The 51,293-nt window shown below is 72.1% G+C and carries 49 protein-coding genes; 25 read left to right on the top strand and 24 right to left on the bottom strand.

Annotated features, from left to right (window positions below):
- Together VIB11_RS03365 and VIB11_RS03360 are read right to left on the bottom strand one after the other, a co-directional pair.
- On the bottom strand, positions 1–257 hold a 257-nt coding region (locus VIB11_RS03365), incomplete at its 3' end, for a cytochrome c biogenesis protein CcdA (protein WP_332028355.1).
- Positions 258–262: 5 nt separating this feature from the next.
- Positions 263–880 carry a redoxin domain-containing protein gene (locus VIB11_RS03360; protein ID WP_332028353.1) on the bottom strand — a complete coding sequence of 206 codons (618 nt, stop codon included), beginning with the start codon at positions 878–880 and terminating at the stop codon, positions 263–265.
- A 282-nt stretch (positions 881–1,162) separates the two neighbouring features.
- On the opposite strand from VIB11_RS03360, the gene VIB11_RS03355 reads away from it, so the two are divergent.
- Together VIB11_RS03355 and VIB11_RS03350 are read left to right on the top strand one after the other, a co-directional pair.
- The gene (locus VIB11_RS03355) at positions 1,163–1,948 is read left to right on the top strand and encodes a DUF4352 domain-containing protein (RefSeq protein ID WP_332028351.1); all 786 of its coding nucleotides are present in this window, start codon (positions 1,163–1,165) and stop codon (positions 1,946–1,948) included.
- 89 nt (positions 1,949–2,037) lie between these two features.
- A complete protein-coding gene (locus VIB11_RS03350) occupies positions 2,038–2,688 on the top strand; it encodes a hypothetical protein (RefSeq protein ID WP_332028349.1) in 651 nt (216 codons plus the stop codon).
- A 51-nt stretch (positions 2,689–2,739) separates the two neighbouring features.
- Here the strand turns inward: VIB11_RS03350 and VIB11_RS03345 are convergent, their stop codons facing one another.
- The 3 genes from VIB11_RS03345 to VIB11_RS03335 form a co-directional block, all read right to left on the bottom strand.
- Positions 2,740–3,666 (bottom strand): RNA polymerase sigma-70 factor, encoded by a 927-nt coding sequence (locus tag VIB11_RS03345; protein WP_332028347.1) that lies wholly within the window; start codon positions 3,664–3,666, stop codon positions 2,740–2,742.
- On the bottom strand, positions 3,663–4,685 hold the full coding sequence (locus VIB11_RS03340) for an NAD(P)-dependent oxidoreductase (protein WP_332028345.1): 1,023 nt from the start codon (positions 4,683–4,685) through the stop codon (positions 3,663–3,665). The genes VIB11_RS03345 and VIB11_RS03340 overlap by 4 nt, the downstream gene beginning before the upstream one ends.
- A 242-nt stretch (positions 4,686–4,927) precedes the next feature.
- Positions 4,928–5,431: a hypothetical protein gene (locus VIB11_RS03335; RefSeq protein ID WP_332028343.1), complete on the bottom strand. Its 504-nt coding sequence runs from the start codon at positions 5,429–5,431 to the stop codon at positions 4,928–4,930.
- A 300-nt stretch (positions 5,432–5,731) separates the two neighbouring features.
- On the opposite strand from VIB11_RS03335, the gene VIB11_RS03330 reads away from it, so the two are divergent.
- From VIB11_RS03330 to fahA, 8 genes are all read left to right on the top strand, one after another.
- Complete coding sequence (locus VIB11_RS03330) at positions 5,732–6,196, top strand: GNAT family N-acetyltransferase (protein ID WP_332028342.1); 465 nt, start codon at positions 5,732–5,734, stop codon at positions 6,194–6,196.
- Between the two features lie 437 nt (positions 6,197–6,633).
- Complete coding sequence (locus VIB11_RS03325; RefSeq protein WP_332028340.1) at positions 6,634–7,929, top strand: HNH endonuclease signature motif containing protein; 1,296 nt, start codon at positions 6,634–6,636, stop codon at positions 7,927–7,929.
- A 473-nt stretch (positions 7,930–8,402) separates the two neighbouring features.
- Positions 8,403–9,353: a LysR substrate-binding domain-containing protein gene (locus tag VIB11_RS03320; RefSeq protein WP_332028338.1), complete on the top strand. Its 951-nt coding sequence runs from the start codon at positions 8,403–8,405 to the stop codon at positions 9,351–9,353.
- Between the two features lie 111 nt (positions 9,354–9,464).
- Positions 9,465–10,913 carry an MFS transporter gene (locus VIB11_RS03315; protein WP_332028336.1) on the top strand — a complete coding sequence of 483 codons (1,449 nt, stop codon included), beginning with the start codon at positions 9,465–9,467 and terminating at the stop codon, positions 10,911–10,913.
- Position 10,914: 1 nt separating this feature from the next.
- Positions 10,915–12,810: an FAD-dependent oxidoreductase gene (locus tag VIB11_RS03310; RefSeq protein ID WP_332028334.1), complete on the top strand. Its 1,896-nt coding sequence runs from the start codon at positions 10,915–10,917 to the stop codon at positions 12,808–12,810.
- An 18-nt stretch (positions 12,811–12,828) separates the two neighbouring features.
- The gene (locus VIB11_RS03305; RefSeq protein WP_332028332.1) at positions 12,829–14,037 is read left to right on the top strand and encodes a homogentisate 1,2-dioxygenase; all 1,209 of its coding nucleotides are present in this window, start codon (positions 12,829–12,831) and stop codon (positions 14,035–14,037) included.
- Between the two features lies 1 nt (position 14,038).
- Positions 14,039–14,914 carry a hypothetical protein gene (locus VIB11_RS03300; RefSeq protein WP_332028330.1) on the top strand — a complete coding sequence of 292 codons (876 nt, stop codon included), beginning with the start codon at positions 14,039–14,041 and terminating at the stop codon, positions 14,912–14,914.
- Entirely contained in the window at positions 14,911–16,092 is a 1,182-nt protein-coding gene (gene fahA / locus VIB11_RS03295) for a fumarylacetoacetase (RefSeq protein WP_332028328.1), read from the top strand. The genes VIB11_RS03300 and fahA overlap by 4 nt, the downstream gene beginning before the upstream one ends.
- Positions 16,093–16,219: 127 nt before the next feature.
- Here fahA and VIB11_RS03290 read toward each other — a convergent pair whose 3' ends face one another.
- Entirely contained in the window at positions 16,220–16,942 is a 723-nt protein-coding gene (locus VIB11_RS03290) for a DUF998 domain-containing protein (protein WP_332028326.1), read from the bottom strand.
- 252 nt (positions 16,943–17,194) lie between these two features.
- Here VIB11_RS03290 and VIB11_RS03285 point away from each other — a divergent pair, with 252 nt between their 5' ends.
- Entirely contained in the window at positions 17,195–17,620 is a 426-nt protein-coding gene (locus VIB11_RS03285) for an SRPBCC domain-containing protein (protein ID WP_332028324.1), read from the top strand.
- 97 nt (positions 17,621–17,717) lie between these two features.
- Here VIB11_RS03285 and VIB11_RS03280 read toward each other — a convergent pair whose 3' ends face one another.
- From VIB11_RS03280 to mmuM, 6 genes are all read right to left on the bottom strand, one after another.
- Positions 17,718–20,351, bottom strand: coding sequence for a hypothetical protein (locus tag VIB11_RS03280; protein WP_332028322.1), 2,634 nt, complete (start codon positions 20,349–20,351; stop codon positions 17,718–17,720).
- A 300-nt stretch (positions 20,352–20,651) separates the two neighbouring features.
- A complete protein-coding gene (locus VIB11_RS03275; protein ID WP_332028320.1) occupies positions 20,652–21,446 on the bottom strand; it encodes an SDR family oxidoreductase in 795 nt (264 codons plus the stop codon).
- Positions 21,447–21,479: 33 nt separating this feature from the next.
- Positions 21,480–22,697 carry an RNA polymerase sigma factor gene (locus VIB11_RS03270; RefSeq protein WP_332028318.1) on the bottom strand — a complete coding sequence of 406 codons (1,218 nt, stop codon included), beginning with the start codon at positions 22,695–22,697 and terminating at the stop codon, positions 21,480–21,482.
- Positions 22,698–22,723: 26 nt separating this feature from the next.
- Complete coding sequence (locus VIB11_RS03265) at positions 22,724–23,074, bottom strand: YciI family protein (protein WP_332028316.1); 351 nt, start codon at positions 23,072–23,074, stop codon at positions 22,724–22,726.
- A gap of 147 nt (positions 23,075–23,221) precedes the next feature.
- A complete protein-coding gene (locus VIB11_RS03260) occupies positions 23,222–24,004 on the bottom strand; it encodes a matrixin family metalloprotease (RefSeq protein ID WP_332028314.1) in 783 nt (260 codons plus the stop codon).
- Positions 24,005–24,104: 100 nt separating this feature from the next.
- Positions 24,105–25,019: a homocysteine S-methyltransferase gene (gene mmuM, locus VIB11_RS03255; protein WP_332028312.1), complete on the bottom strand. Its 915-nt coding sequence runs from the start codon at positions 25,017–25,019 to the stop codon at positions 24,105–24,107.
- Positions 25,020–25,238: 219 nt separating this feature from the next.
- On the opposite strand from mmuM, the gene VIB11_RS03250 reads away from it, so the two are divergent.
- Together VIB11_RS03250 and VIB11_RS03245 are read left to right on the top strand one after the other, a co-directional pair.
- A complete protein-coding gene (locus tag VIB11_RS03250) occupies positions 25,239–25,901 on the top strand; it encodes an SDR family oxidoreductase (protein ID WP_332028310.1) in 663 nt (220 codons plus the stop codon).
- Between the two features lie 34 nt (positions 25,902–25,935).
- Positions 25,936–26,787: an aldo/keto reductase gene (locus VIB11_RS03245; RefSeq protein ID WP_332028308.1), complete on the top strand. Its 852-nt coding sequence runs from the start codon at positions 25,936–25,938 to the stop codon at positions 26,785–26,787.
- Between the two features lie 56 nt (positions 26,788–26,843).
- Here the strand turns inward: VIB11_RS03245 and VIB11_RS03240 are convergent, their stop codons facing one another.
- The 5 genes from VIB11_RS03240 to VIB11_RS03220 all read right to left on the bottom strand — a co-directional run bounded on the left by VIB11_RS03240 (position 26,844) and on the right by VIB11_RS03220 (position 30,258).
- Complete coding sequence (locus tag VIB11_RS03240) at positions 26,844–27,338, bottom strand: VOC family protein (protein WP_332028306.1); 495 nt, start codon at positions 27,336–27,338, stop codon at positions 26,844–26,846.
- Between the two features lie 34 nt (positions 27,339–27,372).
- Entirely contained in the window at positions 27,373–28,185 is an 813-nt protein-coding gene (locus tag VIB11_RS03235) for a maleylpyruvate isomerase N-terminal domain-containing protein (RefSeq protein ID WP_332028304.1), read from the bottom strand.
- 30 nt (positions 28,186–28,215) lie between these two features.
- Positions 28,216–29,301: a maleylacetate reductase gene (locus VIB11_RS03230; protein WP_332028302.1), complete on the bottom strand. Its 1,086-nt coding sequence runs from the start codon at positions 29,299–29,301 to the stop codon at positions 28,216–28,218.
- Positions 29,302–29,363: 62 nt separating this feature from the next.
- Positions 29,364–29,756, bottom strand: a complete 393-nt coding sequence (locus tag VIB11_RS03225; protein ID WP_332028300.1) for a hypothetical protein — start codon at positions 29,754–29,756, stop codon at positions 29,364–29,366.
- Positions 29,757–29,820: 64 nt separating this feature from the next.
- Positions 29,821–30,258, bottom strand: a complete 438-nt coding sequence (locus VIB11_RS03220) for a hypothetical protein (RefSeq protein ID WP_332028298.1) — start codon at positions 30,256–30,258, stop codon at positions 29,821–29,823.
- Positions 30,259–30,521: 263 nt separating this feature from the next.
- Between VIB11_RS03220 and VIB11_RS03215 the strand changes: the two genes are divergently transcribed.
- The gene (locus VIB11_RS03215) at positions 30,522–31,262 is read left to right on the top strand and encodes a hypothetical protein (protein WP_332028297.1); all 741 of its coding nucleotides are present in this window, start codon (positions 30,522–30,524) and stop codon (positions 31,260–31,262) included.
- A gap of 30 nt (positions 31,263–31,292) precedes the next feature.
- Here the strand turns inward: VIB11_RS03215 and VIB11_RS03210 are convergent, their stop codons facing one another.
- Together VIB11_RS03210 and VIB11_RS03205 are read right to left on the bottom strand one after the other, a co-directional pair.
- Positions 31,293–31,508 (bottom strand): hypothetical protein, encoded by a 216-nt coding sequence (locus VIB11_RS03210; protein ID WP_332028295.1) that lies wholly within the window; start codon positions 31,506–31,508, stop codon positions 31,293–31,295.
- 174 nt (positions 31,509–31,682) lie between these two features.
- On the bottom strand, positions 31,683–32,588 hold the full coding sequence (locus VIB11_RS03205) for a formylglycine-generating enzyme family protein (RefSeq protein WP_332028293.1): 906 nt from the start codon (positions 32,586–32,588) through the stop codon (positions 31,683–31,685).
- Positions 32,589–32,743: 155 nt separating this feature from the next.
- Here VIB11_RS03205 and VIB11_RS03200 point away from each other — a divergent pair, with 155 nt between their 5' ends.
- From VIB11_RS03200 to VIB11_RS03190, 3 genes are all read left to right on the top strand, one after another.
- Positions 32,744–34,189 (top strand): sulfatase, encoded by a 1,446-nt coding sequence (locus VIB11_RS03200; RefSeq protein WP_332028291.1) that lies wholly within the window; start codon positions 32,744–32,746, stop codon positions 34,187–34,189.
- A gap of 80 nt (positions 34,190–34,269) precedes the next feature.
- A complete protein-coding gene (locus VIB11_RS03195; RefSeq protein WP_332028289.1) occupies positions 34,270–37,590 on the top strand; it encodes a TM0106 family RecB-like putative nuclease in 3,321 nt (1,106 codons plus the stop codon).
- Positions 37,591–37,728: 138 nt separating this feature from the next.
- The gene (locus VIB11_RS03190) at positions 37,729–38,157 is read left to right on the top strand and encodes a hypothetical protein (RefSeq protein WP_332028288.1); all 429 of its coding nucleotides are present in this window, start codon (positions 37,729–37,731) and stop codon (positions 38,155–38,157) included.
- A gap of 17 nt (positions 38,158–38,174) precedes the next feature.
- On the opposite strand, the gene VIB11_RS03185 is transcribed toward VIB11_RS03190, so the two are convergent.
- Positions 38,175–40,394, bottom strand: a complete 2,220-nt coding sequence (locus VIB11_RS03185) for an FG-GAP-like repeat-containing protein (RefSeq protein ID WP_332028286.1) — start codon at positions 40,392–40,394, stop codon at positions 38,175–38,177.
- A 239-nt stretch (positions 40,395–40,633) separates the two neighbouring features.
- Between VIB11_RS03185 and VIB11_RS03180 the strand changes: the two genes are divergently transcribed.
- Positions 40,634–41,320 carry a hypothetical protein gene (locus tag VIB11_RS03180; protein ID WP_332028284.1) on the top strand — a complete coding sequence of 229 codons (687 nt, stop codon included), beginning with the start codon at positions 40,634–40,636 and terminating at the stop codon, positions 41,318–41,320.
- A gap of 99 nt (positions 41,321–41,419) precedes the next feature.
- On the opposite strand, the gene VIB11_RS03175 is transcribed toward VIB11_RS03180, so the two are convergent.
- On the bottom strand, positions 41,420–42,475 hold the full coding sequence (locus tag VIB11_RS03175) for a DNA topoisomerase IB (protein WP_332028282.1): 1,056 nt from the start codon (positions 42,473–42,475) through the stop codon (positions 41,420–41,422).
- 261 nt (positions 42,476–42,736) lie between these two features.
- Between VIB11_RS03175 and VIB11_RS03170 the strand changes: the two genes are divergently transcribed.
- The 5 genes from VIB11_RS03170 (at position 42,737) to VIB11_RS03150 (ending at position 45,643) form a co-directional block, all read left to right on the top strand.
- Positions 42,737–43,135 (top strand): hypothetical protein, encoded by a 399-nt coding sequence (locus VIB11_RS03170; RefSeq protein ID WP_332028280.1) that lies wholly within the window; start codon positions 42,737–42,739, stop codon positions 43,133–43,135.
- A gap of 211 nt (positions 43,136–43,346) precedes the next feature.
- A complete protein-coding gene (locus tag VIB11_RS03165; RefSeq protein WP_332028278.1) occupies positions 43,347–43,550 on the top strand; it encodes a DUF4177 domain-containing protein in 204 nt (67 codons plus the stop codon).
- Positions 43,551–43,553: 3 nt separating this feature from the next.
- Positions 43,554–44,822, top strand: a complete 1,269-nt coding sequence (gene rocD, locus VIB11_RS03160; protein WP_332028277.1) for an ornithine--oxo-acid transaminase — start codon at positions 43,554–43,556, stop codon at positions 44,820–44,822.
- A gap of 55 nt (positions 44,823–44,877) precedes the next feature.
- Entirely contained in the window at positions 44,878–45,243 is a 366-nt protein-coding gene (locus VIB11_RS03155) for a hypothetical protein (RefSeq protein WP_332028276.1), read from the top strand.
- Positions 45,236–45,643, top strand: a complete 408-nt coding sequence (locus VIB11_RS03150; protein ID WP_332028275.1) for a hypothetical protein — start codon at positions 45,236–45,238, stop codon at positions 45,641–45,643. Before VIB11_RS03155 ends, VIB11_RS03150 begins: the two co-directional genes overlap by 8 nt.
- Before the next feature lie 113 nt (positions 45,644–45,756).
- On the opposite strand, the gene VIB11_RS03145 is transcribed toward VIB11_RS03150, so the two are convergent.
- Complete coding sequence (locus tag VIB11_RS03145; protein WP_332028274.1) at positions 45,757–46,041, bottom strand: DUF1905 domain-containing protein; 285 nt, start codon at positions 46,039–46,041, stop codon at positions 45,757–45,759.
- 97 nt (positions 46,042–46,138) lie between these two features.
- The gene (locus VIB11_RS03140) at positions 46,139–46,582 is read right to left on the bottom strand and encodes a nitroreductase family deazaflavin-dependent oxidoreductase (protein WP_332028272.1); all 444 of its coding nucleotides are present in this window, start codon (positions 46,580–46,582) and stop codon (positions 46,139–46,141) included.
- Between the two features lie 228 nt (positions 46,583–46,810).
- On the opposite strand from VIB11_RS03140, the gene VIB11_RS03135 reads away from it, so the two are divergent.
- Both VIB11_RS03135 and VIB11_RS03130 read left to right on the top strand, forming a co-directional pair.
- The gene (locus VIB11_RS03135; protein ID WP_332028271.1) at positions 46,811–49,201 is read left to right on the top strand and encodes a phosphoketolase family protein; all 2,391 of its coding nucleotides are present in this window, start codon (positions 46,811–46,813) and stop codon (positions 49,199–49,201) included.
- Complete coding sequence (locus VIB11_RS03130) at positions 49,186–50,307, top strand: acetate/propionate family kinase (protein WP_332028269.1); 1,122 nt, start codon at positions 49,186–49,188, stop codon at positions 50,305–50,307. Before VIB11_RS03135 ends, VIB11_RS03130 begins: the two co-directional genes overlap by 16 nt.
- Before the next feature lie 69 nt (positions 50,308–50,376).
- Here the strand turns inward: VIB11_RS03130 and VIB11_RS03125 are convergent, their stop codons facing one another.
- Positions 50,377–51,030: a hypothetical protein gene (locus tag VIB11_RS03125; RefSeq protein ID WP_332028267.1), complete on the bottom strand. Its 654-nt coding sequence runs from the start codon at positions 51,028–51,030 to the stop codon at positions 50,377–50,379.
- Positions 51,031–51,293: the final 263 nt, after the last annotated feature.

Below are 51,293 nucleotides of genomic sequence, written 5' to 3'. Positions count from 1 at the left end.
GTCGCCCACGGCAGCCAGCGCTCCAGCGACAGCGCCAGCGGCACGACGACCGCACCGAACGCCCCGAACACCGCGACGAACCCGACCGTCATGGCCGCCGCCAGCCGAAGGGCCCGCGTCACCGCGACGGCCCGGTCAGCGCCGTCGGCCCCCTGCACGACCATCGTGAGCCAGGCTGGCAGCAGCGCGAAGCCGCACGGGTTGAGCGCGGCGAGCATGCCCGCGCCCACGGCGAGCGAGAGCGCGGCCGGGTCCACGAAGGTCAGCCGAAGGTCGAGCGGACGAGGTCGGCGAGGTCGACGTCCCTGCCGTAGGCCGGCTGGCGGGTGAGGGTGCCGTCAGCGTCGACGAGCACGAACGTGTGCTGCTGGGTCACCCCGAACCGGGTGTAGAGGTCGCCGCCGGTGTCGGCGAGCTGCGTGAAGCCCCCCACCCCGTGGCGCTCCACGAACGCCCGCATGGCGCCCGCGTCGGAGCTGAGGCCGGCCACACCGACGAACGTCACGTCGCCGAGGTCGGCTGCCGCGGCCTTGACGTCGTCGGCGCTGCGGGCGCAGACCGTGCACCACGGCGCCCAGAACCACAGCACCGTCTTCCTGCCCGCGAGCGAGGCGCCGTCGAAGGTCGCGCCGTCCACGCGGTCGGCTGTGAAGCGCAGGACCTCGGGGACGGCGGCGGCGGGTGAGGTGCGCGAGGCGGACGGCCCGCCCGCGGTCGGTGTCGGGCCCGCGGTGGTGGACGGACTGCCCGACGGGCTCGTTGGCGAGGGCGCGGCCGACGGGAGCGCCGTGTCCGCGGAGGAGCCCGAGCCGCATGCGGCCAGCACAACGGCTGACACGGCGGCCACGGTGACGTTCGCGAGGCGGCTCGGGGGACGCATGCCCACAGTGTCGCCGACGTCCCTCGTGGCTGGCGCTGGTCGCACCTTACGAACCCCTTTCGGCGCCAGACGAAGTTCATCCGAACGGCTGATGCTCCGAGGCCCTCCCGAGGCCGGTTCACGGCTTCCGTTGTCGGTGCTGGGTCCTAGCGTCTTTCACAGCAGGAACGAGGGGGCTGCGCCGGTTCGGCGCAGTGGGGTCGACCAGCTCACAGGGCCGTCGAGGCTCCATGTCGTGATGCCTTCCTTCGCCATGCCTGCGCTCAACCGATGGAGGAAGACATGAATGCAACGCCCGCGGGGTGGTACCCGCAGCAGGACGGCCGCCTGCGCTACTGGGACGGCCAGCAGTGGACCGAGCACTTCGCGCCCGGTCAGGCCCAGCCCGCCCTGGCCGCGGCCGGCGCCGGTGCCCCGAAGGCCCCGCGCCCCTGGTTCGCCAAGAAGCGCGTGCTCATCCCGGGCGGCCTGCTCGCCCTCGTGGTGGTCGGCTCCGCCCTCTCGGGTGGCGACACCACCGCGCCGGTCTCGGCGTCGAGCAGCCCGACGGCCAGCACGCCCGCCGCGGCCCCGACGTCGGCGGCTGCCGCCAAGCCGGCGCCGGCCAAGACGGCGACCGCGGCTCCCAAGCCGGCCACCGCCGCGCCGAAGCCGGCGCCGAAGCCGAAGCTGGTCTCGCAGCTCGGAAAGCCGGTGCGCGACGGCAAGTTCGAGTTCACCGTCCGCAGCGTGAAGTGCGGCATCGCGGTGGTGGGGGACAACCCGTACCTGCAGGAGAAGGCGCAGGGCCAGTTCTGCGCGGTGCGGCTGTCTGTCGAGAACATCGGCGACGAGCCACAGTCGATGTTCGCCGACAACCAGTACGCCTTCGACGGCAAGGGCCGGAAGTTCTCGGCCAACAGCACGGCGTCGCTGGTCGACGAGTCGTCGCAGGTGCTGTGGGAGGAGATCAACCCGGGCAACGCGGTCAAGGGCACGGTCTACTTCGACGTCCCCAAGGGTGCGAAGCTCGCCAGCCTCGAGCTGCACGACTCGATGTTCTCCGGCGGCGTCCAGGTTCGCCTCTAGCCACAGACCGGCCGTATGCCGCGTGCGCGCGCGGGTGCGCCCACGCGGCATACCGGTTGGCTGCCTTCTCGAACGACAGGAGAGCTCACATGACGCACAACCGTTGGGCCGCATGGGGGCTCGAGACCTACCCGCCGCTCGCACCGCCGTGGTCACACCTGCTCGGCCGAGGCCGGATGGCCGTGGCGCGTTACGACCTGGAGGCCACGACGCACGAGCGGCTCTCGGAGCACTGGCACGTCGACACCACGGCTGCGACCGGTCTGGGCCACACCTCACTCCAGCGGGGTGACGTGGTCGTCTGGGTCGGCCGCGACGACGAGGACGACACCGACCTCGTGTGGGCGCCCTCCCTGGTGGTGCGGGCGGGGGCTCGCCGGCAGGGGCGCCAACGGGTCTCGACGCTGACCTTCACGGACCACAGGGCCCTGCTGCTGGCCGACCTGCCCGACCACCTCGTGGAGGCGGTCGGGCTGGGAGGCATCGTGCCGTCGCCGGTGCGCCGCGCCCTGCTCGACCTGTGGAGCCTCGACGTGCTGTGCCCGGAGTGCGGTGACCTGGGCGTGCCGATCGTGTGGGGTCTCCCGATGCCGTCGGACTACACCGACCCACCTGCGCCGCGCGCGCCGCACGACCGCGGTCCGGCGTGCGTGCTCGGCGGATGCGTCGTGTCCGACGAGCTGCACTACTGCCCGCGGTGCGAGCACCGCTGGCCCACCTGGCAGGAGACGAGAGCGTGAGGGCGTGCGACGACTGCGCTTGCTGCACAGGCCGGTCGGCGACGCGCCAGCTCACCGAGCCGATCGCAGCATCGCGGTGGCGTCGCCGACCGGGCCGAGGTGGGCGAGCTTGTCGGGGTTGACGATCGAGCGGATACCGGTGACCTGGCCATCGGCGACGTCGAGCGCCCACACGGCGAGCAGGCGCTCCTGGTCGTCGAGGAACAGGGCGCCTGGGTCGCCGTTGACCTCGACGGGACGCACCGAGACCTGGGGGAACCGGGAGAGCAGCCTCAGCCAGTTCGTCAGGGTGCGGGCGACGCGGCTGCGACCCCGCAGCGACCGGGCCAGCGCGGGGACCTTGCCGCCGCCGTCGCCGGTGAGCTGCACGTCGTGCGCGAGCAGGGCCTCGAGACCGGCGAGGTCGCCCTGCTGGGCTGCGGCGAAGAACCGCTGCACCAGCTCCCGCTGCTGCTCACGAGTCGTCCTGAAGCGTGGCCGGCGCGTCTTCACGTGCTGTCGGGCGCGGGTGGCGAGCTGGCGGACGTTGCCCTCGCTCTTGCCGACGATGTCCGCGGTCTCCGGGTAGCTGTAGCCGAAGACGTCGTGCAGCAGGAGTACCGCACGCTGCTCGGGGGAGAGGCTCTCCAGCAGCACGAGCATCGCGAGTGACAGCGAGTCCGCGGTCTCGGCGTGCCGGGCGGGGTCGTCGGCCGCGCCGGAGCCGTCGGTGATGATGGGCTCCGGAAGCCACTCGCCGACGTACCGCTCGCGCCGCACACGGGCAGAACGCAGCTCGTTGATCGCCAGCCTGGTCGTGACCGTGGCGACGAAGGCCCGCGGCGACGCGATGACCTCACCCCCGTCGAGCGACTGGTGCACCCGGAGCAGCGCCTCCTGCACCACGTCCTCGGCCTCGGAGACGCTGCCGAGCATCCGGTACGCGATCGCGAACGACGTCGGCCGCAGCTCGTCCAGCAGCTCGTCCCGGGAGGTCACGACACCTCCCGGCCGTTCGTGCGCGCCACGTCAGCCTGCGCTGCCTCAGCCCACGCGGCCCCCGGGTGGGCGTCGTCGGGGCCTGCCTGCGTCAGCCCGCGGAAGCCCTGCCGCCAGCTCGGGTGCGCCGGGCTCCAGCCGAGCTCGCGCTTGGCCTTGGCGTTCGACGCGCCCCGCAGCTCGGTCATCATCACCGCTCCGATCTCACCGGTCAGCAGCCGCCCCACGAACCGGGGCACGTGCCTCGGCTCCTTGGCACCCAACGTACGCGCCAGCACCGGCAGCCACTCGGCAACGCGCGCCGGATCGTCGTCGACGACGTTGTAGAGCCCGCGGCGCCCGTGGTCGACCGCCGCCACGGTCGCCTCCGCGGCATCGGCGATGTGGATGAAGGACCAGACACCGCCACCGTCGCCCACCACCGGGAACCTGCGCCGGCGGACCGCCTCGGTCTGCTCACCGTCCGGCCCCAGTGACGTGCCCGGGCCGTAGAACCCGCCGTACCGCAGCACGATCCCCTCGGTCCACGTCGCGGCGAGCACCGAGTGCTCGAGGTGCCGGATAGCGTCGACCGTCTGGCGCATCTCCTTGGCCGGGTGCGGCCCGAACGGGTCCTCCTCGGTCTTGACCATGCCGCCGGTCCGCTCGTAGGCCGCGAAGAAGCTCTGCGCGACGAACCGCTCCACCCCGACGGCCTGACCGGCGGAGAGCAGGTGGCCGGTGCCCTCCGTGCGCAGCCGGTTGGTCATCGCGAACGCGCGGTCGAAGTGCCTCAGGTCCATCGGCCCGATGGACGTCAGCTGGTGCACGATCACGTCCGGCTGCACCCGACCGACGGCCTCGGCGACCTGGTCGGCCTCGAGCGCGTCCGCGACGACGGGCACCGCGCCGAGGTCGCGCAGCAGCTGCTGCTTCGACGCGCTGCGTGTCATGCCGTGGACCTCGTGGCCCGCCTCGACCAGCCGCGGCACGAGCTGCCGTCCGATCGCGCCGGTCGCTCCTGCGACGAACACCTTCATCGTTCACTCCCTCGTCGATGGTTCAGCTGTCACCCATCAAGACAAGGCAGCCCGCCCGGTTGTGACACCGGATGAGGCTCCGGCTGTCACGTCGGTGCCGGATCAGGAACCAGGGGTATGCCGCGGGGCCGGCTCCGCGGCATACCCCTGGTTCACGCGCGGCGGGGACCCGCGCGCGCGGCGGGGACCCGCGCGCGCGGCGGGGACCCGCGCGCGGCAGGGACCCGCGCGCGGCCGAGGGCCTACGCCATGCCGAGGTGCTGGCGCAGCTGCGCGGTCGGCGTCGCCGGCCGGGACTCGGATCCGCACTCGTGCGCCTCGCCCAGGGCGTGCCCGTCCGTCGCGGAGCTGGCCGGCACGGCCCAGCCGCAGGCGTGGCAGACGACGGCGTGACGAGCGGGCCGGCGGATGTCTGGTCCGTGGGCGACCACGACGAGGTCGGTGCGACTCCAGGTGTCGGTGTCGAGGTGACCGCTGGCCGTCGTCGGGTCGAGCTCGCCCATCACCAGGCCGCACGAGCACCGGTTTCCGTGCGGTCCGCCCATGAACGCGACCGAGTGCACGCGCTGCCGCCGATCCGACAGCACCGCGTCGTAGTCCATGAGGAAGACCCCCGCGAAGCCGGCGTCGCGGGGGCCCCTGCCGGCGATGGCCGCCCGGAGCACCAGGGCCTCGAGGGGTGCTGCCACCGTCCGGGGGTCGTAGGAGTAGCCGGCGAGCGTGAGGGGTTCGAACTGTGCGCGCATGGAGCGCTCCTTCAAAGGTTGTCCCGTCTTGGCCACCCCCGGCGTTGCTGCGCCGAGGTGACCCAGGTCTTCTCCGGAGGGCACCGTGTCGGGCGACGCGGTTGCCGGTCGGCCACGTCCGGAGGCGTGCGGCCGACGATCCACCGCCTGTGTGGGCGGTGCTCTGGACCTGACCGCGACCGTCTGGGTCGCGACCCGCAGGAGACTAGCGCGGCGGTCTGACACCCCGAGGGTGAAGCCTCCGTTTTCGGGTACTGCCATCGGGCCGTGCCAGCGGGTCGGCCGCCCTATCGTGTTCTGGTGACGGTCACCCTGCAGGAGATCACCGACGACAACGCCCAGTCAGTCCTCGCGCTGCGCACCACTCCCGATCAGGAACGGTTCGTCACCTCGGTGGCCGACTCGTTGGCGGAAGCCGACGCGAATCCGCAGGGAAACCCCTGGTTCCGAGCCGTCTATGCCGACGGCGAGCCGGTCGGGTTCGTCATGCTGAGCTGGGATGTCGAGCCCCAACCACCCGACATCAACGGCCCCTGGTTCCTCTGGAAGCTGCTCATCGACCACCGCCACCAGGGCCAGGGGTACGGCCGGGAGGTCGTGCGGCAGGTCGTGGAGCTGGTGCGTGGTCACGGTGCCACCGAGCTGCTCACCAGCCATGTGCCTGGCGAGGGGGGACCGGCCGGTTTCTACGCCCGGCTCGGGTTCGTCCCGACGGGAGAGCTCGACCCCGAGGGAGAGGTCATCCTGCGGCGAAGCATCGCGTGACGCAGGGCAAGGCGTCCTCCGACGAGCACTTCGCACGGCGCGTGGTCAACAGCGAGATCGAGATACGCGGCGAGACGGTCGTGCTCGGGATGACCCCATGGTGATCAGCTGGCCACCGGATATTCCTTCGCTCATGGGCTGTCCACAGCGATGATTCCGCGGTCACGCCCTCCACAGGGTCGCGTCGACAGCTTGCCGCTACGTGTGCTGTATGCGCTTGTGCCGCAACGGAATTGATCACCCACCGGCAAAGACGGCTGTCGGTGGTGGGATCTAGGTTGGTCTCCATGGCAGTTGCACCTCATGACGCGACGAGTGCCGCCCAGCCGGACGCTCGCCCAGTGCTTGCTGCCGCCTCGGTTGCTCGCGACGTCTTGGCGAGCGCGTCGCCCGAACGGATCTGGACGCTGTCGGACGAAGAGGTTGCAGACTGCATCATGGTGCTCGGCCAGCTGGCCACCGGTGTCGACGCCAACCTCGTTGCAGTGCTGGCCGAAGCCAAGCGGCGAAGCCTCGGAGCCGGCGACGGCTGGGGGCCGGTGGACTGGGCTCGCGCCAAGGCGCCCGGCCTCTCGGCGCGCAAGCTCTTGGACCTCAACACGGTCGCCGGCGTAGCAGATGAGCGCAGGATGGCGGAGGTGGTCGACGCGGTCGCGCAGGGCGCAGGTGCAGACCAGTCGAACGCGCTGCCCGTGGAGAAGGCGGCACAGATCGTCAGGTTCCACCAAGGAGTCCGGGGCATGGCTGATCCTGACGAGCTGGAGAGCGGCACGGCCATCCTGCTGCACAGCGCTCGCGGCCACGACGGGCTGAGCGAGAAGCAGCTCGCCACGGCCCTGCGGCACGCTGCCGACGTCATGCGTCCCGACCGACTCGTGGAGCATGACGCCGACGTCCGACGAGCACACCGCTCCCTGGTCAAGAGCCGGGGGCCGATGGGCATGAGCCGCTACACGATGATGCTCGACGAGGAGGGTGCGGCGGTTCTCGACGCCGCCATCGACGTGCTCGCCAGACCGAAGCCCGACGAGGACACGGGCAAGCATGACTCCCGGACTCCGGCGGCACGACGGGCCGACGCGCTGCTCGACCTGGTGACACGGGCGGTCGGTGCGCCGGACGGGGTTCCGCGCCAGGCGAAGACGAGCCTGGTGGTGACGATCGGGCTCGATGTGCTGCAGGGCCGTTGTCGCGGTGGCGGGCTCACCATGACCGGTGACCTGCTGACCGTCGAGACGGTGCGCCGGATGGCGTGCGACGCCCAGCTCATCCCGATGGTCCTGGGCTCCAACGGTGAGGTGCTCGACCAGGGCATGGCCGCGCGCCTCTTCAACCGTGCCCAGATCCGTCATCTGTGGATGCGGGACCGGCACTGCACCTTCCCGGGTTGCTCGAAGCCGTGCGGATGGGCGGACGCACACCACCTCATCCACTGGCTCGACGACGGACCCACGGACATCTGGAACGCCGCCCTGCTCTGCCGAGCCCACCACACCGTGGTGCACAGCAACCGGTACGCCGGTGAGGTCGTCTACGGCCCCCGTGGACCCTCCGTGCAGTGGGACCTCACCCCGGGTTCCTACGCCACCCGCCTTGCCGCTTGGCGGGCGTCCCGCGCAGCCGCGGGTGCGGCGACTGCGGGTGCCGCGAGGGCGGTTGCCGTGACGAGCGCCGCGCCCTGCGACCACCGGGGTGGCGAGGCACTCGGCGCGTCCGGCCCGCCCCGACCATGACCCCGCCCCAGACCCCGCCAGCGACGGCGGGGTCTGCGGCCTGCGCGCACGCCGCGCTCACGTCCCCACGGCCATTCAGCCGGGTCGACAGAGGCCCAGGCTGGGCGGGAGACCGAGGTGGTGCCACCCGCCACGAGCAGGGCGGTGAGCACCTGGAGGGCCGGGCGGGGCTGGTGGAGCAGCGCGGTGGCCATGGCCTCGGGCTGAGACAGGCGCGATGCCACCGCGGCGAGATCCGACGCGGGCCCGCCCCTCAGCACCTCGGGACGGTTCTCGAGGAGGGCGGCGAGCTGCTTCTCGTCCAGGCTCGCCAGCCAGCTCAGTAGTCGGTCATCAGCGCACTTCCGTGGTCTGGCGGCACAGTCCAGGAAAGGCACCGGCGGGGGACTTGACCGACGTGGGTCGCGGCTGTCCACAGCAGCGCAGCCACAACAGCAGAGCCTCCGTGGACACCCGTGGGATAGCGTCGCAGCGTGGCAAAGGCTGAGGGCGCACCGGCGTTCACGATGAACCAGCTGGCCGCCTTCGTCGCCGTGGCGGAGGCCGGCACCATCAGCGGCGCGGCCGAGCGGCTGCACGTCTCGCCCTCGGCGCTCTCCGCCTCCGTCACCGAGCTCGAGCGGGCCCTGCAGAGCCAGCTGCTCAGGCGCCGCAAGGCCAAGGGCGTCAGCCTCACCCCGACCGGGGAGGCCGTCCTGTCCCGGGCCAAGTACCTGCTGCACCAGGCCGGTGAGCTCGAGGCCGACGCCCGCGGCGAGGAGCGGGGCGTGACGGGACTGGTCCGCGTCGGCTGCTACCCGAGCCTGGCGCCCACGGTCCTGCCCGTGCTGGTCAGCGAGTTCACGACCAGCCACCCCGACGCCCGGGTCGAGGTCAACGAGAACACCCAGGACGAGCTCACCCGGCGGCTCGAGAGCGGTGAGCTCGACCTCGCGATCATGTACGACCTCGACCTCGACCCGACGTGGCAGTCCGCCCGCCTCGCCGAGCTGCCGCCGCGCGCGGTGCTGCCGGCCTCGCACCGGCTCGCCGAGAGCAACGGCCCCATCGACCTCGGCCACCTCAGGAACGACCCGATGGTGCTGCTCGACACCGCCCCGAGCGCCAACCATGCCTACTTCTGTTGCGCCAGAGCGGGATTCACCCCTCACGTCGTCTACCGGGCCCGCACCTACGAGACCGCCCGCTCGTTCGTCGGCCGCGGCTTCGGCTGGACCCTGCTGCTCCAGCGCCCGAGTGCCAGCGTCACCTATGAGGGGCACCCCGTGGTGGTCAAGGACATCGGTGTGCCGTCGCTGCCTGCGGTGGCCGTCGAGGTCGTGTGGCCACCGGACTCCCTGCTCAGCCGGGCCGCGCGCAACTTCATCACGCTCGCCGTGCGGGTCGCGGAGGAGGGACGACTCGGCATACCTCGGAAATCCTGAGGATCCATGCAGAAAACCTCTGCTTTTCAACGCTAGCGGCTGCCCTCACTCTGGAGCGAACGGCACCGGCGCCGATGCCGGCCCGCCGATCCCCTCCAGAGAGGCACACCGATGGCATCCACGGTCAGCGTCGACCAGGCCACCCCGGCCACCGGGCCGAACCCAGCCCGGGGCTCCGGGACCACAGGCCCGGTGGCTCCCTCCGGTGCAGGACGGACGGGCGACCGGGTGAGCGCCACCCGCGCGGTGGCGAGCAGCTTCGTCGGCACCGCGATCGAGTGGTACGACTTCTTCATCTACGGGACGGCTGCGGCCCTGGTCTTCGGCCCGCAGTTCTTCCCCAGCGGCTCCGACCTCGCCGGCACCCTCGCAGCCTTCGCCACCCTGGCCGTCGGCTTCGTCGCCCGACCGTTCGGTGGCGTGATCATGGGGCACTTCGGCGACAGGACCGGGCGCAAGTCGATGCTCGTGACGTCCCTGCTGACGATGGGCGTCGCCACGGTCGGCATCGGACTGCTCCCGAACTACGCGAGCATCGGCGTCTGGGCACCGATCCTCCTGGTCCTGCTTCGATTCCTCCAGGGCGTCGGCGTCGGCGGTGAGTGGGGTGGCGCGGTGCTCATGGCCACCGAGCACGCGCCCAGGGGCAGGGCCGGCCTGTACGGCTCGGCGCCGCAGATGGGCGTCCCCGCCGGCGTCATCCTCGCCAACGTCGTCTTCCTGCTGTGCACCCAGCTCATGACCGAGCAGCAGTTCACCTCGTGGGGCTGGCGAGTGCCCTTCCTCCTCAGCGCCACGCTCGTGGGGGCGGCCATGTGGATCCGCCTCGGTGTCATGGAGAGCCCCGCCTTCACGGCGGTCGAGCAGGAGGACCGCATCACCCGCATCCCCATCCTCGAGGTGCTCACCAAGAGCTGGAGGACCGTCCTGCTCGCCGGCGGCACCTTCATCGCCACCAACGGCATCGCCTACGTGTTCATGGTCTTCGTGCTCTCCTACGGCACCAAGGAGCTCGGCTTCAGCCGCGGCACCATGCTCGCCCTGCTCATCGCCTCCTGCCCCGTCTGGATGTTCGGCATGGGCCTGTCCGCCCACCTCTCCGACCGCCTCGGCCGCCGCCGCGTCTACGTCACCTCGACCGTCGCCCTGCTCGTGGTCTCCGCGGTGTTCTTCACCCTGCTCGACACGGCCACCGTCCCGGTCATGCTCGGCGCGATGCTGCTGCTCGCGTTCGTGCTCGGCAGCACGGTCGGCCCGCAGTCCGCGCTCTTCGCCGAGCTCTTCCCGGCCCACGTGCGCTACTCCGGCGCCTCGCTCGGCTACCAGGTCGGCGCGATCCTCGGCGGCGGGATCGCACCGTTCGTGGCGACCTGGCTGTACGCCAGCTTCGGCAGCACCACCGCCATCACCGCCTACTTCGTGGCCGTCAGCCTGGTCAGCCTCGCCTGCACCCTCGTGCTCCTGCGCCGCCCCCACGTGGCCGAGGAGACGTATGCCGGTCAGCCCGCCTCCCCTGCGGACTGCACCTCCGATCCCCAGCCCGCCGTCGTGGAGCGCTGAGATGACGAACTCGCCCTACTACCAACCGCGCCCGTACGCACCCTCCACCTTCGACTCACTGGCTGCCGACGCGCCGACCCTGCCGGTCGTGGTCGTCGGTGCCGGACCGGTCGGTATGGCCGTGGCGCTCGGCCTGGCCCAGCGCGGCATCCGGGTCACCGTGCTCGAGGCCGCCACCCAGGTCTCCTTCGGCAGCCGCGCGATCTGCGTCTCGCGGCACACCCTCGAGGTGGCCGACCGCCTCGGCGTGGGCGAGCAGCTGACCGATCTCGTCCTGCCCTGGCAGGGCGGTCGCAGCTTCCACCGCGACGAGCAGGTGCTGCACTTCCTCATGAAGCACGACGAGCACGACGTGCGCGGCCCGATGGTCAACGTCTCGCAGTCCGAGCTCGAGCAGGTGATGGCCGACGCCCTGGAGGCGCACCCGCTGGTCACCCTGCACTGGGGCGCTGCCGTCACGGGCCTGACCCAGGACGCCGACGAGGCCACCGTCACCGTCGAGACCGTCGACGGGCCGCGCACCCTGCGCGCGCAGTGGGTCGTCGCCGCCGACGGCGGGCGCAGTGTCGTGCGCGACCTCGTCGGGGTGGGGCTGCAGGGGACCAGCTACGAGGGGCGCTACGTCATCGCCGACATCCACTGGAGCAGTGAGCTGCCCGCCGAGCGGATGGTCTGGTTCGACCCGCCGAGCAACCCCGGCTCCACCGTCATCATGCACCGCCAGCCGAACGACATCTGGCGCATCGACTACCAGCTCGACCCCAGCGAGGACGCCGAGGTCGAGACCCGCGAGGAGCGCATCCGAGCCCGCATCGCCAGCCACCTGGCCTGGCTCGGCGACGACCGCCCGTGGACGCTGGAGTGGCACGGCTTCTACAAGGCGCACGCGCTCGCCCTCGACAGCTTCGTCCACGACCGCGTGCTGTTCGCCGGGGACGCCGCCCACCTCGTGCCCATCTTCGGCGTGCGCGGCCTCAACTCCGGCATGGAGGACGCCGAGACGCTCACCTGGATGCTCTCCGCGGTGCTGACCGCCGGCGCGGATCGTGCTCTGCTGCAGGCCTACTCGGCCGAGCGGCACGACGCCTGGCGCCAGAACGTGGCCAACGCGGGCAAGTCGACGCTCATCATGACGCCCGGCAGCCACGGCCACCGCACCACGCGCGACGCCCTGCTGGCCCTGGCCACCGCGCGGCCGGAGTTCAGCCACCTCATCAACCCCCGCCAGTCCAGCGCCACCCACGCACGGCGGTCACCTCTCACCGTGCCCGGTCCGCCGTCGGCGCCATTCGTGGGCCTGCTGCCCGGCGACCCGGTCGAGGACCGCCGCGTCGTCCTCGCCGACGGCAAGGAGAGCTCGCTCGGCGAGCTGCGCGGCACGGGCTTCGCCGTCCTCGGAGTCGACCTCGACGCTTCCGGTGTGGAGGCCGCATCGAGGCTCCGGGACGCCCTCGCCTCCACCTTCGCGCCGGAGGACGCGACCATGGCGCTGGTATGCCGTGCGCCGGCCGCCGCGGCATACGTCACCGTCGTCGACGACGGCGACGGCGCGCTGGCCGGTGCCTGGGGAGCCGCGCCGGGGGAGGTCCTCGTGGTGCGACCCGACGGGCTGTTGCTCGCGCGGGGCCGCGCCGAGGAGGTGGCCGACCTGCCCGAGCTCATCCTCGGTGGCGGGGTGCCGGCCGCGGGCCCCGAGGGCGCCGCTGACGAGGTGGTGGCCGTGCCCGCCGACGAGGCGCGCCGCGAGTCCGCCTGGCTGGCCCTCTCCGACGGCATCAACGCGGTGCCGTCCGACGACCGCGAGGGCTTCCTGGCCCGGCTGGCGCTGCTGCTCGGCGACCAGGTGTCCACCGACGACTTCGCGCAGGCCGTGGCGACCGCGGCCTCGGTGCGCTGACGAGAACGAGGAGACGACATGCCCTACTACCGCAGCGCGGGGAGCATCCCGCCCAAGCGCCACACCCAGCACCGCACCCCCCAGGGCGGGCTCTACTACGAGGAGCTGATGGGGGAGGAGGGGTTCTCCTCCGACTCCTCCCTGCTCTACCACGTCAACATCCCCTCGGCCGTCGTCGACGTGCGCCCGTGGGAGCTGCCCGACCAGAGCCTGGTGCCCAACCACCCCCTCGCGCCGCGGCACCTCTCGACGCACGAGCTCTTCGAGGACGGTGTGACCGGCGTGGACGCCGTGACCGGGCGGCGGCTGCTTCTGGGGAACGGAGACGTGCGACTCGCCTACGTCGTGGCGGACGCGCCGAGCCCGTTGTACCGCAACGCGATCGGTGACGAGTGCCTCTACGTCGAGTCGGGTGCCGCCACCGTGGAGACGCTGTTCGGCGACCTCGAGGTCGGCGAGGGCGACTACGTCGTCATCCCGCGCGCCACGACCCACCGGGTGGTCCCCACGGGTGCGGTGCCGGTGCGCCTCTACGCGATCGAGGCGAACTCGCACATCGGGCCGCCGAAACGGTTCCTGTCGAAGTACGGGCAGCTCCTCGAGCACGCGCCCTACTGCGAGCGTGACCTGCGTGGGCCGTCGGCGCCGACGGTCGTCGAGGGCGACGACGTCGAGGTCCTCATCAAGCACCGCGGTCCGGGCCCGGGCGGCATCGCCGGCACGGTGCACGTCTACCCGCAGCACCCGTTCGACGTGGTCGGCTGGGACGGCTGCCTCTACCCCTACGCGTTCAACATCAGCGACTACGAGCCGATCACCGGCCGCGTGCACCAGCCCCCGCCGGCGCACCAGGTCTTCGAGGGCTGGAACTTCGTCATCTGCAACTTCGTGCCCCGCAAGGTCGACTACCACCCGCTCGCCGTGCCCGTGCCCTACTACCACTCCAACGTCGACTCCGACGAGGTGATGTTCTACTGCGGCGGCGACTACGAGGCCCGCAAGGGCTCGGGCATCACCCAGGGCTCGATCTCGCTGCACCCGGGCGGCCACCCGCACGGGCCGCAGCCCGGCGCGATGGAGCGCTCGCTCGGCGCCGAGTTCTTCGACGAGCTCGCCGTCATGGTCGACACGTTCCGCCCGCTCGAGCTCGGTGAGGGAGCCCGAGCCACCGATGACGCGGCGTACGCCTACTCGTGGTCCGGTGGCCGCCGGCTGGGGGAGGGCTGAGATGCGCCTGTTCACGCGGTTCCTCGACGACGCGGCGCTCTTCCCACCGGGCTCCGTGCCCCTGGCGCAGGCCGTTCCAGCGCACCTGGCACACCTGGAGTCGGCGCGCGGCCCCCTCGTCGGCCCGTTCGTCGTGGCGTCCTCCTCCCTGCCGGCCCTGGCTGGGCTGCTCCAGGGTCGGCCGCCACGGTCCTTCGAGGTGGCGGTGACCGTGCCAGGGCCGGGGGCCGTGCGCGCGTCCCTCGAGGCGGCGGCCCGGATCCCTGCCCTCGACGTCCGCGCGGTCGAGGTGGGGGTGCCCGCGGGGGTGGTCGCTGCGGAGGACGTCGTGCCGACTCTCGACCTGGCCCTGCGGGGGGACCTCGGACGCGCTGCCGACGGCAGCCGCGCGACGGTCTTCGTGGAGCTGCCCCGCGACGAGCGGCGCGGCGCCCTCATCGACGAGCTGGCCGGCACGGCATACCTCGCCAAGCTGCGCACCGGTGGCGTCCGCGCTGACCTCTACCCGGATGCCGCGGAGCTGGGCTCCGCCATCGTCGCCCTGGTGCGGGCCGGGGTGCCGTTCAAGGCGACCGCGGGACTGCACCACGCGGTGCGGAACACCGACGCCGCCACGGGATTCGAGCAGCACGGCTTCGTCAACATGCTCGTGGCGGTCGCAGCCGCCCTCGAGGGTGCCGACGCCAGCGAGGCGGCCGTCGTCCTGGCAGACCGAGACGGCGCCGGGCTGGCCGCGTCGCTCGGCGCCTGGCCCGTGGGGCAGGCCGAGCAGGTGCGCTCGGTCTTCCGGTCGGTCGGCACCTGCAGCATCGACGACCCCGCGTCCGACCTCTACGCCCTCGGCCTCCTCGAGGCCGCTGAAGGAGTGCCCGCATGACCGTGGTGACCGTTTCCGCCCACTCCCTCTACGGACTGGACAACCTGCCCTACGGCGTCTACTCCGTCGACGGCTCCGCGCCACGGGTCGCCACCCGGCTCGGCGACACCGTCGTCGATCTGGCCGGGCTCTTGGGGGACGAGGTGTTCGCCCGGCCGAGCCTCAACGCCTTCATGGGCCAGGGGTACGAGAAGTGGGTGCGGGTGCGCGCCGAGATCCGTGACCGGCTGGCGCAGGCGGTGCCCGACGAGGTGCTCTTCCCCCTGGCGGACGTCACCCTGCACCTGCCCGTGGAGGTCGCCGACTATGTCGACTTCTACGCCTCGGAGCACCACGCCTCGAACCTGGGCCGGCTCTTCCGGCCGGAGAACCCCGACCCGCTCACGCCGAACTGGAAGCACCTGCCCATCGGCTACCACGGCCGCGCGGGGACCATCGTCGTGTCGGGCACCGGCATCGTGCGCCCCTCCGGCCAGCGCAGGGCTCCGTCTGACGACGCTCCGTCGTTCGGCCCCAGCACCCGGCTCGACATCGAGGCCGAGCTCGGGTTCATCGTCGGGACTGGGTCGGCACTCGGCGAGCCGATCCCGGTGGAGGAGGCCGAGCGGCACCTCTTCGGGGTCGTGCTCTTCAACGACTGGTCGGCCCGCGACATCCAGGCGTGGGAGTACGTGCCGCTCGGGCCGAACCTGGGCAAGTCGTTCGCCTCGACGATCGCGCCGTGGGTGGTGCCGCTGCTCGCCCTGCAGGAGGCCAAGGTGCCCGCGCCGCAGCAGCACCCGCAGCCGCTGCCCTACCTCGCTGCCGAGGAGCCGTGGGGGCTGGACGTCGACCTCGAGGTCGCGTGGAACGGTGAGGTCGTCACGCGTCCGCCCTACCGCGAGATGTACTGGTCGCCGGCACAGATGCTCGCGCACCTGACGGTGAACGGCGCCTCCACCCGCACCGGCGACCTGTTCGCCTCGGGGACCATCTCGGGGCCGGGGAAGGACACCCGCGGTGCCTTCATCGAGCTCACCTGGGGCGGCACGGAGCCGGTCCACGTGGCCGGGGAGACCCGCACCTTCCTCGAGGACGGCGACGAGGTGGTGCTGACGGCGTCCGCACCCGGGGCCGGTGGGTCGCGGATCGGGTTCGGGGAGGCCCGCGGCCGCATCCTCCCAGCCACCCGCGGCTGACACCGACGCCGACGATCCGTGCGGGCGGGGGTGCGCCGCGTGACGGACGGGGCGTGTGCCGCGTGACGGACGGGGCGTGTGCCGCGTGGCGGGCGGGGGTGTGCCGCGGGGCGGGCGCCGGCTCCGGTCACCTGCGGTCGCGGTCCGTTGACGATCTCGGCGGCGTCGAGGACCTCAACAGCGTCACGGACAGCACGGCGACCCACAGCAGGAACGCACCGAGGTAGGTGCGCTCGACGACCCCGAGCCACGGGGTGGGCTCGCCCGCCGCCATCTGGGGGACGGAGCCGAAGGTCAGCACCCCGAAGGCCACCACGACCACGAGGGTGAGCAGGGAGTAGATGCGGAACCTCCGGCCCAGAGCCATGGCCCCGAAGCCCAGCATCGACAGGATCAGCACCGTGTCGGCCGCTCCGAGGACGATGTGCATGACATCGGTGAGGCCCATGGGTGCGTTGGGCTCGATGTCCGCCCTCGCCGAGATGGGGAACGGGTACCACAGCGGACCCATGGCGCCGTAGGCGAACAGGAGCGCACCGGTGACGCGCAGCGGGCGGTTGCCCACAGCGGCCCGCCAGACGCCGAGGCCGAAGGCGACCAGCAGCGCCGAGTACAGCGCACCCTCCACCGTCATGAGCGCGCGGGTGGGTGCGCCGATCGCCGACAGCTCACTGATCGTCTGGGACCGGGAGTCGTAGGCGTCGTAGAGCAGTGCAGCCAGCGTCTCGGCGGTCAGCGGCCACAGCACGGAGGAGACCAGGCCGCAGGCGAGGAGCACCTGCTGCAACCGGGTGCTGGCCGGTGTGGCCGGGGTCGTGAGGCCGGGCGCCGGCTGCGGGACGGTCGTCATCGGGAACACCTCCACGCGGGGCGCCACGGGGCCGGGCGCCCACCCGGCCAGCGTCGACCCGGCCCGATGGCCGGTGGTAGGGGCCAACGACTCACGTGTCGTCATCGGCGTCGTCCAGATGCCGACCGGCTGACCCTCGAGGTCGGACCGCTGGCCGATCCGGGGGTCCGACCTGTTGCCGGGAGGGCCCTCCGCTTGGTCGACTGTCCTCGTGGGTCCGCCCACTCGGGGCGGCCCCAGAAGGAGGTCTCCATGAGCAGTGAGGTCCAGTCACCTCCCGAAGAAGACGAGGCCGGGGGACCGGCGGTGGGCGTGCACGCCAGCCTGTCGGTCGCTGCCCCGGCTGCGAAGGTCTGGGAGCACCTGATCAGTCCCAGCGGCACCGAGGCGCTGCTCGGCGACGGTGCTCGCATCCGCAACAAGGGCGAGCCCTGGCGGGCAGCGGACGGCTCCTACGGCGTGGTCCGCAGCTGGCACCCCGTCGAGCAGGTCAGGGTGACCTGGCACCCCCACGAGGACGGCCCGCTGAGCATGCTCGACGTCCAGCTGCGCCCTGACGGCGACGGCACCAGGGTGGAGGTCTTCCACGAGGGCCGCGGCATCGCCGACGACCCGCGCGGCGACCGGCAGCACTGGGAGGACGCGCTCGGCCGGCTTGCCGCCGGTCTTCCCACCTGAACGAGAGGCCCTGCCGGGCCTCGCCTGGCCCCCTGTGAGACGGACACCGGGTGGTCACCACGCGCGGTGACCACCCGGCATACCGGTCGCTGGTCACTCAGTCGGTGACCACCACGAGCCTGTGCGAACCGGACGTCGTCGGCACGGTGACCTCGACGCCACGGTTGGTCGTTCGCACCGAGTAGTTGCGGACCGCCCGCCCGTCGAGCTGGACCCGGCTCACCGTCGACCCGCGCGGCAGCGTGTGCCCGACGACGACCTTGTCGGCGCGTACCGATCTGGGCGCGTCGAGCACCGTGGTGTACCGCGACCCGGTGTGCGTCGCCCGCACGGCGACGGACCCCCGGCCCAGCCGGATCCGTTCACCCGCCACCTCGCTCTGGCCGGCCGGCACCTGCGGCACCACCACGAGCCGGCCGTTGCCGAGGTCGGGCTGCACGCCGAGCCACTGGTGCACGACCGCCCACGCCGTGCCGTAGTTGCCCCACGACTGCATGAACATCGAGCGGCACGTCCAGCAGCGGTCGATGTTGGGGCCCTGGTCGGGGGAGGCGAAGATCTCCGGCATTGCGCCCGGCTGCTCGTCCGGCGTCCCGCCGGTCGCGGGCTGGGCGAACATCGGTGACGCGAGGGCGTGCGTGTACCGCTGCTGCTGACCCGGCCCGAGCCGCCCGTAGTTGCCCTCGCCGATCGACTGGATCGATGTGGTCAGGCCGAAGACGGTCCGCTCGCCCTGGCCGTTCGCGCCGCCACCACAGCCGGTGTGGAACAGCCCCGGGTTGAAGGGCGGCGTCCCGCTGTAGCAGGCGTCCTCGCGCCCGGCCAGCGCGGCGTCACCGTGGGCGTACGGCGCGATCCCGGGCACCGTGCGGCCACCGACCCGCAGCTCCGCCTCCATCGGCGTCTGCCCGATCCAGTGCTTCTGGAACGACTGCTCGTTGCCCGGGTCGACGAGGGAGTCCGCGTACTGGGACGCCTGGTCGAACCACCACGCCCCGTCGAACCGCTGGTGCAGCTTCCGCGCGAGGTTCTGCGCCCACGCGAAGGTGCGGCCGTCGTGCTTCGACCTCGCCATGTCGGCGAGGTCGTAGAGCCCGCGGATGAGGTAGACGGTGTTGTCGAGCTTCTCCTCGCCCATGCCCCCGCGCTCGACGTTGCCCAGACCCTCGGGCCACCCGTCGCCGTCCTCGTCGAGGGTCTCCACCACGTAGCGCAGGTTGCGCACCGAGAAGTCGTACATCTCGTCGCGGAACCCGTCGTCGCCGGTCCACCGCCACAGCAGCGCCACCGTGCTCGGGAACTTCACGGTCTCGTCGGTGTTGAAGTCGTATGCCGTCGTGCCGTCCGGGTTGGTGCGCCGCGAGTCGTGCCCGAACCAGATGGACCCGTCAGCCACCACCTCGTGGGTCACGACGCCGGACCGGTCGTTGAGGAGGTCGGAGATGTCGCGCAGCGCCCGCAGGTGCTCCCTGATCGCCTCGAACTGGCCCACCGAGACCGAGGCGTATGCCGTGTACTCGGCATCCGTGCCGAAGAGCCAGGGGTAGTCGGGGTACCCGGCGCCCACCCAGGTCACCTCGTCGACGGTGCCCGACGGCGGCGGGAACTGCTTGCCCTGGTTGGTCCACCGGATCTGGAGGTCGGTGGCCGTCTGGGTGAGGTCGGCGAGGTTCTGCTTGCCCCACTCGACGGCGTCCTGCACGAGCGGGTCGCCGGGCAGGGACAGCTGGGTCATCCTGGACAGCGCCTCGCGCGACGACTTCTTCTCCTCGAGCTGGGCGCCCGGGTCCGTGAGTGCCTTCGCGAGCTCACCCCTCGCCGCGTCGACGCCCCGGTCTGAGCCGGCAACGGCCAGCCAGACGGTCTTCGACCCACCGGCCGGCAGGGCGAGCTCGTAGGTGAGCCGTCCGCCCGTGCCCTTGCCGAACGGCCCGTCGTCGCACTGGGACGGCTTGGGCTCGGCCGGTGCGCCGGGCTCGGCGCCGGTGCACCGGCGGCCGGACTGGGCACCCCAGAACTGGTCGCCGACCTGACCGGACGCCGGCGTCTCGGCCGTCCCCACGATCGCGGCGTAGTCGTGGGCGGGCGCCCCTGGCAGCGACCCCTGGTCGCGGAAGACGAGGCTCTCGCCGTCGAAGGCACCCGTGTCCGGCCGGTTGTCGCTGGCGTTGGGGGTCACCCCGTCGAAGCCCCACGGGTACTGGCCCATGAGCTCGGAGTGCGCGTCGACCGACAGGGTCGTCGTGCGCGCCGCACCCGGGTTGGTGATGGTGAGGCCGTAGAGGGCCGCGCGGGTGCCGTCGGGCACGAAGTCGGTCCGGGAGAGCTGCAGACCGGCGGTGTCGGGCAGGTCGTAGCTGCTGTAACCCCAGCCACTGGTGAACCTCGTCGCCGGCCCGACCCACTGCCCGTCGAGCCCGAACCACACGCCGTCGACCATCTTCATGGGGGGCGTCCAGACCCCGCCCATCTCGCCGGTGATGTGCCAGCCGTTGGCGTAGAAGCGGCCGTCCTGGAAGCCCAGCGACTGGGCCCGGGTCCCGGCGGCGACCTGTCGGCGGTCGGCCAGGCGGCTCGTGACCGACAGCTCGTCACCCGCCGCAGCCGCGGCCGTGCCGACCGGGGCGGCTGGGGCGAGGTCGGGAGCGGCGCTGGCGGGCGGCTGCGCCGCCAGGAGCGAGGTTCCGAGCGCCAGTGCACTGATGGCGACCACGATCGAGCGAGACATCATCGTCCTCCGACCCCGAGCAGGAACCCGGCGCCGTACGGCGTCGCGGGTGATCTGGAGTGCCTCGACCGAGGGTTTCGGACGAGATTGTCCGGATTCGCGGACGCTACACCCGACCCCGAGGGGCGGCAACGTGGCCGGGGCGCCGGTCGCGTCGCGATGGGGACGTGAGGGACGTACGCGGCGCCCCGAGCAGGCGGAGGGGCGCGCGGCCAGAGCTGTCGGGAGTCCTGCATCGCGGGGCCGGACCCACGGGCGAGGGGCCAGCCGGGGGACGGCAGGGGTGGCGGGGTGGCGGGATGGTCAGCTGATGCGCTTTCCGTTGAGGTCCCGGGCGGGCCGGAGCCAGAGGTCGTGGATGGTGTCGGCGAGGTCGGCGACGTCGGTGAACCCGTCGAACGCCGCGTCGGGCTCGGCCTCGCGCATGGCGGGGGTGAGCAGGGCCTTGATGGGCAGGATCACCGCGGCCGCCCCAGTCCCGGCGAAGGAGTCCGCGACCGCGAGCGTCCACGCCTCAGCCGCGGCCTTCGCCGCGGCATACATGGCGTTGGTGGCCACCGGTGCCTGGGCCTGGACGGTCGAGATCACGACGAGCCGGCCGCGTGGGCTCGCGCGCAGGGTGTCGTGGAACGCGCGCGAGGTGTGGATGAGGGTGCGCACCAGCAGGTCGTGCAGCCAGTCCCAGTCCTCGAGCGGCTCCTCGGCGAGGTGCACGCCACCACGCCAGCCACCGACGAGGTGGGCCAGCCCGTCCACCCGGCCGTGCCGGGCGTGCACGTCGGCGGCGAGGTCCGCGGTGGCGGTGGGGTCGAGCAGGTCGACCACGCGGCCCTCGACCCGGTCGGAGCCGGAGGCGGCTCGCGCGTCGGCCACCACCTCGTCGAGGCGGCCCTGCGAGGTGTCGAGCGCGACCACGGTGGCCCCCGCGCGGGCCAGGCGCGTCACCAGGGGCGGGCCGGCTGCACCACCGGCACCGGCGACGACGATGACGAGGTCACCAAGGTCTGCAGTGCCGCCACTGACGTCGTCGCTGGGCGTGGCGTCGCTGGGCGTGGCGTCGCTGGGCGTGGCGTCCGCCGCGGGCTGGGAGTCGGGCATGCGCCCCAGTCTGGCCCACCGGCTCGCTTCGGGTCATCGCGTCCGCAGCGCCCCCAGCTGCCGGGCCAGGAAGCGGCGTTCTGGCTCGTTGTCGGCGAGCGCGAGAGCGGCTTCGTAGGCCCGGGCGGCATCCTCGTCACGCCCGAGGCGCCGCAGCAGGTCTGCCCGCACCGCGTGGAAGGCATGGAAGGCCGTCAGGTCGAGCTCGTCGACGATGCCCAGCGCGGCCGCCGGACCGTCGGTCTCGGCGACGGCGACGGCTCGGTTGAGCGCGACGACAGGGGTGGGCGTGACGGCCAGCAGCTGGTCGTAGAGCTGGAGGACCTGCTCCCAGTCGGTGTCGCCGACGGAGTCGGCATCGGTGTGCACGGCGTTGATCGCTGCCTGCAGCTGGTAGGGACCGGGTGCGTTGCGGCGCAGGCACTCTCGCACCAGGTCGTGCCCCTCGGCGATCTGCGCGCGGTCCCAGCGCGAGCGGTCCTGGTCGGCAAGCAGCACCAGCTCGCCGTCAGCCCCGGCGCGGGCGGCGCGACGCGCGTCGGTCAGCAGCATCAGGGCGAGCAGCCCCCGCGCTTCGGGCTCGTCCGGCATGAGCTCGACGAGCAGCCGGCCGAGCCGGATCGCCTCGGCGCACAGGTCCTCCCGCACGAGCTGCTCGCCGGACGTGGCCGTGTGCCCCTCGGTGAAGACCAGGTACACCACCGCGAGCACCGAGGCCAGCCGGTCCGGCAGGTCTGCGTCGCGTGGCACGCGGTAGGGGATGCCGGCCTCGCGGATCTTGTTCTTGGCGCGGACGATTCGCTGCGCCAGGGTGGCCTCCGGCACGAGGAACGCTCGCGCGATCTCGGGCGTGCTGAGGCCGCCGAGCAGCCGCAGGGTCAGCGCCACCTGTGCCGGCTGCGCCAGCGCGGGGTGGCAGCAGGTGAAGATGAGCCGGAGCCTGTCGTCGCGCACGGAACCCTCCTCCTCCCTCGGCTGGTCGGGTGGGTGGAGCAGCAGTGCCTCGGTATGCCGCCTGGTGCGGGATGCCTCTCGGCGCAGCCGGTCGATGGCCCGGTTCCGGGCGGTGGTGATGATCCACCCGGCCGGGCTGGGGGGCAGGCCCTCGGCGGGCCAGCGCTCGACCGCCACGGTGAACGCGTCCTGGACCGCATCCTCGGCGAGGTCGATGTCGCCGAGGACGCGGATCAGGACCGCGACGGCCCGCCCGTGCTCCTCCCGGAAGACGCGGGCGATGTCGTCCGAGGCCACCCGCCCTGGTTCGGATGACACCACGGTCAGCCCTGGTACTCGTCCTGGAACGGGCGCACCTCCACCGGCAGCCCGGTCGCCTCGGCGATCCGCGACGCCCAGCCCAGGGCGATGTCGAGGTCGTCGGCCCGCACGATGGACAGCCCGCCAAGGTGCTCCTTGGCCTCCAGGAAGGGGCCGTCGGTCATGACCGGCCTGCCCTCCCAGCGGATGACCGTGGCCGACTCCTGGTCGGCGAGTCCGCCCGCGAACACCCAGCCGCCGGCTGCGCGGATGTCGGCGTTGACCACCTCGAGGTCGGCCATGACCTGCGTGAGGTCGAGGTCCTCCGGCGGCGGGCCGGGAGGCGAGTACAGCGTGATCAGGTAGGTCTTCATCATGGTCTCCTCCGTCAGGACGCTACTGCGTCGGCTGCGGCGGAACGCCCTTTGGCTCCGCTCACCACCTACACGAACTGCCCTGCCCGGAATCGACAGCCCCGGCAGGCGGATCTCGGAGTGTCTCGCCCGTCCCGGGAGCGATCGCTAGCCCACGCTGTAGGGACAGCCGCCCGAGCCGAGCCTGCGCAGCCCGGCCAGGTCGCCCATGGCGAACTCGGTCACCCGGGGGTTCACCTTCGGCGCCATGACCTGCCTGGTGTTCTCGACGTGGTCGAGGCCGACGAGGTGGGCCAGCTCGTGCATGACGATGGAGCGCGCAACAGCATGTCCGTTGTCGCGGCGCAGTGTCCGGGCGAGCTGCGGGCCGTCGAGGTAGACGGACCCGCCGATGTAGCGGGTCGTGTCGGAGCGGTTGCCGAACTGGGTGACCGGGCCGCCGACCCCAGCGACGGTCCCCTCGAGCCGCGGCACGACGTCGGGGGTGGTCCACGCGAACAGCACCGGGGCCCTGCCCGCGCCGGGGCGGCCGTTGCGCAGCTCGCGCGCCGTGCGCTCGGGGTCGGGCTCCTCGAGGGTTGCGCCGACGACCTCCAGGCGCAGACCGCTCGCCTCGCTCACCCTCGCGATCGCCTCTGCGAGCAGGGTCTCCGAGCCCTCCGGGGCGCTCTTCTCGTTCACGACGACCTGGATGGGCAGGCACGGGTCCCAGACCACGGGCTGCTGCGTCCGCTCGTGCAGGCGGAGGAAGGCGTAGGCAGTCGGGTCGTCCGGCGGCAGGTCGCCCTCCCACCCGGCCAGCCCCCAGACCTTGGCGCCGACTCCGACCGCCAGCACCACGACGATGGCTGTCAGCAGCCCCCGGACCCGGGTCGACCCGCGCTCGCCCCTCCGTCGGCCCTGCCCCGCACGCCGCAATGCCCCCGCCATCACCCGGACATCTTGGAGTGGTGACGGCGCCCGGTGCGGGGACAAAGGGGACGATTCAGCCGAACGGCTGACCTGGGCCCGAGGACCGGGCTGGCGGTGCTCAGAGACGGGCAAGCGCTGCGCTGAGAGCGGCGATGTCACGAGGCCCCACCTGACAGCAGCCTCCGACGTATTCCGCCCCGGCCTCGACCCAGGCCGCGGCGGCGCCCGGCTCGAAGGACGGGCCACTCGACCAGCGATGGCTGATCGCATCCCAGTCCGCCCCACCGTTGGGGTAGGCCACGACCGGCCTGTGAGCAACGCGGGCGGCCATCTCCACAGCCGGCAGGACGTCGGCCGGCGCGCAGCAGTTGACCCCGACGGCGAAGACCCGGCCGGCGGACGCGGCGACGGCGAACGCCTCGACGAGTGGCTGCCCCGCCCTGGTCAGCGGGCCATCGCACGAGAAGGAGAACCACGCGGGGACCCCCAGCTCGGCCAGCAGCGGCGCGAGCACCTCGGCCTCGCGGACGTCCGGGATCGTCTCGACGGCGAAGAAGTCCGGCTCCGCCGACGCGAGCAGCTCCAGCCGTGGGAGGTGGAACTCGCGCAGCGCGGCACGCGAGATGCCGTAGCTGCCGCGGTACTCCGAGCCGTCGGCGAGGACCGCGCCGTAGGGTCCCACCGACGCGGCCACCCACCTGAGCGTGCCGTCACCAGAGCAGGCATCCCGCGCGTCGCGGGCCAACCGCACCCCGAGCCTGATGAGCCGCTCGGCCTCGGTCGGCTCCATCCCGGCCTCGACGAAACCCTCGACGCTGGCCTGGTAGGTCGCGGTGGTGGCGACCCGCGCGCCGGACTCGAAGTAGGTGCGGTGCACCGCCGCGACCTCCTCGGGGGCGTCGCGGAGGAGCCGTGCCGTCCAGAGCGAGTCCGACAGGTCGTGGCCGCGCTCCTCGAGGGCGGTGGACATGCCGCCGTCGAGCAACACCGGCCCTCGCCCGTCGAGCTGGAGGTGAGGGGCGCGAGTGGTCACGCAGCCAGTGTCTCCTGTCTGCGGCCACCCCCGCCCCCGTCACCGGTCGCGCGCAGTTCACGCCGGCGCGGTCCGGTGTGCCGCGTGCCCACAGTCAGCGGGTGGCGAACGCGAGCTCGTCATCGCGGGTCAGCACGACGGGCACTGGGACGAGCAGCGAGGGGTCAGCGGCCTGCGCTGGGTCTGCTCGCGCGCGCGGCGACGGCCTAGGGTGGCGCCATGGCGACGATCACGATCATCGGCGGCCACGGCAAGGTCGCGCTCCGGCTGGGCCGGCTCCTGAGTGAGTCGGGCCACGAGGTCACCTCGTGGATCCGGAACCCCAACCACGCCAGCGACGTCGAGGCCACGGGCGCCACCGCCCTGGTTGCCGATGTCGAGACGCTGGGCGCCGACGAGATGGCCGAGCGCTTGAGAGGCCAGGACGCCGTCGTCTGGTCGGCGGGTGCAGGCGGCGGCAACCCCGCGAGGACGTACGCGGTCGACCGCGACGCCGCGATCCGCTCCATGGCCGCCGCGGCGACAGCGGGGACGTCGCGCTATGTGATGGTGTCCTACTTCTACCGCCGCCCGGACCACGGTGTCCCGAAGGACAGCCCGTTCTTCCCCTACGCCGAGGCCAAGGCGGCCGCCGACAGCCACCTCCGCGAGACCGGGCTCGAATGGACCGTCCTCGGCCCGAGCAGCCTGACCGACGACCCGGGCACCGGCCGGATCACCACAGGGGAGGGGGTCACCCCGACGAAGGTGAGCCGGGACGATGTGGCGGCGGTCGCGGCATACGTCCTGGACCACCCCGCCACCATCGGCCGGACCATCGACTTCAACAACGGGGAGACCCCGATCGCCGACGCGCTGGAGGGCACCGACGCGCCCGGGTAGTTTCGTGGCCATGCAGACCCGCCGACTCGGACGCATGGGACACCACAGCTCGGTCCTCATCTACGGCGCGGCCTCACTCTCCGAGGTCGACCAGGACCGCGCGGACGCCTCGATCCAGGAGGCACTCGACGCGGGCATCAACCACTTCGACGTGGCGCGTGACTACGGGGACGCCGAGCTCCGGCTCGGGCCGTGGATGCCACGGATCCGCGACGACATCTTTCTCGCGAGCAAGACCGGAGAGCGCGAGGAGGAGTCCGTGTGGCGGCAGGTCAACGAGTCGCTCGAGCGCCTGCAGACCGACCACCTCGACCTCATCCAGCTCCACGCGGTCTGCGACCTCGACGCGCTCGACCGGCTCACCGCGCCGGGTGGTGGCCTGGCCGCTGCCGTCCGCGCCAAGGAGGAGGGCCTGGCGGGTGCGATCGGCATCACGGGCCACACCCATGCTGCGCCCGCCGTCCACACCGAAGCCTTGCGGCGCTTCGACTTCGACAGCGTGCTCACCCCGGTGAGCTACCGCCTGGCGGGCGACCCGGCATACCGGGCGGACCTCGACCGCCTGCTCGAGGCCGCGGCCGCGACGGACGCCGCGGTGATGGCCATCAAGGCCATCGCCCGCCGCAACTGGCGCGAGGGCGAGCCCCAGCGGTACGACACCTGGTACCTGCCGCTCGACGAGCAGCAGGCCATCACGGCGGCGGTCGCATGGGTGCTCGGGACCTACCCGCAGGTCACGGGCATCGCGACGGCGGGCGAGACGCGGCTGCTGCGCCAGATGGTCGAGGCGGAGCGGGCCGGCGTCGACCTCACACCGCAGCAGGCGGCAGAGGTCCTCGATCGGGTGGAGGACTACTCCTCACCGTTCATCTCCATGCCGTTCTGACCGGCCCTGTCACCCGGGAGGCCACTCCGAGGGGCACTCGGTGCGCAGCCCCGGGCTCACAGCACCGTGGTGCCGTACATCGCTCCCAGCGGGTCGGCGATGAGCTCGATCCGCGCACCGTCGGGGTCCCGGAAGTAGATCGAGGTCCCGCTCTCCTCCAGGTACTCCACGCCCGCAGTGGCGAGGTTCCCCTTGAGCCGTTCCCACGTCGCGGGCTCCACCGAGATGGCGAGGTGGTGCAGCCCGCCGAGCACCTCGGCATACGGCCCGAGGTCCAGCCCCGGCAGGTCGAAGAAGGCCAGCAGGTTCCCGTTGCCGATGTCGAAGAAGAAGTGGTTCGAGCCCTTGTAGTCCCGGTTCTCGAAGATCTCGGTGAGCGGGAACTCCAGCACCTCCTGGTAGAACTTCACGGTCCGCTCGACGTCGGAGCACAGCAGCGCGAAGTGGTGCAACCCTCGCGCCGAGGACGCCGGTCGGTCGGCCAGCAGGTAGGTCGAGCGAATCCTCTCCCGTTCGCGGTCGATCGCGGCAAGGTCGAGCTCTGCGGTCATGTCGTCACCTTGGAATCCCTTGTGAGAGAACGGGTCAGATCCGGAAGAAGAGGTTGAGGAAGCGGTCGGCCACCGCCCGGTCGCCGCGGATCGCGCCGGCGTTGCACCGCCCGAACGCCGTGAGCACGAAGCTCGCGGGGTCGAACTCGATCACCGTCAGGTCCGAGACGTCGCCCGGCGCGTAGTCCATCCCGCTCGGGCCGAACGAGACCCGCGTGTCACCGGCGTTCGGTCCACTGGTGACCCGGATGCCGACCTCGCCGGGCTCGATGTCGGCCGCGGCGACGGTGTACTTCCACAACACGAACATGAAGGGCGTCAGCAGGTCGCCCACCTCGCCGTGGAGCGCGTGCGCCCGCCCGGTGCCCTCGCGCACGTCCCACGAGTGCACTCCGTAGTCCATCAGCTGGAACGCCGGGTAGAAGAACGACGGCAGCGGACCCATGTAGAAGTGCGACACGATGAGGTTGGTCCAGTCGTCCTCGGTGAGCGCGTCGAAGGTCCGCATCATCGTGTCGAAGTCCGCCCGCAGCCGCTCCACCAGGGCCGCCCTCGGCTCGGTGCGCAGCGCCGTCGCCATCTTGTCGGCGCGCGCTGCCATGCCGGGCAGGCCGTATGCCGCCGGCACCTCCGCGCCGCTGCGTGCCGCGTCGAAGGCCACGAAGTACGTCTCCGTCGTGTCGACGATGTGGCCCACGACGTCGCGGACCTGCCAGTGCCCGGCCCCGGTCGGCGCCTCCCAGGCCTCGTCGCTGTCGACCATCGCGAGGAACTGCTCCGCCTCGCTGCGCACGACCCGCAGCATCGTGTCCTTGCCGTCGTAGGTCATGGCGTTCCAGCCGCTCATTGCCCGTCTCCTCCCTTGTGGGGTGGTGTCTCAGTAGGTGCCGGGCGGTCGCCCGGCGTAGGCGTCGTCGAGGAGGCGACGCAGCGAAGGCGCGTCAGGCGGCCGCGGGTTGCGCGCGCCGACGGCGGCGACGGCCCGCTCGGCGACCTCGTCGAGGACGTCGGCGGGGAGCCCGATCGAGGCGAGGTCCGTGGGGGCGTCGAGGCGCTCGGCCAGGGAGCGCAGTCCGAGCACCGCGTCCGGTGCGCCCAGCGCCAGGGCCACGAGGGCGAGCGCAGCAGGCGCGGCGTGCGCGTTGTATGCCGCGACGTAGGGGAGCAGCACGGCGTGCACCTCCCCGTGGTCCACCCTGTACGTCCCGCCGATGACGTGGCAGAGGGTGTGGTGCAGCGCCGTGCCGGCCTGCTCCATCGACCAGCCGGCCAGGTAGGTGCCGTAGAGGGCCTCGCCGCGGGCCGTGAGCGCGGTCTCCGACCCGGGCGGCGCCTCGACCGCGACCGGGAGCGAGACCGCCAGCTGGCGCGCCCCCTCCTGGGCGAGGAGGTCGGTCACCGGGTTGGCGCCGGGTGCGTACAGCGCCTCGACGCAGTGGGCGAGGGCGTTCAGGCCCGACGTGGCGGTGAGCCGGCGCGGCATCCCCGTGGTGAGCTCGGCGTCATAGACGACGACGCGGGGGAGCGCCCGCACGTCCCGCGCCGTTCGCTTGTGCTCACCGGTGACGCCGTAGACCGTCGTGGCCTCGGACCCGGCATACGTCGTGGGGATGGCGACGAGGGGGAGACCGGCCCCGACGGCGACCGCCTTGCCGAGCCCCGTGGCCGACCCGCCGCCGACGGTGACGATCCCGTCGGCGCCGGCGGTGGTGGCGACCTCGGTGGTGCTGGTGACATCAGCGGTCGGGACGTGCTGGACCACCTCGTGCACCCGGGCCACGACCTGCGTGCCGAGGCGCTCGGAGAGCTGGTCGGCCGCACCCTTCGCGGAGGCCGTCGCGATGAGGACGACGGCGCGCAGCCCGAGGGCGTCGACCTCGGCGGGGACGTCGTCGACCCGGCCCGCTCCGAAGAGCACCCGCTGCTGCTGCAGGTCGAGCTCAAACCCCTCGTCCCTGGACATGGCGGCCCCCAAGGTCGACGACCCCTCAACGCTACTTCCGGGGGTGCCTCACCGCCATGGGGCTACGTGTAGAACTCGACCTTGCCGGAGTACTTCCAGAAGTTGCCCGGGTTGCTGTGCCAGCGGACCTGGATGTCGTACCGGCGGTCCTCGGGGATGCTCAGGTTGCCGGTGCACTGCCAGCCGTCGCCGCCGAACGCGCCCCACGTGAACGACGGCCCGTCGCCGTTGACGGGCCCGATGCCGACGTCCGCGAGGAAGTTCTGGCCGCCGTTGAAGACCTTGACGCAGAGGTTGTCGGTCAGGTCGTCGTACGTGCCCCGGGCCTTGAGCTCGCCGTTGTGGTACAGCGAGACGGTCGCGTCGCTGGCGGAGGCGGGGGTGGAGGTGCCTGCCAGCAGCGCGGCCATGCCGAGCCCTGCGGCCCAGAGGCGTCGGTGGTGTCTGACGTGCATGAGGGTGCCCTTCTCTGAGGTGGTCCGGAGGTGTGGTTCGAGACGTGCGGCGAGCAGCGCCCGGTCAGCCGACCCAGTGCGGGTTGTCGTTCCACTGCATGGGGGAGCACCCGCCCTTGCTGCAGACCTTGATGCCGGCATCGTCGATCTCGAGCGTCGAGGAGAAGTAGGTGGAGTCGCGCAGCGGGTCGGAGCCGCAGCCGCCGATGTCCTCCCGCTCACCGACCTTCTGCCACCCGGTGTCGCCGGTGCGGCGGATGTACAGCTCGATCCGGGCGCGGACGTCGTCGCCGGGGCAGCGGTCGTTGAGGTAGATGTCGTCGAACCGCACCATGGTCGAGCTGGTGAAGTTGAGGTAGGTCTTGCCGTACGCCTGTCCGTTCGGCGACTCCGCCGAGACCCAGCCGTCGACCGCGCTCGCCGGCACCGCCATGCCCAGCAGGGTCAGGCCGGAGGCTGCCGCGGCCATCCCTGCCCGCACGACTGCGTTCCTGCGCGTCACCGTTGTCATCATCGTGGCCTCTCCTCGTTCGTCCGGTGGTCGATGCAGGACGGTAGGCGGGGGCGCTGCGAGAGGGCTGCGGACGCCTCGCAGTGGCTGCGCAGCCGTCCCGGCTAGGGGGCCGGGATGCCGTGCCGGGCCCGCCGCCCTGAGCACCCCGCCCTGAGCACCCCGCCCTGAGCACCCCGCCCGTTCGGCGGAGGTCCGCCGTCGGCGCCCCGTGCGAGGCTGGACACCTCATCGACACCAGAGAGGTGTGCCGCGTGGCCGAGGACTACGTGAAGCTGCGGCTTCGCTTCAGGGAGAGCGACGACCTGCCGGAGGCGGAGGGCATGTGGGCCGAGCCGGTCCACGCCCACGACGGAGGCGGCACGTACCGGTTGGCGAACTCCTCGTTCTTCGTCCCGCTCGCCACCGGTGACACGGTGCGGGCCGCGGTCGACGGGCACGGTTCGCTGCAGATCGTCGACATCGTGGCACCGTGCGACCGGGTCCTGACGGTGACCGAGCACACCGACCAGGTCACCGACGAGGAGGTGCAGCGGATCGCCGACGCCTGGACCGAGGGCACCGACGGGTGGACCGAGGGGACGAACGGCCTGCTCTACACCATCTGGCCGGAGGGCATGGGCCTGGAGCAGATCAGCGACGTGCTCCGGCGTTCCATCGGGCGGAGCCGCGCCTGGACGTGGCACGCCACCGCCCTCCCCGCCGACCGGGTGCGCGAGCAGCACAGTGAGATCGACTTCGACCTCGACACCACGGCGCCGGCGGAGTTCGTCACCGACTACTGGGCACCCGAGGACCCGGAGTGGGCTGCACGCGGCATCACCGATCCCGAGCGGCTCGCGTTCATCCAGAGCCTCGCCAGCGAGGACCCGCGTGTGGCGGTCACGCTCAAGAACGGCCGTCACGACAACGTCCTGCGCTACATCGAGCGGCTCACCGCGGACGACCCGAGGGCCCTCCCGCCGCTCGACGGCCCGCTGCTCGACGAGGTCTAGGCCGGGCGCTGCCCGACCCTCGTCCTGGGGCTATTCCTCGTCCTCGGCCCCAGCGTGGGGGTAGTCGTCGCTCTCACTGACGGCCTGCCACTGCTCCACGACGTCGGCCTCGTTGGCCTCGTCGCGCAGCGACCGGGGCTCGGCCTCGGGCAGGTCCTCGCCCTCGTCGACGTCGGGCTCGGTGTCGAGGTCACGCTGCTGTTCCTCCAGGTCTGCCAGGGGGACGTCGTCTCGGGGCTCTGCCATGGCGCGCTCCTCCTTGTTCGAGCCGGTGGGGGCCCGGCGCAGATCGGTGGGTGCCTCCCAGTGTGGCCCAGTGAGGCGCCGATCTCGATGGCTGGGCCGTCGTGGGCCGAGATGCCGCGAATGTCCCCGGACGACCGCGGGGTCTCAGCAGTGCCCGGGGCGGGCGCACCCTCCTCAGGGGGCGGCATCTGCCACGCAGCGGAAGCCGATGTTGCCGGCCGAGCTGTCGGGCGTGTTCCTGGTGCGGGCGGCGACCCGGTAGCGGTTGCAGTACGAGTCGTGGCACAGGTAGGAGCCGCCGCGCATGACCCGCTCGCTGCCCGACGCGGGTCCTCGCGGGTCGACCACGAGACCGGCGTCGTGCTGCGTCGACCACTGGTCCGCGCACCACTCCCAGACGTTGCCGGCGACCTGGAAGAGCCCGTAGCCGTTCGGCGGAAACGCTGTCACCGGCGCTGTGCCCACGTAGCCGTCCTCGCCGGTGTTGGACGTGGGGAAGCGTCCCTGCCAGATGTTCGCGCGGTGCTCACCCTGCGGTGTGAGCTCGTCGCCCCACGCGAAGCGGCGACCCTCGAGGCCCCCGCGCGCGGCATACTCCCACTCCGCCTCGGTCGGCAGGCGCATCCCGACCCAGGCGGCAAAGGCCTCGGCGTCGGCGTGGCTGACATGCACAACGGGGTGGTCCAGGCGATCGGTGACATCCGACCCCGGCCCCTCGGGCCGGCGCCAGGTGGCCCCGGCGACGACGCACCACCACGGTGCGGCCCGGGCCCGCTGGGCGCCGTGTCGCAGCGAGCCGGGCAGGAACGAGGCGAAGACGAACGACCAGCCGAACCGCTCGGCCTCGGTGACGTGGCCGGTGGCGTCCACGAAGGCGGCGAACTCCTCGTTGGTGACCGCCGCGGCGTCGATGACGAAGGGCGCCAGCCGCACCGGGCGGATCGGCCCCTCGCCGTCCTCGGGGTTGGCGTCGGGGTCCTCGGAGCCCATCAGGAAGACGCCACCGGGGAGGGCGATGGCGGCCTCGCGTCGGTCGGAGGGGGGCGGAGCCGCAGGGGAGGGTCGCTCCGAGCGCGTCACGGAGGCCTCCCCGGGGGACTCGGGGGCACGGGCTGCAGGAAGGTCCCCAGGCACCGCAGCGCGCGGGGCGGCGCAGCACGACGAGGGGTGATCGGGCGCGGACATGCCGTCAGTCAAGCACGCGGCAACCCGGCAAACCCGCCACAATCGGGCAGGTGACCTCGCTGCCCGCCTCGTCCCGCCCGTCCCGACCCAACCTGGTCTTCGTCATGTCCGACGACCACGCCGCGCACGCGATCAGCGCCTACGGGAGTCGGGTGAACCACACCCCGAACCTCGACCGGCTGGCGGCGGAGGGCGCGCGCCTCGACGCCGCCTTCTGCACGAACTCCATCTGCTCCCCGTCCAGGGCGACGATCCTCACGGGTACCTACAGCCATGTCAACGGCGTCCCGTCGATCTACTCCGAGTTCGACTACAGGCTCCCGACCTTCCCGGAGTGCCTGCAGCGGAGCGGCTACGCGACGGCGCTCTTCGGCAAGTGGCACCTCGGGCACGGCCCCGCCAGCAACCCGCGCGGCTTCGACGACTGGAAGGTCTTCCCCGACCAGGGCGACTACACGGACCCGCTGATGCTCTCCGAGGCAGGGGAGGAGATCGTGCCGGGCTACGCGACCGACGTCATCACCGACCTCAGCCTCGACTGGCTCTCCCGGCAGGACCCCGATCAGCCGTTCTGCCTCCTCGTCCACCACAAGGCGCCGCACCGGCCGTGGGTCCCTGACGAGAAGCACCGCGACCTCTACCCGGTGGGTTCGATCCCCGAGCCGGACACGCTGTTCGACGACTACGCCACCCGGAGTCGCGCCGCGCGCGAGGCGCGGATGACCATCGCCGACGACCTCAACGAGGAGGACGTGAAGGAGCGGCTGCCCGATCACCTCCGGGGCGAGGAGAACCGCGTCGAGCGCACGCGCTGGATGTACCAGCGCTACATGCGCGACTACCTGCAGTGCATCCAGTCGATCGACGACAACGTCGGTCGCCTGCTGGACCACCTCGACGAGCACGGACTCGCCGACAACACCGTCGTCGTCTACACCTCGGACCAGGGCTTCTTCCTCGGCGACCACGGTTGGTACGACAAGCGCTTCATCTACGACGAGTCGCTGCAGATGCCTTTGCTCGTGCGCTGGCCCGCCGAGGTTCCCGCAGGCTCGTGCCCCGACGAGATCGTCACCAACGTCGACTTCGCGGGGACCTTCCTCGACCTGTGCGGCCTCGATGCCGCGGAGGTCCTCCCGGACTCGCAGGGCCGGAGCTTTCGCGGGCTGCTGCGCGGCGAGGTGCCGGGTGACTGGCCCCAGTCGATGTACTACCGCTACTGGGAGCACGACGACCCGAGCCACCACGCATGGGCGCACTACGGGGTGCGCACGAGGAGCCACAAGCTCGTCCACTACTACGCCGACGGCCTCGGGACCCCAGGGTCGTCCGACCGCTCGCAGGAGCCGGAGTGGGAGATGTTCGACCTCGTCGCCGACCCGCGCGAGCTGAACAACGTCGCCGACGACCCGGCCCACGCCGAGGAACGGGCCGCGCTCGAGCGGGAGCTGGCCCGGCTGCAGTCGCACTACCGCGACGAGCCCTACACCGGGTAGGGCGCGCGTCCGGCAGGCACGGGACGCGCGCGACCGCCATGCCACCGGGCGCTGTCGGCACCCGGTGGCATGATCGCGGGATGCAGCGAGTCGACGGCCGCCTGGTGCTGAGTCCCACGGACCTCACCAAGCATGTCGCCTGCCCGCACATCACCACGCTCGACCTGCAGGCCCTCGACGCCGGGGCCGCGGCCATGGGAGCGACTGCCGCCGACGACGCGCTGAACCTCGTCTTCGAGAAGGGGCTCGCCCACGAGGCCGACTACCTCCAGCACCTGCGCGACCAGGGTCTGAGCATCACGGAGATCGACGGCTTCGGTCACGACCGCCGGGCAGCGGAGGCCGCGACGCTCGATGCGATGCGCCGGGGCGTCGACGTCGTCTACCAGGCCACGCTCTACGACGGGGAGTGGGTCGGCCACGCCGACTTCCTGCTGCGCACCCAGCGCCCGAGCGACCTCGGCCCCTGGTCCTACGACATCGCGGACACCAAGCTCGCGCGCCGGCTCAAGGTCCCGGCCCTGCTCCAGATGGCGATGTATGCCGCGCGGCTGGCGCGCCTGCAGGGCGTCGCCCCCCAGCGCCTCGTCGTCGTGACCGGCGACAAGGAGCAGCACCCGTGGCGGCTCGTCGACGTCGCGCCGTACGCCGCCCGCCGCCGGGCTGCGCTGCTGCGGGCCATCGAGGCGCGGGTCCCCACGCAGCCGGTGCCGTGCGCGCAGTGCTCCCAGTGCCGCTGGCAGGGCCGCTGCGCGCAGGAGTGGGCCGACGCCGACGACCTCGTCCAGGTCGCCGGTCTGCGCGCCGACCAGCGAGAGGCTCTGCGCGCCAACGGTATCCACACGATGAGGGCGCTTGCTGCAGCCCCCCTCGAGGAGGTCTCGGCGGTGCTGTCGGCAGCCACCGCCGAGCGCCTCCACCAGCAGGCCCGCCTCCAGGTGGCCGAGCGCGATAGCGGCCACGCGGCATACCTGCTCCTCCCGCCCGAGGTGGGCCGCGGGCTGCAGCGACTGCCCGAGCCCAGCCCCGGCGACGTCTACCTCGACTTCGAGGGTGACCCCTGGGCCGAGGAGGGGCGCGGTCGGGAGTACCTCGCCGGCCTGTGGGACCGGCAGGGCACCTTCACCGAGTTCTGGGCCCATGACACCGCCGGCGAGAAGCGGCTCACCGAGCGCCTCCTCGACGAGCTGATGCGGCGCTGGCAGGCCGACCCCGGCATGCACGTCTACCACTACGCCGCCTACGAGCGGACCGCCCTCGAGCGGCTCACGGGCCGCCACGGCACACGCGAGGCGGAGCTCGACCAGCTGCTGCGCGCGGAGCGGCTGGTCGACCTGTACGCCGTGGTGCGCCAGGGCCTGCGGATCAGCAAGCCGTCCTACTCCATCAAGAAGCTGGAGGACTTCTACTGGGGCAGGACGCGCGGAGCCGGCGACGCCGCCGTCTCGGATGCGATGACCTCGGTCGTCGAGTACGAACGCTGGCTGACGGACCACGACGACGCGATCCTGGCCAGGATCCGCGACTACAACCGGGACGACGTCGAGTCCACGCACGACCTGCACGTGTGGCTGGAGGAGCGACGCGACGAGCTGGCCGCGCGGGGGCACGAGCTCAGCCGGCCGGTGCCGGCGGAGCTGAAGGAGGTCGGCGAGGACGAGCGGGCCGAGACCGAGCTCGCCGAGGCGCTGGCGGGGGCCGGCCACGAGCTGCTCGCGGGGTGCGTCGGCTGGCACCGCAGGGAGGCCAGGCCCGGCTGGTGGGAGTTCTTCCGCTACGAGACCCTCGACACCCAGGAGCTCGTCGACGACCGCACGGCCCTCGGTGGGCTGGGCGCGCCAGAGCACGTCGACGACGTGGTGAGCGCCAGGACCGGCCGGGTGACGTCTCGGGTCTGGCGCTACCGGTTCCCGCCGCAGGAGTGCGGCTTGCGCCTCGACACGGTGGCCGACGTCGACACCCACCAGGGCGCTGGCACACTCGTCGCCGTCGACCCGGTCCAGGGCTGGGCGGACGTCCAGCGCGGCGTGCGCCACGAGCCCCTGGCATCCCGGGGGTTCGGGCCCGGTGGGCCGCTGAACGACAGGGTGCTGCGCGACTCGATCGCCGAGACGGGGCGACGGGTGCTGGCGGGGGAGAGCACGATGGCGTCGCGTCTCGTGGCCGGGGTCGTGCCGGCCCGCGAGGTGCTGGCCCTTCGGGGCGGTGAGACGCCCGCCAGGGCGGTGGTGCGCATCGGGAGCTGCCTCGACGGCGAGGTCCTGGCCGTGCAGGGGCCGCCCGGCACCGGCAAGACGTATGCCGCGGTGCAGCTGATCGAGGCACTCCTCGACGCCGGCAGGAGAGTGGGCGTCACGGCGCTCTCGCACTCGGTGATCCGGCACGTCCTCGAGAAGACGGGGCGTCCCGCACTGCACAAGGTCACCGGGGCGCCGGAGGAGGCAACGGCCGCGGAGGGGCCGCTCCGGCTCACCGGGTCCAACGACGAGGCCCGCGACGCACTGCTGTCCGGCCAGGTGTCGCTGGTCGGTGGCACGGCCTGGCTCTGGGCGCGGGAGGACATGCGCGAGTCCGTCGACGTGCTCGTCATCGACGAGGCCGGGCAGTTCTCGCTGGCCAATGCCGTCGCCGCTGCGGGGGCCGCGAGATCGCTCGTCCTGCTGGGCGATCCGCAGCAGCTGACCCAGCCGACCCAGGCGACGCATCCGTACGCCGCGGGCGTCTCGGCGCTGCAGCACCTCATCGGGGAGCACGACACCATGCCCGCGGATCGGGGCGTCTTCCTGGGTACCACCTTCCGCATGCACCCTGGCGTGACGCGGTTCGTCTCCGAGCTGTCGTACGAGGGCAGGCTCGACTCCGCCCCGCACCGCGAGCGACAGGTGATCGGGGGTGCTGGGCCGCTGTCAGGCTCGGGACTGCGTTGGGTGCCCGTCGAGCACCAGGGCTGCAGCGCGGACAGCGAGGAGGAGGCCGCGGTCGTGGCCGGCCTGGTCAAGGAGCTGCTGACCCGGTCCTGGACCGACACGGAGGGGGTCACCCATCCGATGACCGAGGAGGACGTCCTCGTCGTCGCGCCGTTCAATGCCCACGTGGCGCGGCTGCGGGCGGCGCTGCCGGGCGGCATCCTCGTCGGCACGGTCGACCGGTTCCAGGGGCGGGAGGCTCCGGTGGTCGTCTACTCCATGGCGAGCTCGAGTGCGCAGGACGCCCCGCGCGGTGTCGACTTCCTCTTCGACCTGCACCGGTTCAACGTCGCCGTCTCCCGAGCTCGGGCGATGAGCATCGTCGTGGCCAGCCCCGCCCTGCTCGATGCCGAGGTGCACACGCCGGAGCAGCTGCGGGCCGTCAACGCGCTGTGCCGCTATGCCGAGCAGGCCACCCACGTCGACGTTCGGTGACCGACCAGCCGACGTCCGGGCGCGCGGTGTCGGTGTCTCGGGTCCATGACGGCCGCGAAGTTGTCCACACGACCGGTTCGGAAGCAGCCCTGGGGACAAGCCAGCGGTCGAATCGCTCATCAGCGCAACGATGTCCGCATGACCTTCAGAGACCTTCCCAGCGACATCAGGCACCTCCCGCTCACCGACCCCACCCTCGCCGCCGATGTCGTCGACCTCATCCTCGGCGACGAGGCGCGGGCCGGTGGGGCGATCGCGTTCGTGCTGTGCGACCACGCGGGCCGCGGGCTGCAGCCAGTGGTACTGAGCGACGTGCCGGACGACGCCGACTCCCAGGGAATGCGGCAGCTCCTCGACCACTTGCTCCCGATCGTGGCGGAGGCCGAGGGGGCCGTGCTGATCGGGAGGGGGCGCCGGGACGGCCTCACGCCCACTGACGCCGACCGCGAGTGGCACCAGCTCGCGATCTCCGCCTGCGCTGCCCACGGCGTGCGGCTGCTGGGCTACTACCTGGCGAGTGCCGACGGCGTCGCGGCGATGCCCGAGCCGCTCACCGCGGCGTCCTGAGACAGGGGGCGCGGCGCTCAGCGGACGCCGAAGATGCGGGTCGTCGCGCCCCACGTGACGGTGAGCGGCTTCGCGGCGGAGGCGAAACCGCCGGTCCCGTTGCCCGGGTAGAAGACGTTCCTGCCGGCGGGTGTGCGGGCGATCAGGTCCGCTCGTCGGTCGCCCGTGAGGTCGCCGGTGGAGAACACCGTGTTGAACATCTGCCAGCCGCGTCCGATGAGCCGGCCCGGCTCATAGCTGCCGGTACCCGTGCCCCGGTAGAGGTAGAGCTCTCCTGTGCCCTTGCGGCCGAGGAGGTCCGCACGGCCGTCGCCGGTGAAGTCACCGGGCGTGATGACATCGCTGAGCGTCTGCCATCCCGTCGCGACCTTGCGCGCCCCGGACGCGAACCCGCCGGTGCCGTTGCCGGCATACAGGAACAACTCGCCAGAAGGCTTGCGCGCCAGCAGGTCTGGCTTGCGGTCGCCGTTGAAGTCGCCGGGGGCGACGACCGTGTCGAAGACCTGCCAGCCGCGGCCGATCGCAGTGCCCGCGCCGGTGAAGCCACCCTTGCCGTTGCCGCGGTAGAGGTGGAGCTCGCCGGTCGGCTTGCGCGCGAGGACGTCGGAGCGACCGTCGCCGGTCCAGTCACCCGGTGAGAGAACGAGGTTGAACGCGTTCCAGCCCGGACCGATCCGCACCGGCTTGCCGATCGATGAGAGCCCGGTCGGGTAGTAGTAGAGGTCTCCGGTGGCGGTGCGCCCCATGACGTCGCCACGCCCGTCGGCGTCGAAGCCCGGGACGACCGTCACCGGGGGAGGTGTGACGGTCGTGTAGGCCAGGCCGGACAGCGCCTTCCAGTCGTTGGCCGCCACCACGCCCGTCACCGCCAGTCGCGCGGACCTCTGGAAGGCCGTGACGCCCGTCGTGGTCATCTGGCCGAAGATGCCGTCGGCGGCGCCCACGTTGAAGCCGCGCCGGTTCAGCTCGGTCTGCAGGTCGCGCACGGCAGGCCCGGTGGAGCCGGCCCTGAGGGTCAGCGACCCGTACTGCGCGTAGAGGCTGGAGGTCGTGACCGGTGGCGGTCCCGACAGGGTGGAGTACTTCGCGTAGTTGCCGGCCTTCGTGCGGAGTGTGGCCAGCTGTGGGGTGAGGTAGCTGCCGGGGCAGAGCGTGTAGGACGTGCTCTGGTGCGGGTTGATGGCGTCCAGGGTGGCGGTCACCCCGGCGGCGAACTTCGTGCCCGTCCCGCCCTGCGACGTGAGCGTGGCCTTGCCCATCGGGTTCACGCCGTACTGCGAGAGCTTCCACCCCGCGACCTTCGCCAGTCCGTCGACCAGGGCGGCGGGAGGGGACGCCGTCTCGTAGTTGCCCAGCGCGGCGACACCCATGGTGTCGGTGTTGAAGCCCATCGCGTGGGCGCCGCGGACAGCCTTGGAGATCGACCCGGCGCGCCCTTCGTAGATGCGCCCCCACTTGTCGACGAGGAAGTTGTACGCGATGTCCGCCCAGCCCAGCGTCTTGGTGTCGTAGGCGTAGATGCCGCGGATCTGGGCGGCCGCGGTGTCCTGGGTGTAGCTGTTGGACCCGGCCGTGTGGTGGATCATGATCGCCTTGACCGTCGAGCTGAGCGTGGTCGAGCCGCGCAGGCTCTCGTCGGCCCCCCACTGGGCCCGGGTGATGATCGTCGGCTGGAGTGCTGCCGCCGAGGCGCTGGAGGCGGGGGTGGGCCGCGTCAGGTCGTCGTCCGCCGGCGAGATCCCGGGGTCGATCGTGGTCACCTTGAGGTCGGCCGGGGTGGCGCCGGTCGCGGTGTCGACCCGGACCTGGATGCCGGTGGCGCCCGGTGTGACCAGAGGGGCCGTGCCGACCCGGGCCCGTGCGGCCTCGCCCGAGGACGGGTCCGGACCCTCCTCGGCGGTGTCCAGCTGCTCCCATTCGGTCCAGCCGGAGGCCTCCTTGACCCGCACCCGGACGCTGACCTCCTGCGGCCGCACCGCGCTCGACCGCGACCAGCTGACACCGGCGACCGTGAACCGTGCGGCGGACCGCTCCGTGGTGAAGACCTCGGGCCAGACGGCGGCCGGGGCAGCTGTCGGCGCCTTCGCCAGCGCGCCGCGGTCGACCCCACCGATGGCGACGCTGCTCACCGTGGGCGCCACCGGCCGGGGCTGGTCAGGCGCGGCGAACGACACCGTGGGAAGGGCGACGAAGACGGGGGTGAGGGCGACGGCCAGGGCGGCGGAGATCAGTCTCATCGGGACAGTCCAGGGGGCGATCGGGAGGCGGGGGAGGGCGCCGGCCTCTGGCCGAACGCAGGGGCGAGCCTGCCAGCCAGTTCAAGGATCTCCGGCCTCGTCGAGCGAAGTCTGCCCGTTCGGACGAGCCCACAATGGTCACTCTGGTCCCATTCGCCACAGCCTCAGCCCGGCAGCAGAAGCGACGAACCTGCGCAAATGGCTCCCGGGCCCGTCGGCCTGGCCTCATACTCGGCTGTGTGAGCGTGGACGAGGCTCCACCACAGGGTGGGGGCAAGCTGCTGCGGTTCCGCGGACGCCCGGAGCCCACAGCAGACGCCGCCGTCTTCGTGGGCTGGCATCCCGGTCCGTTCACCGCCGACCTCGTCCGGGACCTCGAGGCCGACGATGCCGACGGCACTCGGGCGGGCCGCGACAACGTCCTCGGCCTCGCCGGCGGGCGCGCGGGCCGGCGGGGGGGCCGCCCCGGTGACGGGCCGCTGACCCCCACCGCGGGGGTCCTGGGCCTCCACCACCGCATGACCACGCTGGCCGTCGGTGCGGCGGTCCTCGCCGTCGCCGGGGTGAGCGCGGCGGCCTACGCCGGCGCTCTCCCGGTCACTGCCCAGGGACTCGCCCACTCGGCCATCGGCGCCCCGGCACCGGAGGCCAGGTCCACCGACGACGGGGGCGCGAGGCTCCGCGTGAGCCGTTCGCCCGTCGACGGGACGGCACGCGGGATGGCCGCCGCCCCGCCGACCCTCGCCGCGGGACCGGAGATCGACACCCCGGCGGTCTACGGGCTGTGCCTCGCCTTCGACCGTGCCGCGGAGAAGCATGACGACGCCGCGATGGCCAAGGCCTTCCGCAACCTCGCCCGGGCCGCCGGCGGCGCCTCGCAGGTGCAGGCCTACTGCGCCGGCACCCCGGCCTCAGGCACCCGCTGACGCTCCCGCACTCCCTGACGCTCCGGCACCCGCTGACCCTCCGGCACCCGCTGACCCTCCGCGTCCGCTGGCCGTGTGCCCCACCCGTGACGGGGGGCGTCAGGGCCTGACCCGGGCGGCGCGCGACCGGGAAGCGCGACCCCGGGACTCCGGGGCCTCCGCGAGCATCCGCAGCACCGCCTTCTCCAGGGCTGCCTGCCGCTGGTCCGGCGAGGTGTGCCGCCGGCGCGCGACCGCGGCGATCGTCGTGCCGTCCTCGTAGAGGTCGATGACGCGCGGGTCGATGTAGGAGTTCCTCGCGATCGTGGGTGTGTTGCCGAGGTACTCGGCCACCTCGTCGACCGCCGCCTTGACCGCCCGCTGACGGGACCGCTTGGTGTCGCCGGGCTCGTCCGACAGCGCCAGTGCCGTCGCGGCGATGACGGTCGCGTGCCAGGTGCGGAAGTCCTTGGCAGTGAGGTCGCCCGCGAGGAGCCCGCGCAGGTAGAGGTTCACCGCTGCGGCATCGAGCGCCGTCCACCGCCGGGAGTTCTGGTAGGCGAGCAGGCGGTCGCCACCACCGCGGCGCCGCCGCATCCGATCCAGGGCGGCGAGGACGTCGGCGTCGTCGATCTCGATGCAGTGCTCGACGCCGGACTTGCCGGTGAAGCAGAAGACGAGCCTGCCGGCGTGGGCTCGCACGTGGCGCTTCTCCAGCGTGGTCAGCCCGAACGAGCCGTTGGCGTCGGCGTAGGCATCGCTGCCGATGCGGAAGTAGCCGAGGTCGAGCAGGCGGACCGCCACGGCGCTCGCCCGCTCCAGCGGCATACCGTCGAGGCCGAGGTGCGTGAGCACCTCGCGGCGCACCGTGGGGAGCTTCCTGGCCGCCTGGGCCACCCGGTCGAACTTCATCTGGTCGCGCTTGACCCGCCAGTCGGGGTGGTAGAGGTACTGGCGGCGGCCGGCGTCGTCGGTGCCCACGGCCTGGATGTGGCCGTTGGGGTGGGGGCAGATCCACACGTCCTTCCATGCGGGTGGGATCGCCAGGCTGCGGATCCGCTCGACCTCCTCGGCAGGGAGGCGCTCTCCGCCCCCGTCGAGGTAGACGAACCCCCTGCCGGCACGCCGTCGAGTCCAGCCCTTGGAGCTGGGGGAGACAGTGCGCAGCCGAGCCATGGACGGACCCTAACCTGCAGGTCAGAGGCCTGCGCGGCGAGCGGACGGGCGGTGGGGCGCCAGCCCGGTTCGCTCGGCTCCACCCCGCATCTGCGGAAAGGCCCCACGGACGGGCTCCGCGCGGAACGGGCCCAATCCACACCGGGCGCAGGCGAACGCACGCAGATCGGTGAAACCACCGATGTACTCAGGGCCCGATCGGAGTGTGCTGGTCAGTGGGCCACCTGTCTCTGGGCCACCCGGCACCACGCGAGGACCGCCATGAGCACGATCGAACTGCTTCCCCTCATCAAGGCACCTGCCTCCTGGCCCGTCCCCGTCGTCGCGACGGTCGCCATGCTCGGCCTCGCCACCCTGGACCTGGTCGGAGCGGTGGCAGCCAAGCAGTGGGTGGAGCACCGGGGTGGTCCGGCGCTCGCGGTCGGGCTGGGAGCCTTCGTCCTCCTGTGGTGGGTGTACGCGTCGTCGCTGCAGTACGCCGAGCTCGCGGTCGTCACCCTGGGCTGGGTCGTGGTGCTGCAGGTCGGGCTCGTTCTCGTCGACAGGTTCAGGTATGCCGTGGAGATGCCGCCGGGGAAGTGGGTCGCCATCGGGGTGGTCCTGGCCGCCCAGGCCTATCTGCTGCTCGCGCCGAGTGGGACCTCGGGCGGGACGTCGTGACCGGGCAGGCGTGCCGTGCGCCGGGCGTGCGGCGCGAGGCCCGGCGCCGGCGTGCTGGCTGCCGGGTGCCCGACGACACTCGGGCGGGTGGTCACCGCCGGGTGGGACGCGGCATCCGATCGACTCGGGGACGCGGCATCCGATCGACTCGGGGACGCGACATCCGATCGACTCGGGGACGCGGCGGTGGGGCGGCGGATACTGTCGTGCCATGCGATACGAGTACAAGGTTGTGCAGCTTCGCGAGGGCCTGATCGGCGGCAAGATGTCGGCCGACAAGCTCGAGAAGGTCCTGAACGAGTGGGCGTCCCAGGGCTGGCAGGTCAAGGCCATCACCACTGCCGAGGTCAAGGGCAGGGTCGGCCCCGGCGGCACCGAGGGCGTCCTCGTGACGTTCGAGCGCCAGGTCGGCTGAGCCTTGGGGACGTCGTCGACGGAGCACATCGAGCTCACGGAGACGTATGCCGCGCACAACTACCACCCGCTGCCGGTGGTCCTCGCCGAGGGCAGTGGCGCCTGGGTGACCGATGTCGAGGGCCGGCGCTACCTCGACTGCCTGGCCGGGTACTCGGCGCTGAACTTCGGCCACGGCAACCCGCGGCTCCTGGCCCGGGCGGCCGAGCAGCTGCAGCGGCTCACCCTGACCAGCAGGGCGTTCTACAACGACCAGCTCGGGCCGTTCGCGCGGGAGCTGTGCGCGCTCACCGGCAAGCAGATGGTGCTGCCGATGAACACCGGCGCCGAGGCGGTCGAGACGGCGATCAAGGTGAGCCGCAAGTGGGGCTACCTGGTCAAGGGCGTTCCTGACGGCCGGGCCAGCATCATCGCCATGGAGGGCAACTTCCACGGCCGCACCACCACGATCGTCAGCTTCTCCACCGACGACGTGGCCACCGCAGACTACGGCCCCTTCACGCCCGGCTTCCCCCTGGTGAAGTACGGCGACATCGACGCCGTCGCCAACGCCGTCGACGACACGACGGTCGCCGTGCTGTTCGAGCCCGTGCAGGGGGAGGGCGGCGTCATCCTTCCCCCGGACGGCTTCCTCGCCGACCTGCGGGCGCTCTGCACCGAGCGGGGCATCCTCATGGTCGCCGACGAGGTGCAGTCCGGCCTCGGCCGGGCCGGCACGACGTTCGCGTGTGACTTCGAGGACGTCGTCCCCGACATCTACATCCTGGGCAAGGCGCTGGGCGGCGGCCTCTACCCGGTCTCCGCCATCGCCGCCGACACCGACGTGCTCGGAGTCATCACGCCGGGCACGCACGGGTCGACCTTCGGCGGCAACCCCCTCGCCGCAGCGGTCGGCCGCGAGGTGGTGGCGATGCTGCAGACCGGAGAGTTCCAGGAGCGGGCCAGGGTGCTCGGCGCGCGGCTCGAGGCCGGGCTGCGTGGCCTCGTCGGCGACGGGGTCGTCGGTGTCCGCGTGCGCGGCCTCTGGGCCGGGGTCGACGTCGACCCGGCTCTCCTCACCGGTCGCGAGCTGTGCGAGGGGCTCCTCGAGCGAGGTGTGCTGGCCAAGGACACCCACGGCTCGACCATCAGGCTCGCACCACCGCTGGTGTCGAGCGAGGACGACATCGACCTGTTGCTCACGGCGTTGGCCGACACGCTGGTGGCTGCCCGAGGCGCGACGTCGAGAGCGCGGGGCGACGACCGACCGGCGGACGAGCACGACCACCCCTGATCGTCGCGAGGAACCGTCGCGCTGCCCGGCTCACCTCGCCGGATAGCCTGTGCCGGTGCTCTATCCCGTCACCCTGACCGTCTACGCGGCGTCGGCGGTCCTCGCCCTGCTGGCCGGCTTCTACGCCTGGCGCGACCGCCTCATCGACGACCGGCTGCTGCTCGTGGCCGCGGTCCTCGAGGTCGCCCTGCTCGTGCAGGCCGTCGTGGTGCTGGTCAACGTGGGGGAGGTCACCGGTGACGGCGCCGAGAAGGCGACGTTCGCGGCATACGGCCTGACGCTGCCCCTGATCCCGCCTGCGGTCGCGTTCCTCGCGATCAAGGAGAAGACGCGCTGGTCGATGGGCGTCATCGTGGCGGGGGCGTTCGCGGTGGCGGTCATGACCGGTCGGCTCCAGCAGATCTGGGACCTCGGTGGCTGAGCACGCCCCGGCGACGACCCGGTCGGGCCCCGGTGTCGTTCTGGTGGCGGTGTATGCCGTGCTGGCGCTCGCTGCGACCGGCCGGTCCGTGCTCCAGATCAGCGAGTACTTCTCACGCGCCCCGGTCGCCTACCTGCTGTCCGCGCTCGCCGCGGTCGTCTACATCGTCGCCACCGTGGCACTCGCACGGGGGAGCCGCACGTCGTGGCGGGTGGCGCTGGCCGCGATCGCGTTCGAGATGGTCGGCGTGCTCGTGGTCGGCCTGCTGTCCTACGTGGTGCCGTCGGCGTTCCCCGACAAGACGGTGTGGTCGCACTTCGGGTCGGGCTACGGCTACGTGCCGCTGGTGCTGCCTGTGGTCGGCCTGTGGTGGCTGCGCCGCACGCGGGTCCGCACCTAGCCACGAGTCGGCCAGGTCGTCCGTCGCCGCCGTGGCGGCCCGAGAGCTCCAGGCGGGCAGGTGGTGGCGGAGCCACGTCGCGCGGTCCAGGTCTGGGCCGTCGAGCTACGCGGTCAGGTCGTGGTGGCCGGGCCGTCGAGGCGCTCGAGCAGCCGGACGGTCACCGTGTCGCCGGCCTCCTTGTGGATGGACGCCCGCACGGCAGCCTTGACCGGCAGCTTGTGGTTGCCGTCGCCGAGCGCCATGAACGAGGACTGGAACGGCTCTCCGTCGATCGTGCCGCGTACCCTGACCAGCCCACGGGTGCCGAAGAACTCCGCGGACCTCGGCCACACGAGATAGGTCCACCCGCCCGGCGCCGGGCTCCTCTGCAGGGTGGCGGTGAACTCGACGTCCATCTCCGGCCTCCTTCTCCGCCGGGCCAGCGTCTGCGGGCCCGATGAGGGTGAGACCCGCCGAGCGGGCCCCACTCATCGCCGGCGGCCGCGCTGTGTCTCAGTCTGCCTCGTCGACGGGCTCGAGGAGGAACACAGGGATGAGGCGGTCGGTCTTCTGCTGGTACTCCGCGTACGGGGGGAACGCCTCCACGCAGCGCGGCCACCACTCCTCGCGCTCGGCGCCCTCGATCTCGCGGGCCCGGGCGGTCCACGTGCGGGAGTCGTCCTGGAGCTCGATCACGGGGTTCCTTCGCAGGTTGGCGTACCACTTCGGGTGCTCCGGCGCGCCACCCTGGCTGGCCACCGCGGCATACACGCCGTGGTGCTCCACGCGCATGAGCGGCACCTTGCGCACCTTCCCGGACAGGCCCTTCATGGTCAGCAGGACGACCGGCCGGCCCATGATGTCCACCGTGCGTGTCGTGCCCGTCGCCTCGATCTGCTCCACCTGTCGCCGCACCCACCCGCGCGGGCTGGGGACGTACTCGCCCTCGATCGCCATGCGGCCATCCAAACACCCCCCGGTGGGCACCGCCTGCTGGTGAGATGGGCAGGTGTGCCGTGTCGCCCACGGCGGCGACCGGGCCCTTCGCCCTGTGGCCGGCAGGCGCCGTCTTTGCGAGGGTGGGCCGGGCGGCAGACGGCCGGTGGTGAGGTGGCCGGCAGACGTGGGCGGCAGCCATGGCCGGCAGACGTGGGCGGTGCTGACAGCGACATTGTGGGAGGTCTGATGCAGAGGGTGACGCAGGGTGGGGACGGGCAGGTGCTCGACGAGACGTCGCTGGCGGCGGTGGACGCGTACTTCCGCGCGGCCAACTACCTCTCGGTGGGCCAGATCTACCTGCTCGACAACCCGTTGCTGAGCGAGCAGCTCGCCGCCGAGCACATCAAGCCGCGGCTGCTGGGGCACTGGGGCACCACGCCGGGACTCAACCTCGTCTACGCGCACTGCAACCGGGTGATCCGGGAGCGCGACCTCGACATGATCTACATCATCGGCCCGGGCCACGGCGGCCCGGCGATCGCGTCGAACGCCTGGCTCGAGGGCAGCTACACCGACGCGTACCCCTCGATCCGCCGCGACCTCGGCGGGATGCGGCGGCTGTTCCGGCAGTTCTCCTTCCCCGGAGGCATCCCGAGCCACGTGGCGCCCGAGCTGCCCGGGTCGATCCACGAGGGCGGCGAGCTGGGGTACTCCCTGGCGCACGCGTTCGGCGCTGCGTCCGACAACCCCGACCTGGTGGTCACCTGTGTCGTCGGCGACGGCGAGGCAGAGACGGGCGCGCTCGCGACCTCGTGGCACTCGACGACCTTCCTCAACGCTGCCCGCGATGGTGCCGTGCTGCCGATCCTGCACCTCAACGGCTACAAGATCGCCAACCCGACGGTGCTGGCACGGATCGGCGACGACGCGCTGGCGAAGATGCTCGAGGGCTGCGGCTGGAAGCCCTACCTGGTCGAGGGCGACGACCCGCTGGTCGTGCACCAGGACATGGCGGCGACGCTCGACCGGGTGCTCGATGAGATCCGCACGATCCAGCAGGCCGCCCGGTCGGGTGCCGCCGCCGGCGGTGGCACCGGCGACGTGAGGTGGCCGATGATCGTCCTGCGCACGCCGAAGGGCTGGACCGGCCCGGACACGGTCGACGGCGTGCCCGTGGAGGGTACGTGGCGCGCGCACCAGGTGCCGTTGGCGGCAGTGCGCGACAACCCCGACCACATGGCGATGCTCGAGGGCTGGCTGCGCAGCTACCGGCCCGAGGAGCTGTTCGACGCCGACGGCCGCCCGGTGCAGCAGCTGCAGGACTGGGCGCCCGCGGGGGAGCGGCGGATGGGTGCCAACCCGCACGCGAACGGCGGCCGCCTGACGGTCGACCTCGACCTGCCGGACTTCCGCGACTTCGGCGTGGAGGTTCCGCGCCCGGGTGGCAGCAGCGCCGAGGCGACCCGGGTGCTGGGCGGGTTCCTGGCCGAGACCATGCGCCGCAACATGGAGACCTTCCGGCTCTTCGGGCCGGACGAGACCGCCTCGAACCGGTTGTCGGCGGTCTTCGAGGTCACCGACAAGGCGTGGAACGCCGAGGTGCTGCCGACGGACGAGCACCTCGCGCCCGACGGCCGGGTGATGGAGGTCCTCTCGGAGCACCTGTGCCAGGGCTGGCTCGAGGGCTACCTGCTGACCGGGCGGCACGGCCTCTTCAGCTGCTACGAGGCGTTCATCCACATCATCGACTCGATGTTCAACCAGCACGCCAAGTGGCTGAAGACCACTCGGGGCATCGAGTGGCGAGCCCCCATCCCGTCGCTGAACTACCTGCTCACGTCGCACGTCTGGCGCCAGGACCACAACGGCTTCTCACACCAGGACCCGGGGTTCATCGACCACGTCGTCAACAAGAAGGCAGAGGTGATTCGGGTCTACCTGCCGCCGGACGGCAACTGCCTGCTCTCGGTGGCCGACCACTGCCTGCGCAGCCGCGACTACGTCAACGTCGTCGTGGCCGGGAAGCAGCCCCAGCCGAACTGGCTGACGATCGAAGAGGCTGCGGCGCACTGCGCCCGCGGCATCGGCGTCTGGGACTGGGCGAGCAACGACGACGGTGACCCCGAGGTCGTGCTGGGGTGCGCCGGTGACGTGCCGACGCTCGAGGTGCTCGCCGCCGCGGACCTGCTGCGCCAGCACCTCCCGGACCTGCGGGTGCGGGTGGTCAACGTCGTCGACCTGATGAGGCTGCAGTCGCCGACCGAGCACCCGCACGCGCTGCCGGATGCCGAGTTCGACGCGATCTTCACCGCGGACAGGCCGATCATCTTCGCGTACCACGGCTACCCGTGGCTGATCCACCGCCTGGCCTACCGGCGCACCAACCACGACAACCTGCACGTGCGCGGGTACAAGGAGGAGGGCACGACGACCACGCCCTTCGACATGGTGGTCATGAACGACATGGACCGCTACAAGCTCGTGATGGACGTCATCGACCGGGTGCCCGGACTGGCGACGAGGGCTGCGGTGGTGCGGCAGCGGATGGTCGACCAGCGGGCCGTCCACCACCGGTACGTGCGCGAGCACGGCGAGGACCTGCCGGAGGTGCGCGACTGGTCGTGGCCCGCGTCATGACCGGTCGCGCCGGGACATCGGGCCGTGTCCTCGTCGTCAACGCGGGCTCGTCGAGCCTGAAGCTCAGCGTTCTCGACGAGTCGGACGAGCTCGTCGAGAGGCACGAGATCGACCACTGGGACGACGGTGACGCGTCGGTGCTCGACGACGTCGCGGGCGGCTGGGAGTTCGACGCCGTCGGTCACCGGGTGGTCCATGGCGGGGGCGAGTTCACCAGCGCCACGGTCGTGGACGACCCGGTGCGCTCGCAGATCGAGGCGCTGACCTCGCTCGCACCGCTGCACCAGCCGCGCTCCCTCGCCGGCATCGACGCGGCGCGAGAGGCGTTCGGCGACCGGCCCTCGGTGGCCTGTTTCGACACCGGTTTCCATGCGTCCCTGTCCGCGGCCGCGTCCACGTATGCCGTGCCCGTGGCGTGGCGCGAGCGGTGGCCGGTGCGGCGGTTCGGCTTCCACGGCCTGTCCCACGCGTATGCCGCGCGCCGCACCGCGGACCTGCTGGGGCGTTCCGTGGAAGGGCTCCGGGTCGTGACCTGCCATCTCGGGGCCGGAGCCTCGCTGTGCGCCGTCTCGGACGGCCGGAGCGTGGACACGACCATGGGGTTCAGCCCGCTCGAGGGGCTGGTCATGGCGACGCGCTCCGGCACGATCGACCCGGGACTGGTGCTGTGGCTGCAGCGCGAGGGCGGTCTCGGGGTCGACGAGGTCAACGACGGGCTCGAACACGAGTCGGGCCTGAAGGCGCTCGCCGGAACTGCCGACCAGGCGGCGGTGTTGTCGAGGGCCGACGCGGGTGACGAGGCCGCTGCGGCGGCGGTGGACGTCTACATGCACCGGCTGGTCCGCGAGCTGGGGTCGATGGTGGCGGTGCTCGGCGGCGTGGACGCGCTCACCTTCACCGGCGGGGTGGGGGAGAACGCGGCCGTGATCCGGGAGCGGGCCGTCTCGGCGTTGGGGTTCGTCGGTGCGCGCCTGTCCGCCGCGGCGAACGCGTCGCCGACGCTGGATGCCCTGGTGCACGCCGACACCAGCCGGGTTGCCGTGGCCGTGGTCGAGGCGCGCGAGGACGTCGAGATCGCCCGCGAGGTGCGCCAGGCGCTGGGCTGACGTCGTGCTTCAGGGCTCGACCTGGCCGTGCGCGGGTGCCCGGGGCGAGAGGAGTGCAGACGCGGCGTCTCAGCTGTCGTTGCCGTACAGGCGGGCCTTCGACTCCTTGACGGCGAGAGTGGTCACGGGCTCGTTCTGGAGGTCTGCGACCGTGTCGATGTCGATCCAGGTGCCGCCGTTGACGCGGAACTGGCCGGTGAGCGTGGAGTCGACGGTGACCTTGGCGGCCTCGATCGGCTTGTCGTAGGTGTGCTTGATCGCACCGTCCGGGTATCCACCGCCGGCGTCCTCGACCTCGCCGGACGACGTGCCGTCGCCGTAGTGGAAGGTGTAGGAGCGGGAGCTGATCTTGAACTCGACGCTCCACGAGAGCAGCCGGACCGGCTTGCTGACCTCGCCGGGCTGCAGGCCGGTGTCGTTCGGCCAGGTCGCCTCGTAGTAGGTCGGGAGGTTGACGAGGGTGACGTTGCCCTTGGGCTCGACGCGCACGGTCGGCTTGGAGAACGGCAGCCGCTTGAAGGCCTGCTGGATCTGGGCCAGCGTCGGGACCGGCGGCGGTGGCGGCGCCGCCGGGGGAGCGGACTGCGTCCCGCAGGTGTCGCCCACGATCTGCCAGGGGCTGTTGGCCGGAGTCCTCTTGCGCTGCCACACGTAGTAGAGGGGCTCGTCAGAGGGAGGCGTGCGGTACTGGCATGCCTTGAGGGCGTACGAACAGTTCGTCACGTCGTCACTGCCCTCGACACCGCGTACTCGATTCGTCCCACAAGCAAGAGTCAACTTGTAGTCGAAGGTTTCGGCAGGTGATCCGGGATGGTCCGGCGCGCCCCCGTTTACGGCTTCCTTCTGGCTCGATGGCGCCTCAGGCGGATCGGCTCTTTCGCTGACCACCGCTTCCCGATCGTTCAGCAGCACGGCACCGCGATTCTTGGGATTCCTCTTCTCAGTGGACATCGCCGCAGCTGCATCGCCAAGCCCTGCGCCAAAGC

This window comes from Pedococcus sp., from assembly GCF_036554925.1.
GTDB lineage: Bacteria > Actinomycetota > Actinomycetes > Actinomycetales > Dermatophilaceae > Pedococcus_A.
This window is presented reverse-complemented; position numbering and strand designations above follow the sequence as displayed.

What these genes read in the sequence shown, in the direction of transcription:
- VIB11_RS03360 (WP_332028353.1), bottom strand. Translation starts at nt 880, where the DNA reads ATGCGTCCCCCGAGCCGCCTCGCGAACGTCACCGTGGCCGCCGTGTCA.
- VIB11_RS03355 (WP_332028351.1), top strand. Translation starts at nt 1,163, where the DNA reads ATGAATGCAACGCCCGCGGGGTGGTACCCGCAGCAGGACGGCCGCCTG.
- VIB11_RS03350 (WP_332028349.1), top strand. Translation starts at nt 2,038, where the DNA reads ATGACGCACAACCGTTGGGCCGCATGGGGGCTCGAGACCTACCCGCCG.
- VIB11_RS03340 (WP_332028345.1), bottom strand. Translation starts at nt 4,685, where the DNA reads ATGAAGGTGTTCGTCGCAGGAGCGACCGGCGCGATCGGACGGCAGCTC.
- VIB11_RS03335 (WP_332028343.1), bottom strand. Translation starts at nt 5,431, where the DNA reads ATGCGCGCACAGTTCGAACCCCTCACGCTCGCCGGCTACTCCTACGAC.
- VIB11_RS03325 (WP_332028340.1), top strand. Translation starts at nt 6,634, where the DNA reads ATGGTGCTCGGCCAGCTGGCCACCGGTGTCGACGCCAACCTCGTTGCA.
- VIB11_RS03315 (WP_332028336.1), top strand. Translation starts at nt 9,465, where the DNA reads ATGGCATCCACGGTCAGCGTCGACCAGGCCACCCCGGCCACCGGGCCG.
- VIB11_RS03310 (WP_332028334.1), top strand. Translation starts at nt 10,915, where the DNA reads ATGACGAACTCGCCCTACTACCAACCGCGCCCGTACGCACCCTCCACC.
- VIB11_RS03305 (WP_332028332.1), top strand. Translation starts at nt 12,829, where the DNA reads ATGCCCTACTACCGCAGCGCGGGGAGCATCCCGCCCAAGCGCCACACC.
- VIB11_RS03300 (WP_332028330.1), top strand. Translation starts at nt 14,039, where the DNA reads ATGCGCCTGTTCACGCGGTTCCTCGACGACGCGGCGCTCTTCCCACCG.
- fahA (WP_332028328.1), top strand. Translation starts at nt 14,911, where the DNA reads ATGACCGTGGTGACCGTTTCCGCCCACTCCCTCTACGGACTGGACAAC.
- VIB11_RS03290 (WP_332028326.1), bottom strand. Translation starts at nt 16,942, where the DNA reads ATGACGACCGTCCCGCAGCCGGCGCCCGGCCTCACGACCCCGGCCACA.
- VIB11_RS03285 (WP_332028324.1), top strand. Translation starts at nt 17,195, where the DNA reads ATGAGCAGTGAGGTCCAGTCACCTCCCGAAGAAGACGAGGCCGGGGGA.
- VIB11_RS03280 (WP_332028322.1), bottom strand. Translation starts at nt 20,351, where the DNA reads ATGATGTCTCGCTCGATCGTGGTCGCCATCAGTGCACTGGCGCTCGGA.
- VIB11_RS03275 (WP_332028320.1), bottom strand. Translation starts at nt 21,446, where the DNA reads ATGCCCGACTCCCAGCCCGCGGCGGACGCCACGCCCAGCGACGCCACG.
- VIB11_RS03265 (WP_332028316.1), bottom strand. Translation starts at nt 23,074, where the DNA reads ATGAAGACCTACCTGATCACGCTGTACTCGCCTCCCGGCCCGCCGCCG.
- VIB11_RS03260 (WP_332028314.1), bottom strand. Translation starts at nt 24,004, where the DNA reads ATGGCGGGGGCATTGCGGCGTGCGGGGCAGGGCCGACGGAGGGGCGAG.
- VIB11_RS03250 (WP_332028310.1), top strand. Translation starts at nt 25,239, where the DNA reads ATGGCGACGATCACGATCATCGGCGGCCACGGCAAGGTCGCGCTCCGG.
- VIB11_RS03245 (WP_332028308.1), top strand. Translation starts at nt 25,936, where the DNA reads ATGGGACACCACAGCTCGGTCCTCATCTACGGCGCGGCCTCACTCTCC.
- VIB11_RS03240 (WP_332028306.1), bottom strand. Translation starts at nt 27,338, where the DNA reads ATGACCGCAGAGCTCGACCTTGCCGCGATCGACCGCGAACGGGAGAGG.
- VIB11_RS03235 (WP_332028304.1), bottom strand. Translation starts at nt 28,185, where the DNA reads ATGAGCGGCTGGAACGCCATGACCTACGACGGCAAGGACACGATGCTG.
- VIB11_RS03230 (WP_332028302.1), bottom strand. Translation starts at nt 29,301, where the DNA reads ATGTCCAGGGACGAGGGGTTTGAGCTCGACCTGCAGCAGCAGCGGGTG.
- VIB11_RS03225 (WP_332028300.1), bottom strand. Translation starts at nt 29,756, where the DNA reads ATGCACGTCAGACACCACCGACGCCTCTGGGCCGCAGGGCTCGGCATG.
- VIB11_RS03210 (WP_332028295.1), bottom strand. Translation starts at nt 31,508, where the DNA reads ATGGCAGAGCCCCGAGACGACGTCCCCCTGGCAGACCTGGAGGAACAG.
- VIB11_RS03195 (WP_332028289.1), top strand. Translation starts at nt 34,270, where the DNA reads ATGCAGCGAGTCGACGGCCGCCTGGTGCTGAGTCCCACGGACCTCACC.
- VIB11_RS03190 (WP_332028288.1), top strand. Translation starts at nt 37,729, where the DNA reads ATGACCTTCAGAGACCTTCCCAGCGACATCAGGCACCTCCCGCTCACC.
- VIB11_RS03185 (WP_332028286.1), bottom strand. Translation starts at nt 40,394, where the DNA reads ATGAGACTGATCTCCGCCGCCCTGGCCGTCGCCCTCACCCCCGTCTTC.
- VIB11_RS03175 (WP_332028282.1), bottom strand. Translation starts at nt 42,475, where the DNA reads ATGGCTCGGCTGCGCACTGTCTCCCCCAGCTCCAAGGGCTGGACTCGA.
- VIB11_RS03170 (WP_332028280.1), top strand. Translation starts at nt 42,737, where the DNA reads ATGAGCACGATCGAACTGCTTCCCCTCATCAAGGCACCTGCCTCCTGG.
- VIB11_RS03165 (WP_332028278.1), top strand. Translation starts at nt 43,347, where the DNA reads ATGCGATACGAGTACAAGGTTGTGCAGCTTCGCGAGGGCCTGATCGGC.
- VIB11_RS03145 (WP_332028274.1), bottom strand. Translation starts at nt 46,041, where the DNA reads ATGGACGTCGAGTTCACCGCCACCCTGCAGAGGAGCCCGGCGCCGGGC.
- VIB11_RS03140 (WP_332028272.1), bottom strand. Translation starts at nt 46,582, where the DNA reads ATGGCGATCGAGGGCGAGTACGTCCCCAGCCCGCGCGGGTGGGTGCGG.
- VIB11_RS03135 (WP_332028271.1), top strand. Translation starts at nt 46,811, where the DNA reads ATGCAGAGGGTGACGCAGGGTGGGGACGGGCAGGTGCTCGACGAGACG.